Genomic DNA, 57671 nt, shown 5'->3' on the forward strand with positions numbered 1-57671 from the left:
GCCAGCGCATCGTCGAGTTCGAGCGCCGTGCGCTGACCCAGAAGCGCTGACAGATCCAGACGAAAGAGCAGCCTGAGGGCGTGCTGGTCGGTTCGGGAGTTACTGCCTGACCCGGCCCTGTCGCCGGCCAGCCAGCTCCCACAGGAGTACCACTGCCTTCCAGGCTCGTGGTGTACCTGTGGGAGCTGGCTGGCCGGCGATAGGGTCGGGTCAGGCAATTACCAATCCAGGCCCCAGACACCACCCCAGGCTGCTCTTTTTGCTTTGCAAGAGACCCTGAAAATGACCGCCGAAACCCGTATCCACGAACTGCGTGCCGAACTCGACCAGCACAACTACCGCTACTACGTGCTCGACGAACCCAGCGTGCCCGATGCCGAATACGACCGCCTGTTCAACGAACTGAAGGCGCTTGAGGCTGAAAACCCCCACTTGGTAACCCCCGATTCGCCAACCCAGCGCGTCGGCGGCCAGGCTTTGTCCGCCTTCAGCCAGGTGCGCCACGAAGTGCCCATGCTCAGCCTGGGCAACGCCTTCGAAGAAACCGACCTGCGTGAGTTCGGTCGCCGCGTGGTAGAAGGCCTCGACCAGCCCGGGGCGGTTGACTACAGCTGCGAGCCCAAGCTCGACGGCCTGGCGGTGAGCCTGCTGTACCGCGACGGCCAGCTGGTGCAGGGCGCCACCCGTGGTGACGGCACCACCGGCGAGGATATCAGCGCCAACGTGCGCACCGTGCGCAACATCCCGCTCAAACTGCAGGGCCAGGGCTGGCCGGCGGTGCTGGAGGTACGCGGTGAGGTGTACATGAGCAAGGCCGGTTTCGACCGGCTCAATGCGGCCCAGGCCGAAGCCGGCGGCAAGACCTTCGCCAACCCGCGCAACGCCGCCGCCGGCAGCCTGCGTCAGCTGGACTCGAAGATTACCGCCAGCCGCCCCCTGGAGTTCTGCTGCTATGGCGTTGGCCAGGTGTCCGAGAGCATCGGCGACAGCCACATCGGCACCCTCGAGCAGCTCAAGGCCTGGGGGCTGCCGATCAGTCGCGAGCTCAGGCACGCTGCCGGCATCGATGAATGCCTGGCCTACTACCGCGACATCGGCGAGCGGCGCAACAGCTTGCCTTACGAAATCGACGGCGTGGTGTTCAAGGTCAACAGCCTGGCGGCCCAGCGCGAGCTGGGTTTCCGAGCCCGTGAGCCACGCTGGGCAATTGCCCACAAGTTCCCGGCCATGGAAGAGCTTACCGAGGTGCTGGACGTCGAGTTCCAGGTTGGCCGCACAGGTGCGGTAACGCCAGTGGCGCGCCTGAAGCCAGTCAAGGTTGCCGGTGTGACCGTGTCCAACGCCACCTTGCACAACATGGACGAAATCGCCCGCCTGGGCCTGCGCATTGGTGACACGGTGATTATCCGCCGTGCCGGTGACGTGATCCCGCAGGTGATGCAAGTCGTGCTGGAGCGCCGCCCGGAAGATGCCCGCCCGGTACAAGTGCCCAGCGAGTGCCCGGTGTGTGGCTCGCAGGTCGAGCGTACCCAGCTGGTCAAGCGCAGCAAAGGCAAGGAAACCACCAGCGAAGGTGCGGTGTACCGCTGTGTCGGTCGCCTGGCCTGTGGCGCCCAGCTCAAGCAGGCGATCATTCACTACGTGTCGCGCCGTGCCATGGACATTGACGGCCTGGGCGAGAAGAGCGTCGAGCAACTGGTGGACGAAGGCCTGATCCGCTCGCCGGCGGATCTGTACAAGCTGGAGTTCGAGCAGATTGTCGGCCTTGAAGGCTTTGCCGAGGTGTCCAGCAAGAAGTTGCTCGATGCCATCGAAGCCAGCAAGCGCCCGAGCCTGGCGCGCTTCATCTACGCCCTGGGCATTCCGGATGTAGGCGAAGAGACCGCCAAGGTACTCGCCCGCTCGCTGGGTAGCCTTGCGCGTGTGCAGCAGGCGCTGCCGCAGGTGCTTACCTACCTGCCGGACATCGGCCTGGAAGTGGCCTACGAGATTCACAACTTCTTCGAAGACGAGCATAACCAGAAGGTCATTGAACAGCTTCTGGCCAGCGGCATGCAATTACAGGACGAAGGTGAACTGGCTGCCGAATTCGCTGCCAGCACCACCTTGGCCGGGATGATCGCCAAGCTCGACATCGCCTCGGTAGGCCCGACCGGTGCCGAGAAGCTGGTGGCCAAGCTGGACAGCCTGGACAAGATCATCGCCGCCGACGGCATCGACCTGCGCCAAGCCCTGGCGGCCAAGCAGGCTGACGCCGTGCGTGAGTTCTTCAAGGATGAAGCGAATCAGAAGCTGGCGCGGGACATCGAAGCCCAGTTGCTGGCGTTCGGCATGCATTGGAGCAGCGAGAAGAAGGTAGCCGAGGGCTTGCCGCTGGCCGGCCAGACTTGGGTGCTGACGGGTACGCTGGAGCGCATGAGCCGCGACATCGCCAAGGACAAGCTGGAAAGCCTGGGCGCCAAGGTGGCCGGTTCGGTGTCTGGCAAGACCCACTGCGTGGTGGCAGGGCCAGGGGCAGGCTCCAAGCTTGCCAAGGCCGCTGAGCTGGGCGTGAAGGTGCTGGACGAAGATGCCTTCGTCACTTTCCTGGCCGAACAGGGCATTGCTATCTGAAGCCCTGCGCTATCCCCGGCCCAAACATTCTGGCTCGATACCAAGATTCAGAGCTTGTACGGTCCCTGTGGGAGCTGGCTTGCCGGCGATCACCGGCAAAGCCGGTGCCATCCACGGCGCTGCCTTCTTCGCGGGCGCGCCCGCTCCCACAGGTTTGCGCGCCGGCTCAGCGCCCATGCGCCTGACAAGTCATTGAGAAATGATGACTTTTTCTACCTCAGAGGTTGTATCTGCCCTCAAGACCGGTACAATGGCGCCACTCGCTGCTCAGCGAGGCATGTAGTGGTGGCCCCATCGGTCCCCCCGCATTGATTACCCGTTAACCTGGTCAGGCCCGGAAGGGAGCAGCCATAGCGGGAACATCGAGTGCCGGGGTGTGGCTGGTGGGGCCGCCTCCATTTCAGGCCCTTGAATGTTCAAGGACGTCTCCCTCAAGAAAGTCTCGAAGTGTGACAGCGTTTGGCTGCGCCCAGCGGTGCGCTCTCAGGTGGCACGCTATCGCTCAGCCAAACGAACAGGCCTTATTGCTTCAAGGAGACTTGCTTGGCCTCAGGGTTGAGCGCCTTGAGGCGCTTCATCAGCGTGCTGATATTGGTGCGAGCCGAGCCCTCGTTGGCCAGGCGAAGGCGCTTGATCCCGATAAGCGAGTCGCCCATCCCGGCGGTGAATGGCGTCCGGATGATCTCTCGGAAGATGACGGTGTTTGAACTTGACTCGGTCAGTGTGTATTCAGCCTCGCAGGTGACTTCGAAATCCGCGCCAAAAATCGGCTGATCGACGCGTAGCAGGTTGGCGCGCAGCGTGTAGGCAGTGGAACCTTCGCCTAGCAAGCCGGCACCGGCAAGTGATTGCTTGAGGGCTGCGCCAAAGTCGGGGCCGTCAATTTCCGAAGTCCAGAGAGGATTGGTGGTGTCTCCGCCATTGACCTCGGTCACCTGGATGTTGCGATGCAGGCGTTGGTCATAGAATTGCGCATCGGTTTGATCCGATACTACGGACATTCCAGAGATCTGGGCAGGTGAAGCACAGCCTGTGCAAAGCGCAATTAATGCCGAGGCTAGAAACAGACGGAAGTTGTTCACTCGAATAATCCTTGAATGGTATGTCAGTCACACAAGACAGAAGCCATACGTCGTGTATGGCCTCAGTGGTTTCAACGTCCGCGCTGAGCGGCATCATCGGAACGTGTATTGCTCATGCCGAGCGTTGCGCTGATCGGCAGCCCTTACAGGTTGTACTTGTCATCGATCCTGCGTTTGTCGAGCGTGTACTGCTTGAGGTCGATCGCGTCGGACTCCAGCTTGGCATCTAGCTCGTCCATGTCATGCTTCTTAAGCGTTGCAACGTGAGCTTTGGTGGCCTGGTAGTTGATGAACTCTGCGGCGTCATGCCCGCTTACTGGGTCCCAGAGAATGGAAAGAGGCCAGAACAACAGGTTCACGACGCCAAAACCGTAGGCGCGACCATAGAACGAACCTCCTCCTGGAAGCAGGCCGAGGCCAGCAGCAAGCCCAGGGTTTTTTTCTTCAACCGCGAGGTTTTTGGCGCGGTAGCTGGCAAGTTCCGACTCTTGGGCCGAATTGAGGCCGGTAGCGCAGCCAGTGGTAAGCGTTATCAGGGCGGCGGCGGTCAGATTTCTAATTGTGGACATGCAACATTTCCTAAGTGTAAGTGCTGTTCTCGCGCACGGCTGGGCGTCGAGGCGCGTAACTTTACACTGAGTGGTGGCGCATTAGAATCATTGTGCCATCATCTAGTCAGGCCAATGCAGCCTCTGTTTTTTCCGAGACCAGCCGCCGAGAGCTTCATCAGCCGCTGGAATTTCGGGCATGCCAGATGATCCTCCTCCGGGCACTGCGCCGCATGCCGCAATCCCTTGCTCATCGCTTGCAACCGCCTGATTCGCGCATCCAGCTCGTCCGCCTTGGCGATCAGCATCTGCCGGTCGACCTGCAGGTCCACCAGCATCGCCCCCACTTCATCCAGCGAAAATCCCGCAGCCTGCCCTAGGGCGATCAGAGCCAGCCGGTCTGCCACATCAGCCGCAAACTGCCGCCGCTGGCCGCGCCCGGCCAGCGACTTGAGCAGGCCTTTCTTCTCGTAGTAACGCAGTGTCGATGCGGGTACGCCTGTGCGTTTTGCGACGTCGGCAATGTCCATTCGGGTCCTTGACTTGAAGTTGACTTCAACTTCTATGCTGCGCGGCATGGGTATTGACCGTCAACCTTCGAGGGCTTGTTCAATGACGTTTACTGCGATGTTTCTAGCTGCTTTGCCGATTGGCATCGGTGCCACGGTAGTGATGGACCTGTGGGGGTTGCTGCTGAGGCGGCTGGGTGTGGCCACACTGAACTTCGCCATGGTCGGGCGTTGGGCGGGGCATTTGCTCAACGGGCGCGTACGGCATCAAGCGATTGCCAAGGCCGAACCGGTGCGAAATGAGCTGGTGTGGGGATGGGTGATTCATTACGCCATCGGCGTGCTGTTCGCGGTGCTGCTGGTTGTGATCGTAGGAGAGGGTTGGTTGCTGTCGCCTACTTTGCTGCCTGCGGTAGCTGTCGGTGTGGGGACGGTCGTGGCGCCGCTGTGCTTCATGCAGCCGGCGATGGGGGCGGGGTTCTTTGCGTCCACAACGCCGACGCCTGCGCGTAACTGCCTGAAGAGCCTGGTTACGCATTGTGTGTTTGGGGTGGGGTTGTTCTTGAGTGCGGGGTTGCTGGCTATGGTGTGAGTGCGACCAATTTGGTCAGAGCCATCTTGCAATGAATATCCCCGCAATCAGCATTCCCAATGTAGAAGCTGCGCCGAGGCAGAATAGGAGCACGTCCGTCCAGGGGGAATATGCTCTGAGCTTGCGCAATTCCTCGTCGAGTATCTCGGCTTCGCCCTTCATGTTCTCGGAGGGTGCTTGGGTGGTGCGGCGCATTTGCGATTCCTTGTGGGTGGATGACTAGCGGGATGATGCCTGCAATAACCTTGGCAATCGCAGGCATGGTGTGTTTTTAGATGGATCTGACACCAGTCTGAGAAAACTCCTACGGCCCATATAAGTGCAGCGAATTATCCTACGATCGCCGTCGACTCCCGTCTGATTGCTCCGGGAAACCCCGCCCACTAGGCTTTTGCGGTCGCTGTCAGTTCAGCGATCGGGTGTGGAAGCCTGGGCGGCACACGGGACAGTTGTCTTTTATGGCGGCTGTGCGCGGGAGGTATTCGTACCTGCCGGGTCTACCGTGTGCCTGGTCTTCCACCCCGCGTACAGTTGCCACCCTAATGCGTGGAAGCAGAAGGGGACAACACAGCCAACACGGAGCTGTCATGAAAAAGCTGGTCCCCGATCCACCCCACGTCTTCGATCTTCCCCAATGCAAATCCCTTTCCCGCGCCATCAGCGAAGGCATCGTGCCGATGGAGTTCGCGCTGATGAATGTTTCCCACTACCTGATGTTCGCCTACAGCGATAGCCGTCGGGCGCTTGAGCGCATTCAGGACGAAGAAACCAGGCAATTATTGGAGCATGGGTTGCGGGCCATGCAGATTGCCTGGGGGCAGGCGGATGCGGTGGCATTGGCGTTTGAGCGTGGAAGCCAGTGATTTTGGTCTTGAAGTAAGTCGGGATAGCAGGGATATCGAGTAACCCTGTGGGAGCGGGTTCACCCGCGAAGCAGGCGCCGCGGTGGATGGCACCGGCTTTGCCGGTGTTCGCGGGTGAACCCGCTCCCACAGGGGGGCGCGCAAGCTTCGCGAGGGTTTGCCTTCCATCAAGTGCACCGGGTTAGGGCCGGGCCACAGACATATTGTCCGGGTCGCCCGCTCCCCCATACCGTTGCACAATCCGCTCGATCTCCCCCGACTGCTTCATTCTCACCAGCGCCCGCAACAGCGCTTGTGTCGGTATCGCCGGGTCGTTGCGCACCATGCACCCCAAATCCTGTTCTTCCAGCACCGCCAACGCCTGCAATTGCTGCCCGGCTGGCAAGCCTTGGTTGAACCACTGCAACGACAGCTGGTTGCTCACCGCATGCCGATACCTCCCGGCCTGCAGCTTTTGCAGCACCAGCAACTGGCTGCGGCTGTCCTCACGGTGCAGCTGGCCCTTGTCCAGCAGCGGTTGCAGGGTTGAATAGGTGTAGCCCAGCACCGTGCCGATAGCCTGGGGTGACAGCTGCTCTGGCGGCATCGGGGTGCTGTCACTGACGCGGCCAACCAGCACGTCGCGCTGGTGAATCAGCGGGATACTCCACACAAAATCCCCCGGGCGGTCATTGAGCCATCGGGTGCTGACGTAGCAACGCACATCGATGTCGCCGCTGCTCATGGCCTCCTCCAGGCGCAGGCGGGCCATGACGTGATACTTGGGACGAGCGCCCACTTCCTTGGCAACGGCCTGTGTCAGGTCGTAAAGCAACCCCTCCACTGGCTGGTCGCCTTCGAGGCGCACCAGTGGCATGCTCCAGCTCTCTGCCACCGAGAAACGCAGCACCGGCTGTTCCGCCAGGCTGTAAGCGGACCAGAGCATCAGAAGCGCCAGCAGAATTGGCAAAGGCGTATCCTCCCTGAATAACGCGCCTGCCTCAAAGCGTAGACGACGCGCGCAGGGTGCAATTTTGCCACCGCTCCGCTAGCATTAGCGATCTTCCGCTCTATCAGGCTACGATGGTTTTTCGATGAGTTATCAGGTTCTTGCACGTAAATGGCGTCCGCGCTCGTTCCGCGAAATGGTCGGCCAGGCCCATGTGCTGAAGGCCTTGATCAATGCCTTGGACAATCAGCGCCTGCACCATGCTTACCTGTTCACCGGTACCCGGGGCGTGGGCAAGACGACCATCGCCCGTATTATCGCCAAGTGCCTGAACTGTGAGACCGGCATCACCTCCACGCCGTGCGGCACCTGTTCGGTGTGCCGTGAAATCGACGAAGGCCGCTTCGTCGACCTGATCGAGATCGACGCCGCCAGCCGCACCAAGGTCGAGGACACCCGCGAACTGCTGGACAACGTGCAGTACGCCCCGAGCCGTGGGCGCTTCAAGGTCTACCTGATCGACGAAGTGCACATGCTCTCGACCCACTCGTTCAACGCCTTGCTCAAGACGCTGGAAGAGCCGCCGCCCTACGTCAAGTTCATCCTCGCCACCACCGACCCGCAGAAGCTGCCGGCCACCATCCTGTCGCGCTGCCTGCAGTTCTCGCTGAAGAACATGAGCCCGGAGCGGGTGGTTGAACACCTCAGCCATGTACTGGCTGCCGAAAACGTGCCGTTCGAGCCGGATGCCCTGTGGCTGCTGGGCCGTGCGGCCGATGGCTCGATGCGTGACGCAATGAGCCTTACCGACCAGGCCATCGCCTTTGGCGAAGGCAAGGTGCTGGCCGCGGATGTGCGGGCCATGCTTGGCAGCCTTGATCATGGCCAGGTCTATGGCGTGTTGCAGGCGTTGCTCGAAGGCGATGCCCGGGCTTTGCTGGAGGCCGTGCGCAACCTGGCCGAACAGGGCCCGGACTGGGCTGGGGTGCTGGCCGAAATGCTTAACGTGCTGCACCGTGTGGCCATTGCCCAGGCGCTGCCTGAAGCGGTGGACAACGGCCAAGGCGACCGTGAGCGGGTGCTGGCGCTGGCTTCGGCCTTGCCGGCCGAAGACGTGCAGTTCTATTACCAGATGGGCCTGATAGGTCGCCGAGACCTGCCGTTGGCGCCAGACCCGCGTGGTGGCTTCGAGATGGTCCTGCTGCGCATGCTGGCGTTCCGCCCGGCCGATACCGACGATGCGCCGAAACCGGTGCTAAAGCCAGTGGGGATCAGCCTAGCCACAGCTGATCCTGCAGCGCCGGTGGCAGCCTCGGCGTCGGCCGAGCCCTCATCGTCTGTCGCGGCCGTACCGGCAGAGCCTGTAGCGGCCGCCCCACAGCTGGAGGTGCCTGCACCTGCGACAGCCGACCATGAGCCGGAGGCCGAGCCAGACGTTGAGCTGCAGGCCGAGATCGAGGCCATTTCCGTACCCGAGCCTGTCGCAGAGGTGGTCGACCTGCCGTGGGACGAGCCGGCAGCTGCACCCGCGCCGGTAGCGGCTGAACCTGCGCCTGTGTCCGCACCAGCGCCCGAGCCTGTTGCCCCTGCGCCGGCACCACAGGCCACCGCGACCCACGACGAGCCGCCTTTCGATCCCTCCGCCTACGCAGCCGTAGGCATGGATCGCGACGATGAGCCGCCGCTGGACGAAGACTATTACGGTGGTGAAAGCGACCCGGTCGGTTTCAGCTACCTGGACGAGTTGGCCGAACATGTGCAGGAAGAGGTGTCCAAGCCGGCTGCCGAACCGCTGCCGGCAGCCAAGCCGGCCACTGGGCTGGCCCTGCAATGGCTGGAATTATTCCCACAGTTGCCTGTGTCCGGGATGACAGGCAACATCGCTGCAAACTGTACGCTGATTGCCGCCGATGGCGACGATTGGCTGCTGCACCTGGACCCTGGCCAGGGCGCGCTGTTCAACACGACCCAACAGCGGCGCCTGAACGAAGCGCTCAACCAGCACCTGGGGCGCACGCTGAACCTGCGGATCGAGCTGATCCTGCCCGAGCAGGAAACCCCGGCCCAGGCGGCGTCGCGCAAGCGTGCAGAGCGCCAGCAGGACGCCGTAACCTCGATCGAGCAGGATCCGTTGATCCAGCAGATGATCAAGTTGTTCGGTGCCAAGGTGCGGCAGGATACTATTGAGCCTGTAGAGGCCCTGGCCAAACAGGGCCAGTAACGGATAACCATGCGGCTGGCCCTGCGCCAGGCCGCATCACATGACCCAATCGAGGTATACCCCCATGATGAAAGGTGGCATGGCCGGCCTGATGAAGCAGGCCCAGCAGATGCAGGAAAAAATGCAGAAAATGCAGGAAGAGCTGGCCAACGCCGAAGTCACCGGCCAGTCTGGTGGCGGCCTGGTGAGCGTGGTGATGACCGGTCGTCACGACGTCAAGCGCGTCAGCATCGACCAAAGCCTGATGTCGACCGACGAGGACGACAAGGAAGTGCTTGAAGACCTGATTGCCGCCGCGCTGAACGATGCCGTGCGCAAGATCGAGCAAAGCAGCCAGGACAAGATGGGCGGCATGACCGCCGGCATGCAACTGCCACCGGGCTTCAAGATGCCGTTCTAAGGGCATTGCGATACCCAAAACCGCCGCTGACATCAGCGGCGGTTTTTTTTGCGAAGATTTCAGCTCAGGCGCGGTCTGCTCTTCATGTGGGGGCAACTGTTTTGTGCAAGGCAGTTGCTCTCACATAACTGCAGGCCGCGTAGACTTGGGATGACGTGATTTGACGCCACTGCCCACGCTGGGTATAAACCGCCTCTTATTGATTTGTCAGGCCATCCCCATGAGCTTCAGCCCCCTCATCCGCCAACTGATCGACGGCCTGCGCATCCTGCCAGGTGTCGGCCAGAAAACCGCCCAGCGCATGGCCTTGCAACTGCTCGAGCGTGACCGCAGCGGCGGCCTGCGCCTGGCCCAGGCCCTGACCCAGGCCATGGAAGGGGTTGGCCATTGCCGCCAGTGCCGCACCCTGACCGAACAGGAGCTGTGCCCGCAATGCGCCGACACGCGCCGTGACGATACCCAGCTATGCGTGGTCGAGGGGCCGACCGATGTTTATGCGGTGGAGCAGACGGGCTACCGTGGCCGCTACTTTGTGCTCAAGGGGCACCTGTCGCCGCTGGACGGCCTGGGGCCGGAGGCAATTGGCATTCCGCAGCTGATGGCGCGCATCGAGGAGCAGGGCACCTTCACCGAGGTGATCCTGGCGACCAACCCGACAGTGGAAGGGGAGGCGACGGCGCATTACATCGCGCAGTTGCTGAGCGAGAAGGGGTTGATGGCGTCGCGGATTGCCCATGGCGTGCCGCTGGGCGGCGAGCTGGAGATGGTGGATGGCGGGACCTTGGCCCATGCCTTTGCAGGGCGCCGGCCAATTTCGCTCTGATTCAAAAATGCTGGGGCCGCTTTGCGGCCCATTCGCGACACAAGGCCGCTCCCACAGGGAAGCACTGCTACATCCTGTGGGAGCGGCCTTGTGTCGCGATGGGCTGCAAAGCAGCCCCAAAAGCCAACTCAGTATTCGCTGAGGGTAAACTCGGTCAGGCAGAAGGTTGGCACACCCGCGGCCTGAAGCCTGCGCGACCCCTCCAGCTCCGGCAGATCAATGATCGCCGCCGCCTCGAACACCTGCGCCCCGGTACGACGCACCAGGTTGGCCGCCGCCAGCAGCGTACCGCCCGTGGCAATCAGGTCGTCGAAGATCAACACCGAATCCCCTTCGCACAGGCTGTCGGCATGCACTTCCAGGAAGGCTTCGCCGTATTCGGTCTGGTAACCCTCGCTCAGCACGTCAGCCGGCAGCTTGCCCTGCTTGCGGAACAGGATCAGCGGCTTGTTCAGCTGGTGGGCGATGATCGAGCCAATCAAAAAGCCCCGCGCGTCCATGGCACCAATGTGGCTGAACTCAGCCTCGACATAGCGCTCGATGAACTGGTCGGCCACATAGCGCAGCCCGCGCGGCGATTGGAACAGCGGGGTGATGTCGCGGAAGATCACGCCCGGTTTGGGGAAGTCCACTACCGGGCGGATCAGGGCTTTGAGGTCGAAGGCGTCGCTGTGCATTGGTGCGGGTATCCTGGGAAAACGAATGCCCAAGTATACCCGCTAAACGCAGGCCTCAGGCTTCGATTGCGCCACCGGCCAGCGCGCACAGCTGGATCGGGTCAAGGATGTGCACTTCCTTGCCTTCGGCGCGTAGCAGGCCGTTCTGCTGGAAGCGGGTGAACACCCGCGACACGGTTTCCACTGCCAGGCCCAGGTAGTTGCCGATTTCGTTGCGCGACATGCTCAGGCGGAACTGGTTGGCCGAATAGCCGCGGGCGCGGAAGCGCGCCGACAGGTTGACCAGGAAGGTGGCAATGCGCTCGTCGGCAGTCTTCTTCGACAGCAGCAGCATCATTTGCTGGTCGTCGCGGATTTCCCGGCTCATCACCCGCATCAGCTGGCGACGTAGCTGCGGCAGTTGTACCGACAGCTCGTCAAGCCGCTCGAAGGGGATTTCGCACACCGACGTGGTTTCCTGGGCCTGGGCCGACACCGGGTAAGCTTCAGTGTCCATGCCCGACAGGCCGACCAGCTCGCTGGGCAGGTGGAAGCCGGTGATCTGCTCTTCGCCGCTGTCGCTGAGGCTGAAGGTTTTCAGGGCACCGGAACGTACGGCGTAGACCGAGCCGAAATTGTCACCTTGGCGGAACAGGAACTCGCCTTTTTTCAGCGGCCGGCCACGCTTGACGATTTCATCCAGTGCATCCATGTCTTCCAGGTTCAGCGAAAGAGGCAGGCACAGGGGGGCCAGGCTGCAATCCTTGCAATGGGCCTGGTTGTGTGGGCGCAGTTTGACTGGCTCGGACATTTGAATCGATCCTTGTGGGAAAGCACACATAAGTCGTAAGGGTAACCCACGACACAGGGTGTAGGCCAGCGTGCGCGTTGATGGTGCGCCCTGGCGAAACCCCGGCAGACGTCCTGCCGGGAGTCCTTGTGTGCCCATATTGTGCCTGGCAAGGAGGCTTGTCCATGCGGTTGAACGACTCGGTTTTCAGATAACCCGCGAGAAACGCTGGCGGTTGTGCATCGCCAAGTAGGCGTCGAACACCATGCACACCGAGCGCGCCAGCAGGCGGCCGGCCGGCAGGATGCGGATGCCTTTGTCGTCCAGGCTGATCAGGCCGTCGCGCTGCAAGGTCAGCAGCTCGGGCCAAAGGTCGTTGAAGTAACCGCGAAAATCGATGGTGAAGGCCTGTTCGATCGGTTCGAAATCCAGCTCGAAATGGCAGATCAGTTGTTGGATCACGGCCCGCCGTAGGCGGTCGTCGTGGTTGCACAGCAAGCCGCGCTGGGTGGCCAGCTGGGCGTTGGACAGGCTCTCCTGGTAGGTATTGAGGTCGCTGCTGTTCTGGCAGTACAGGTCACCGATCTGGCTGATGGCCGACACGCCCAGGCCAATCAGGTCGCAGTGCCCGTGCGTGGTGTAGCCTTGGAAGTTACGCTGCAGGGTGCCTTCTTCCTGGGCGACGGCCAGTTCGTCGTCGGGCAGGGCGAAGTGGTCCATGCCGATGTAGCGGTAGCCGGCGGCGGTCAACTGGTCGATGGTAGCGTGCAGCATCTCCAGCTTGGCGGCCGGGCTGGGCAGGTCGTTGTTGTCGATGCGCCGCTGGGGCATGAAGCGCTCGGGCAGGTGGGCGTAGTTGAACACCGACAGGCGGTCGGGCTGCAGGCGGATCACTTCTTCGACGGTGCGCGCAAAGCCTTCCGGGGTTTGCTTGGGCAGGCCGTAGATCAGGTCCAGGTTGACCGAGCGGAACTGCAGGGTGCGCGCAGCTTCGATCAGTGTGCGGGTCTGTTCCAGGCTCTGCAGGCGGTTGACCGCACGCTGCACGGCCGGGTCGAGGTCCTGCACGCCCAGGCTGACGCGGTTGAAACCCAGCTCACGGAGCAGGCCCATGGTGGACCAGTCAGCCTCGCGGGGGTCGATCTCGATGCCGTAGTCGCCGGAGTCATCGTCCAGCAGTTGGAAATGCTGGCGCAGGGTGGCCATCAGCTGGCGCAGTTCCACATGGCTGAGGAAGGTCGGCGTGCCGCCGCCGAAATGCAGCTGTTCAACCCGTTGCTTGGGCCCCAGGTGGCAGGCGATCAGCTGGATTTCCTGCTCCAGGCGCTGCAGGTACGGCGCGGCGCGGGCACGGTCCTTGGTGATGACCTTGTTGCAGGCGCAGTAGTAGCAGATGTTGGCGCAGAACGGCACGTGCACATACAGCGACAGCGGGCGCACGGCTCGACGGCTCTCGCGCAGGGCGTGGAGCAGGTCGAACGAGCCCACCCCGCTGTGCAGTTGCACGGCGGTGGGGTAGGAGGTGTAGCGTGGCCCGGCCAGATCGTAGCGGCGGATCAGGTCGGTATCCCAACGAAGGTCGTCGAGCATGAGGGCGGTCCCCGGAAAGAGCAGCAGTGTTCCGGAGTCTATGGCTGTCTGTAGGGATGGGTGTTGATTTGCATCAAGGGCATCGGGGCCGCAGAGCGGCCCCCGTCAATGCCCCATCAACCAGTGCTGGTGTGGGCCCGGCATGGTCCAGATACCGAATAGCATCACCAGCACACCGCCCGCCACCCGCACACTCCGTCGGCGCAACAGGGCGTTTACCCGTTCGGCCGCCAGCCCGGTGGCCAGCAATACCGGCCAGGTTCCAAGCCCGAACGCCAGCATCAACGCTGCGCTGTATCCGGCGTTGCCCTGGCTGGCCGCCCACAACAGGGTGCTGTACACCAACCCGCACGGCAGCCACCCCCACAGGGCGCCCAGCAGCAATGCCCGGGGCAGGCTGGAGACCGGCAGCAAGCGCGACGCCACCGGCTGGATATGCCGCCACAGCCCGCGCCCCAGGGCTTCGATACGGGTCAGGCCGCTCCACCAGCCGGCCAGGTACAGCCCCATGGCGATCAACAGCAGCGCAGCCACCACCCGCAGCGCCAATGCTGCCGGGCTGCTGGCGACGGCCCAGCCGGCCAGGCCCAGCAACATGCCGGCGCTGGCATAACTGAGAATGCGCCCAAGGTTGTACGCCAGCAGCAGGCGCAAGCGCCGGCCACGCTGCTCTGGCGGGATGGCCAGGGTCAGCGCGCCCATCAGGCCGCCGCACATGCCCAGGCAGTGGCCGCCGCCAAGCAGGCCAAGGACCAGTGCCGAGCCAAGCAGGGGAAGCAGTTCAGGCACGGGGTGGTGGTTCCTTGTCGGCTTCGGCCGGGGTGTCGTCAGGCTTCACCGCAGCCTGGTGGCGCGGGTCCTGGTCGTCGAACAGAATGCTGTGGGCGGGGCCTTCGAGGTCGTCGTACTGGCCGCTGTCCACCGCCCAGAAGAAGATGTACACGGCCACGCCGACCAGCAGCAGGGCTGCGGGGATCATGACATAGAGGGCGGGCATGGCGACTTCCTCCCGGGCAAGGGTGCTTCGGTTTTCGGCCAGCTCGATACCAGCGGCATGCGGGTCAGGCGCAGGGCATTGAGCACCACGATCAGCGAGCTGACCGACATGCCGATGGCGGCCCACACCGGGGTGATCCAGCCGAGCGCGGCAAACGGCAACATCAGGCCATTATACAGGGTGGCCCACAGCAGATTCTCGAGGATGTTGCGGCGGGTGCGGTGGGCCAGGTCGAAGGCTTGCACCAGGGCTTGCAAGCGGTTGGACAGCAGCACGGCGTCGGCGCTGGTCTTGGCAAGATCGGTGGCGCTGCCCATGGCGATGCTGATGTCGGCGGCGGCCAGCACTGGCACGTCGTTGACCCCATCGCCGAGCATCAGCACCTTGCGCCCGGCCGCCTGCAGCGCCTTCAGCCGGTCCAGCTTGTCGTCCGGGCGCAGGCCACCAATGGCCTGGTCGATGCCCAGTTGCGCGGCCACTTCGGCGACCATCGGCGAACTGTCGCCCGACAGCAGCAGCGTGCGCCAGCCTCGCGCCTTGCAGGCGGCGAGCAGGGCCGGGGCGTCCTCGCGCAGGCGGTCGTCCAGGCCAAACCAGGCCAGCGGCCCCTGGCGGTCACCCAGTAGCAGCCACTGGCCGCGGGGCTCCGGCACGCCGGGGATTTCCGCACCGCTCAGGGCGCAGACGAAGGTGGCCTGGCCTATACGCAGGCGTTGGCCGTCGACCAGTCCTTCCAGGCCCAGGCCGGGCACGGTCTGTACATCGTCGGCGGGTATCGCGTTACGGCCGAATGCGCGGGCGATGGGGTGTTCGGAGCGGTTTTCCAGGGCGGCGGCCAGGGCCAGGCAGCGGTCAGCGGGTACGCTGCCGAGCGGGCGGATGCTGCGCAAAGTCAGGCGGCCTTCGGTCAGTGTGCCGGTTTTGTCGAAGATTACCGTGTCGATCTGGTTAAGGCCTTCGAGGACATGGCCGCGGGTTATCAGCAGGCCTAGCTTGTGCAGGGTGCCGGTGGCGGCAGTCAGTGCCGTAGGCGTGGCCAGGGACAGCGCGCAGGGGCATGTGGCTACCAGCATGGCCAGCACGATCCAGAACGCCCTTGCAGGGTCCAGGTACCACCACCACAGGCCGATGGCCACGGCAGCCACCAGCGAGAACAGCAGAAACCACTGCGAGGCCCGGTCGGCGATTTCGGCCAGGCGCGGTTTTTCGGTCTGGGCGCGTTCCAGCAGGCGGACGATGGCCGATAGCCGCGAATCGTGGCCGAGGGCTTCGACTTCCACGTTCAGGGTGCTTTCGACATTCAGCGTACCGCCGGTGACCCGCTCGCCCACGCGGCGCGGTTGCGGCAGGTATTCGCCGGTCAGCAGCGACTCGTCGATGCTGGAGCGGCCTTCGACGATGCGCCCGTCGGCGGGGATAACCGCGCCGGGCAGCACCTGCACCGTGTCACCGCAGTGCAGCTCGCTGAGCAGAATGCGCTCGCTGCGGCCGAGGGCGTCCAGGCGCAGGCACGAGGCCGGCAGCAGGTTGACCAGCTGCGCGGTGGCCGCAGCCGTGCGTTCGCGGGCACGGCGCTCCAGGTAGCGGCCGGTGAGCAGGAACAGGGCGAACATGCCCACGGTGTCGAAATACAGCTCACCGCTGCCGGTGATCGCGGTCCAGATGCCGGCGCCGAAAGCCAGGGCGATGGCCAGCGACACCGAAACATCCATGGTCAGGTGGCGTGTGCGCAGGTCGCGTGCTGCGCCTTTGAAGAACGGCGCGCAGCTGTAGAAGACGATGGGGATGGTCAGGAACAGGGCCACCCAGCGCAGGATGGTGTGCAGTTCGGGTGACAGGTCGATGTTGAATTCCGGCCAGGTGGCCATGGTCGCCATCATTGCCTGGAACCACAGCAGCCCGGCCACGCCCAGGCGGCGCAAAGCGCTACGGTTCTCTTGGGCCAGTTGCTCGGCGGCCTTATCGGGCTGGTAGGGGTGGGCGGCGTAACCGATCTGGCGCAACTCGGCGAGCAGGTGTGACAGCGGCAGTTGCTTGTCGTCCCAGCTCAGCAGCAGGCGGTGGTTGGACAGGTTAAGGCGCGCCTCGGCGACGCCGGGCAGGTTGCGCAGGTGCTTTTCGATCAGCCAGCCGCAGGCGGCGCAGCTGATGCCTTCGACCAGCAGGGTAGTTTCGGCCAGCTCGCCCTGGTGGCGGACGAAGGTTTGCTGCACATCGCTGCGGTCGTACAGGGCCAGTTCGTCCTGCAACTGCCTGGGCAGGGCCTCGGGGTTGGCGCTGTTGTCACTGCGGTGCTGGTAGTAGTGCTCCAGGCCACCGGCGACGATCGACTCGGCCACCGCCTGGCAGCCGGGGCAGCAGAACTGCCGGGGCTCGCCGAGGACCACGGCGGTAAAGCGGCTGCCGGCGGGGACGGGCAGGGCGCAGTGGTAGCAGGGGGTGGGCTGGGTCATAAGGTAAGCACGACTGCTCAGGCAGATATGAAACCCTGTGGGAGCGGGCGTGCCCGCGAAAGCGTCAGGCCTGAAAACACCTTTGGCTGAGCTACCGCATTCGCGGGCATGCCCGCTCCCACAGGGATTTGCGATGTTGCTACTGTTGGTGCTCGGCACCTTGCAGGGCTTCGTCACCCAGCTGCAAGGTCACACCATGCTCCACTTTTTCCTCTTCGAACAAGCGCCACACCTGGCCACCTTCACTGCCCAGCAGCTCGACAAAGCGGCGCCCGTCGACCTTGTCCTCCAGCTGCCCCACATAGCGCCCCGCGTCGACCCTGCTCAGCAGTACCTTGCGGTCCTTCTCCGGCTGGGTGGGCGAAATCAGGTTCAGCTCCAGGTTTTGCGGGCCACTGCTGCCGGTCAGGCGCAGGTCCACTTCGCCGGTCAACTCGTCCAGGTGCACGGTGGCCTTCAGGCTCAGTTGCTGCGCCAGCAGTTCGCGGTCCAGCGAACGGTTGATGCCTTTGCCGGCCTCGTAGTAGTTGTCGTTCACCAGGTTGTCGGGGTTGCGCACGGCAATGCTGACCATGGTCAGGCTCAGGCACACCGAGGTGGTGAGGATGCCGATGATGATCCAGGGCCAGAGGTGCTTGTACCAGGGGCTGGCGGCGGTGGCGGCAGGCATTGTGCGTTATCTCTCTTAGCGGATCTGTGGGCCGATGAAGCGGCTCTTGGCTTCAACCTGGGCGTCGCTGTCGTCGGCGCTCTTGAGGGTGAAGGTGATTTCGTTGGTGGTCGATGGCAGTTTTTCGGGGGCAACCGACAGCTGCACGGGCAGGCTGACGATATCGCCGGCAGCCACGCGGATCTCGCGCTGGCCTTCAAGCTTGAGGTCCGGCAGGCCGGCAGCGTCCAGTACGTAGACGTGGTCGCGCTGGTCCTTGTTCATCACTTTCAGGCTGTACACGTTTTCGATCCGGCCTTGGGCGTTCTCGCGGTACAGCACGCGGTCCTTGCTGACGTCGAAGCCAACCAGCGAGCGGGTGGCGAAGGCAGTCGCAAGGCCAATGATCATCACCAGCAGCACTGCGGCATAGCCGATCAGGCGTGGGCGCAGCATGTGGGTTTTTTGCCCGGACAGGTTGTGTTCGGTGGTGTAGCTGATCAGCCCTTTGGGGTAGTTCATCTTGTCCATGATGCTGTCGCAGGCATCGATGCAAGCGGCGCAACCGATGCACTCGATCTGCAGGCCGTCACGGATGTCGATGCCGGTGGGGCAGACTTGAACGCACATTGTGCAGTCGATGCAGTCGCCCAGGCCTTGGGCCTTGTAGTCGGTATCTTTTTTACGTGGCCCGCGGGTTTCGCCACGACGCGGGTCGTAGGACACGATCAGCGTGTCCTTGTCGAACATCACGCTCTGGAAGCGTGCATAGGGGCACATGTACACGCACACCTGCTCGCGCAGCCAGCCGGCGTTGCCGTAGGTGGCGAGTGTGAAGAAGCCGACCCAGAAGTAGGCCCAGCCATCGGCCTGACCGGTGAAGAATTCGATGACCAGCTCGCGGATGGGCGAGAAATAGCCGACAAAGGTCATGCCGGTGACAAAGCCGATCAGCAGCCACAGGCTGTGCTTGGCAAACTTGCGCAGGAACTTGTTGCCGCTCATGGGGGCTTTGTCGAGCTTCATGCGCTGGTTGCGGTCGCCTTCCGTGACCTTTTCGCACCACATGAAAATCCACGTCCACACGCTTTGCGGGCAGGTGTAGCCGCACCATACGCGGCCTGCGTACACGGTGACGAAGAACAGGCCGAAGGCGGCGACGATCAGGATGCCCGACAGCAGGATGAAGTCCTGTGGCCAGATGGTGGCGCCGAAGATGTAGAACTTGCGCTCGGGCAGGTTCCACCATACGGCCTGGTGGCCCCCCCAGTTCAGCCACACGGTGCCGAAGTACAGCAGAAACAGCACAGCACCGCCGACCATGCGCAGGCGACGGAACAGGCCGGTGAAGGCGCGGGTGTAGATTTTTTCCCGGGAGGCGTAGAGGTCGACGGAATCCTTCCCTTTGCTGGCAGGCGGGGTCACATCATGTACCGGAATTTGCTTGCTCATCATCAAGTCCCACGGCAGTGGAGAAACGCCGCGGCCAGTGCGTGCCGGCCGCAGTCTCGCGCAATCTGCTAGCGCTCTGCGGTCCATGATACGCCGCTGATGGCAGTATGGGGCCGCACTGCGACCTTTAGTCGCGTTGGGTTCGTGGTGTGAATCGTGTTATGGCGGGTGTCAATTGATCCAGGTCATCAGCCTGCCAGAAATGCACTGGCTGTACCGGCCTCTTCGCGGGCTTGCCCGCTCCCACAGGAACTACACCGAACTCAAGAATGGTGACGACCTGTGGGAGCGGGCAAGCCCGCGAAGAGGCCAGGCCTGCTTACTCAGCCTTGGCCTGCGCCTGGTCCCGTTGCGAAAGGCTGTAAACATACGCCGCCAGCAAATGCACCTTGTCGTTACCCTGCAGCTGTTCCTGCGCCGGCATCTGCCCTTGGCGACCATAGCGAATGGTCTGCTGCAGCTGGGCAAAGCTCGAACCGTAGATGAACGCCTGTGGGTGGGTCAGGTTCGGTGCACCCATGGCTGGGGTACCTTTGCCTTCTGGCCCGTGGCAGGCCACGCAGTTGGCGGCGAAGATCTTCTGGCCGTTCTCGGCGTCGGCCTTCGCGCCCTCAGGCAGGGTGCGGCCATCGAGCTTGCTGACCACGAATGCCGCCACGTCGGCCACGCCCTGATCACCGATCACTTCGGCCCAGGCTGGCATCACGCCGTGGCGGCCGCCCATGATGGTGGTCTTGATGGTTTCCGGCTCGCCGCCCCAGCGCCAGTCGTTGTCGGTCAGGTTGGGGAAGCCGAAGGCGCCCTTGGCGTCGGAACCGTGGCATACCGAGCAGTTGGAAGCGAACAGTCGCGCGCCCATTTTCAGTGCCTGCGGGTCCTTGGCCACCTCTTCGATGGGCATGGCGGCGAACTTGGCGAAGATCGGCCCGAAGCGGGCGTCGGCCTTGGCCATTTCCTTTTCCCACTCGTGCACGCCGGTCCAGCCCGGCTGGCCGTTGGAAAACTCGGTCTGCTTGTCGTTATCCAGGTACGAGTAGCCCGGCAGGATGCCTTTCCAGTTGCCCAGGCCCGGGTACAGCACCAGGTAGCCGAGCGCAAAGATGATGGTGCCGACGAACAGCCAGAACCACCATTTTGGCAGCGGGTTGTCGTATTCCTCGATGCCATCGAAGGCATGCCCGACGGTTTCGTCGGTGACCTCTTCACGCTGGCCCTTGCGGGTCGACAGCAGCAGCCAGGTCAACGAGAAGATGGTGCCCAGGGTCAGGACGGTAACGTACAGACTCCAGAAGGTTGTCATTGTTTTTTGCTCCCAGAAGCTTTTGCTTGCTCGACGTGCCGGGTGGCCTCGGGGTCATCCGCGAAGGGCAGTTGGGTCGCTTCGTCGAAGTCCTTTTTACGCCGTGGGTTGAACACCCACAGCGCCAGGCCCACGAAGGCCACCATCACCACGACGGTGCCCAGGCCGCGAATCATCCCGATATCCATCAGCGTCACCGTTTGCTCTTGATGATGGTGCCAAGACCCTGCAGGTACGCGACGATGGCGTCCATTTCGGTCTTGCCCTTGACCGCGTCAGCCGCGCCGGCAATGTCGGCATCGGTGTACGGGGTACCGAGTGTGCGCAGCACCTCCAGCTTCTTCGCGGTGTCCTTGCCATCGAGCTTGTTCTCGACCAGCCATGGGTAGGACGGCATCTTCGATTCCGGTACCACGTTGCGCGGGTTGTACAGGTGCGCACGGTGCCAGTCATCGGAGTAGCGGCCGCCAACGCGGGCCAGGTCCGGCCCTGTACGCTTGGAGCCCCACAGGAACGGGTGGTCCCACACGCTCTCGCCAGCTACCGAGTAGTGGCCGTAGCGCTCGGTTTCGGCGCGGAACGGGCGGATCATCTGCGAATGGCAGCCTACGCAGCCCTCGCGGATGTAGATATCACGGCCTTCCACCTCCAACGCGGTGCGCGGCTTCATGCCTTCGACCGGCTTGTTGGTGACGTCCTGGAAAAACAGCGGGACGATCTGGGTCAGGCCACCGACGCTGACGGCGATGACCATGAAGAAGGCCAGCAGGCCTATGTTCTTCTCGACGGCTTCATGCTTCATCAGTGCGCTCCCACAACGACGATCTTGGCGGCTTCCTCAGCCTGTACCGGGTTGGCGGCACGTACGGTACGGAACACGTTATAGGCCATCAGCAGCATGCCGCTGGCGAAGAACGCACCGCCCAGGGCGCGGACGATATAGCCAGGGTGGCTGGCCTGCAGGGCTTCGACGAAGGAGTAGGTGAGGGTGCCGTCATCGTTGATGGCGCGCCACATCAGGCCTTGGGTAATGCCGTTGACCCACATCGAGGCGATGTACAGCACGGTGCCGATGGTGGCCAGCCAGAAGTGCGCGTTGATCAGCCCGATGCTGTGCATCTGCTCGCGGCCGTAGAGTTTCGGGATCATGTGGTACACGGCGCCGATCGAGATCATTGCCACCCAGCCGAGGGCACCGGCGTGGACGTGGCCGATGGTCCAGTCGGTGTAGTGCGACAGGGAGTTCACGGTCTTGATGGCCATCATCGGGCCTTCGAAGGTGGACATGCCGTAGAACGCCAGCGAAACGACCAAAAAGCGCAGGATCGGGTCGGTGCGCAGTTTGTGCCAGGCACCGGACAGGGTCATCATGCCGTTGATCATGCCGCCCCAGCTGGGTGCCAGCAGGATGATCGACATCACCATGCCCAGCGACTGCGCCCAGTCGGGCAGTGCGGTGTAGTGCAGGTGGTGCGGGCCTGCCCAGATGTACAGGGTGATCAGCGCCCAGAAGTGCACGATGGACAGGCGATACGAGTAGATCGGCCGCTCGGCCTGCTTGGGTACGAAGTAGTACATCATCCCCAAGAAGCCGGTGGTGAGGAAGAAGCCCACGGCGTTGTGGCCGTACCACCACTGGATCATCGCGTCGGTGGCACCGGCGTAGGCCGAGTACGACTTGAACAGGCTGACCGGCAGCGAGATGTGGTTGACGATGTGCAGCATCGCGGTGACCACGATGAAGGCGCCGTAGAACCAGTTGCCGACATAGATGTGCTTGGTCTTGCGCTTGACGATGGTGCCGAAGAACACCAGCCCGTAGGTGACCCAGACGATGGCCAGCAGGATCGCCAGCGGCCATTCGAGCTCGGCGTATTCCTTGGTGGTGGTGTAGCCCATCGGCAGGGTGATCAGCGCGCCGAGGATCACCGCCTGCCAGCCCCAGAAGGTGAAGGCGGCCATGCTGTCGGAGATCAGCCGGGTCTGGCAGGTGCGCTGCACCACGTAGTAGCTGGTGCCGAACAGCGCACAGCCCCCGAAGGCGAAGATCACCAGGTTGGTGTGCAGCGGGCGGAGGCGGCCGAAGCTGGTCCAGGGCAGGTCCAGGTTCAGTTGCGGCCATACCAGCTGCGAGGCGATGAAGACGCCGAGGCCCATGCCAAGGATCCCCCAGACCACCGTCATGATGGCGAACTGGCGGACGACCTTATAGTTATAAGCAGTCGGACTGATTGCTGTGCTCATTCTAAGGTTCCACGGTTTTAATGTTCTTGTTGGTCGAAAAATCGGCGCCAGTATTGATAACCAGCAAGGCTACTGCAACGCAACTTTGGTACGCCGACCCGTGTCCGGGCCCGTTCACTGATGTCCCGCAGTGATCGGGTCTGGACGATTGTACACAAATAAATATTTGTAATGTGTACCGTTTTTCACCTTTTTCTGATCGATCGGTCAAGCTTTTTTCGGGGGCGGCGCTCGATCTCACAGACGCCGAATTTCTCCCGGCGAACTCACTGGGCAGTCACAGATTCAGCAGCAGTATCCTGCGACAGGCTATACACATAAGCCGCCAGCAGGTGCACCTTGTCGTTGCCCTGGATATCGGCCTGCGCCGGCATCTGCCCTTGGCGACCATAACGAATGGTCTGCTGCAGCTGGGCAAAGCTCGAGCCGTAGATGAACGCCTGCGGGTGGGTCAGGTCGGGTGCGCCCATGGCAGGGGTACCCTTGCCTTCAGGCCCGTGGCAAGCCACGCAGTTGGCAGCGAAGATCTCCTTGCCCTTGACCACGTCGGCCTTGTTCCCTTCAGGCAGGCTGCGGCCGTCAAGGTTGGTCAGCACGAATGCGGCCACATCGGCCACGCCCTGATCACCGATCACCTCGGCCCACGCTGGCATCACGCCATGACGGCCATTCATGATCGAAGCCTTGATGGTTTCTGCTTCGCCGCCCCAGCGCCAATCCTTGTCGGTGAGGTTGGGGAAGCCGAAGGCACCCTTGGCGTCCGAGCCGTGGCACACCGAGCAGTTGGAGGCAAACAGGCGGCCGCCCATTTTCAGTGCCTGCGGGTCCTTGGCCACTTCTTCTACGGGCATGGCGGCGTACTTGGCGAAGATCGGGCCGAACCTGGCGTCAGCCTTGTCCATTTCTTTTTGCCATTCGTTGACGCCGGTCCACCCATTTTCATAGCCCGGCAGGATGCCTTTCCAGTTGCCCAGGCCCGGGTAGAGGATGAGGTAGCCGACCGAGAACACCAGGGTGCCGACGAACAGCCAGAACCACCACTTGGGCAGCGGGTTGTCGTACTCCTCGATGCCGTCGAAGCTGTGGCCCATGGTCTGGTCGGTGGTGTTCTTGCTCTCGCCCTTGCGGGTGGCGAGCAGCAGCCAGGTCAGGCCGATCAGGCTACCGATGGTCAGTACGCTGATGTACGTACTCCAGAAGGTGGTCATTGCCCGTTACTCCTTGCAGCAGTCGTGGCAGCAGGTTCCTGCCCGCTAGTGGGCAGGTGGTCGTCGACGAAGGGCAGCAGGCGCGCTTCGGCGAAATCACGGTCGCGGCGGCGGTTGAATACCCACAGTGAGAGGCCGATGAAGGCGATCATCACCACCAGGGTGCCCAGGCCGCGGATCATGCCGATGTCCATTTCCATCGCACTCACCTCTTGTTCTTGATCGCGGTGCCGAGCACCTGCAGGTAGGCGACCAGTGCATCCATCTCGGTCTTGCCCTTGACCGCGTCGCGGGCGCCGGCAATGTCGTCGTCGGAATACGGCACGCCCAGGGTGCGCAAGGTGCGCATCTTGACGTCGGTGTGGCTGTTGTCGACCTGCTGGGCGACCAGCCACGGGTACGACGGCATCTTCGACTCCGGCACCACGTTGCGCGGGTTGTACAAGTGCGCGCGGTGCCAGTCGTCCGAGTAACGGCCGCCAACACGGGCCAGGTCCGGCCCGGTGCGCTTGGAGCCCCACAGGAACGGGTGGTCCCACACGCTCTCGCCGGCCACCGAGTAGTGGCCGTAGCGCTCGGTTTCGGCGCGGAACGGGCGGATCATCTGCGAGTGGCAGCCCACGCAACCTTCGCGGATGTAGATATCGCGGCCTTCCAGTTGCAGCGCGGTGTAGGGTTTCATGCCTTCCACCGGCTTGTTGGTGACGTCCTGGAAGAACAGCGGGACGATCTGGGTCAGGCCGCCGATACTGACGGCGAACACCATCAGCAGGGCCATCAGGCCGACGTTTTTCTCGATGACTTCATGTTTCATCAGGCGTTTCTCCTCAAGCCAACTGGGCGTTCGCAGGGGCGACGTCAAGCGCTGGCGAACGCACGGTGCGCCAGGTGTTCCAGGCCATCAGGAACATGCCGCTGAGGAAGATCGCGCCGCCGACGAAGCGCACGACAAAGCCTGGGTGGCTGGCCACCAGGGTTTCCACGAACGAATAGGTGAGCGTGCCGTCGCTGTTGACTGCGCGCCACATCAGGCCCTGGGCGATGCCGTTGACCCACATCGAGGCGATGTAAAGCACGGTGCCGATGGTGGCCAGCCAGAAGTGCGCGTTGATCAGGCCAAGGCTGTACATGCGTTCCTTGCCGAACACTTTCGGGATGGTGTGGTACAGCGCACCGATCGAGATCATTGCCACCCAGCCGAGGGCGCCGGCATGCACGTGGCCGATGGTCCAGTCGGTGTAGTGGGACAGGGCGTTGACCGTCTTGATGGCCATCATCGGCCCTTCAAAGGTGGACATGCCGTAGAACGCCAGCGATACCACCAGGAAGCGCAGGATCGGGTCGCTGCGCAGTTTGTGCCAGGCGCCCGACAGGGTCATCATGCCGTTGATCATGCCGCCCCAGCTCGGTGCCAGCAGGATCAGCGACATCACCATGCCCAGCGACTGCGCCCAGTCGGGCAGGGCGGTGTAGTGCAGGTGGTGCGGGCCGGCCCAGATGTACAGGGTGATCAGCGCCCAGAAGTGCACGATCGACAGGCGATAGGAATACACCGGGCGTTCGGCCTGCTTGGGCACGTAGTAGTACATCATCCCCAGGAAGCCCGCAGTCAGGAAGAAGCCTACTGCGTTGTGGCCGTACCACCACTGCACCATGGCATCGGTGGCGCCAGCGTACACCGAGTACGACTTGGTCAGGCTGACCGGCAGTTCCAGGTTGTTGACGATGTGCAGTAACGCCACGGTGAGGATGAAGGCACCGAAGAACCAGTTACCCACGTAGATGTGCTTGGTGTTGCGCTTCATCAGCGTGCCGAAGAACACGATGGCGTAGCCCACCCAGACGATGGTGATCAGGATATCGATCGGCCATTCCAGTTCGGCGTATTCCTTGGAGCTGGTGTAGCCCAGTGGCAGGCTGATGGCCGCCAGCAGGATCACCAGTTGCCAGCCCCAGAAGGTGAACGCGGCCAGGCGCGGTGCAAACAGGGTGGTCTGGCAGGTGCGTTGCACCGAATAATAGGAGGTGGCGAACAGCGCGCAGCCGCCGAAAGCGAAGATCACCGCATTGGTATGCAGGGGGCGCAGGCGGCCGAAGCTGGTCCAGGGGAGGTCGAAGTTGAGGGAAGGCCAGGCGAGCTGGGCGGCGATGAAGACGCCGAGCCCCATCCCGACGATTCCCCACACCACCGTCATGATGGCGAATTGGCGGACCACCTTGTAGTTATAGGCGGTACTGCTGGTTGTGTTCATGTATGGGTTCCCATCCACGGTTATTTGGCAGGCTTTACAGCGAGGCAAGCATGATTAATGGGCAAAGTGCCGGTATTGACGGGGATCAATGGGCGAAGGTCGGAAATGTCCCAGGCTTGCGCTGCGATCCTCCACAGGCGCAGGGCAAGGACGGCTACAAGGGCTGCCTGATCCTGGCCCACGGTGCAGGTGCGCCGATGGACAGCGGGTTCATGGACGAAATGGCGCAAAGGCTTGCGGCGCTTGGGGTGGCGGTAGTGCGCTTCGAGTTCCCGTACATGGCCGAGCGCAGGGTTACCGGCGGCAAACGGCCGCCGAACCCGCAGAAGGTATTGCTGGAATGCTGGCGCGAGGTGTACCGGCAGGTGCGACCTTTGGTCGCGGGCAGGCTGGCAGTGGGTGGCAAGTCCATGGGCGGGCGCATGGCGAGCCTGTTGGCTGACGAACTGGGCGCGGATGCGCTGGTGTGCCTGGGCTATCCGTTCTATGCGGTGGGTAAACCCGAGAAGCCCCGGGTGGAGCACCTGGCCGGGCTGAAAACACCGACATTGATCGTGCAGGGCGAACGGGATGCGCTGGGTAACCGCGAGGCGGTGGCGGGGTATGCGTTGTCGCCGGCAATCGAAGTGAGCTGGCTAGTGGCGGGGGATCATGACCTGAAGCCGTTGAAGGCCTCGGGGTTCAGTCATGAGCAGCATATGCAGGCGGCGGCGGAACGCGTTGCTGATTTCCTGAAGGATTAGTGCTGGATTCTTCGCGGGCATGCCCGCGAAGAGGCCGGCACAGGCTGACGCTTAGTCGCGGTACTCGCACAGGTAAGCGGTGTCCACCTTCACTTGCAGTTGGAACTTGCTGTCGGCGGCAACGTTGAACTTGTCGCCGGCATTGAAGGTTTCCCAGTTGTCGCTGCCTGGCAGTTTCACGGTCAGCGCGCCCGATACCACGTGCATGATTTCGCGCTTGGCAGTGCCGAACTCGTATTCGCCCGGGGCCATGACGCCGACCGTGGCCGGGCCTTCTTCGCCCGCGAATGCGATCGACTTGACGGTGCCGTTGAAGTACTCGTTGACCTGGAACATGGGCGACTCCTGAAAAGGGGGATGAAAAAGGGCTGGCCAGTATGCCCAAGCCCACAGGCCTCGTCATCTGCTTTCAGGGGCTGCTGGCGGGCAGGGTCAACGGTAAAAGCCGCGCCGTGTTGCGCGCATCTTCAAGGGCCCGGTGCTGCTGCCCGCAAAAGTGCATGCCGGCCAGGTGCAGTGCACCGTTCAGGCCTGTGGGGCGCTGCAGGTGGCGGGCCTTGGCAAAGCGTTGCTTGAGGTTGATGTGCGGCAAGGTCCGTAGCAGGCTGTCGAGCCCGTGAAGCTGCCATTCCTGGTGCAGTTGCTGGCGGTCGTAGTCGCCCCAGCTGACCCAGGCCTGAAGCTGCTCACGGTGGGGCCCGAGCCAGCGCTCGAAGCTTGCCCACACATCGCGAAACGGCGCAGCGCTGTCCACATCGGCCTGGCTTATGTGCGTCAGTTCGCGGCAAAAAGGGGTCAGCTGTGGCCGCCGCCGTGGCCGCACGAAACACTGAAAGTGGTCGACCTCGCGGCCTTCGCGGGTAACCAGGCTGGCGCCGATTTCAATGACTTCCATTTCTGTTACAGGCCACCCACCCTCGTCGGTGGTGGCTTCCAGGTCGATCACCAACCAATGGCCCATACCAGGCTCCCTTGCAGATCCTGCTAGAGCGTAGCCAAACTCCGCGCATACGGCACCCCCTGGCATATTGCCGCCTGCTTTGTCACAAAGAGCGCGCACCAGCAGTTGTGCCGCTTCCGGAAAACGCCTAGCTTAAGCGGACCCAGGCATGAACCGTGATGAGCGTCCGTCTTGACTCCAGCACCCGGCCCCAAGGCCTTGTCCACCCTGATGTTGCTGGCCGTGTATTGGCTGGCGGTGCCGGCATGGGCTGCCGACGCCGTCGAGGTGAAGATTGGCGCGGCGCATTTCCCGCCCTACACGGTGCGCCCTGAACAGGGGGCCGACACCGGCCTGTTGCCGCAACTGGTCGACGCGCTCAACCGCTTGCAGCAGGGTTATCACTTCGTCCTGGTGCCCACTTCCATCCAGCGGCGTTTTGGTGACTTCCAGCAAGGCCGCACCGACATGGCGATTTTCGAGAACCCACAATGGGGCTGGGAGCAGATTGCCCACCAGACCGTCGACATGGGCCTGGAGGATGCCGAAGTGTTCGTTGCCCGCCAGGCCAATGGCAGCGACCCGCATTACTTCGACGACCTGAGTGACAAACGTTTGGCATTGTTCAACGGCTACCACTACGCGTTCGCCGGCTTCAACTCCGACCCCGACTACCTGCGCGAAGCCTACAACGCGACCCTGACCTACTCCCACGACAGCAACCTGCTGATGGTGCAGGCTGGCCGCGCCGATATCGCCCTGGTCACGCGCTCCTACCTCAGCGATTTCCTGGCGCGCAACCCGGCCAGCAGGGCGCAGCTGGTGCCTTCGCAACGCATCGATCAGGTCTATCACCACTACGCCCTGCTGCGCCCGGGGGCGCCTATCGGCGAGCAGTCGTTCGCCGGCCTGCTGCGCAGCCTGCGTGACAGCGGTGAACTGGCACGGATCTTCGAGCCCTACCGCATCACGGTCGCGGCCCCCCAAGACTAAATTCATACGCTGCGCCAGCGTTCTCAGCAGTGAGCCTTTTCTTCATTTTCGTGAGTCCAGCCCATGCCGTTCGATGCCGCTTCGCAGCCCCTGTCACCGCCACGCTGGCGCAGCCTCAGTGCCGAGGAGGGTGACAGCTGGCTAAGCCTCACCCTCGAAGGCCGCCCACTGATCCAGGTGCGCCTGGAGGCGGGCGCTACCTTGCACGTCCACCTCGAGCGCGTCTGCCATGAGCGCCCCTATGAAGCCTTGTGGGCTGCCTGCTACTGGCTGCTGTCCCGCGATACGGCCCGCCAGCGCCTGGTCTGGCACTTGCCCGAGGTACAGCCCCAGGCACTGGCCAGTGGCTTGCTGCTGGAGGCTGAGCAAGCTGGCCAGTACCTGTGCGAGCGGGCGCTGTTCTGGCAGCTGCCACAGCCATGGCTGGGTGATGCGCTGGCCTCGGTGTACCCGCAGCAGATGCAGATCAGTAACGGCAAGCGTCACCCGCGGCGGGCGCCCAAGCCCCGTGGAGAGGTGTACCGGCGCTTCGATGCGCGCCTGGGTAGCTGGGTATCGCTGCGCACGCTGGAGATCGAGCACGACCTGGAGCGTTTCAACCGCTGGCAGAACAACCCGCGGGTGGATGCGTTCTGGCAGGAGGGCGGTACGCTGGCGCAGCACCGCGAGTACCTGGGCAAGCTGGAGGCCGACCCGCATACCCTGACGTTGATCGGCTGCTTTGATGATGAGCCGTTTGCCTACTTCGAGGCGTACTGGGCCAAGGAAGATCGCATTGCTCCGTTCTACCCGGCCGATGACTACGACCGCGGCATCCACATGCTGGTAGGGGAGGAGAGCCATCGCGGGCCGCACAAGGTGGCCAGCTGGCTATCGGCGCTGGTGCACTACCTGTTCCTGGATGACCCGCGTACCCAGCGGGTGGTGGCTGAGCCACGTGCCGACAACGGCAAGATGATCGGCTACATGCACGACCAGTGTTTCCATTGCGACAAGGAGTTCGACTTCCCGCACAAGCGTGCGGCGCTGATGATTCTGGGGCGGGAACGGTTCTTCGATCGCTGCAAGCTGGCTTGAGTCCCAAGGGGCCGCTTTGCGGCCCATCGCCGGCAAGCCGGCTCCCATAAGGGATAGCGCAGGCCTGAGGTTGATGCGGTCGAGGTGGCAGCTGGCTTGCCGGCGATGGGCTGCGCAGCACCTCTATAGGATAGGCGCGAACCTGAAGCCTCAGGCCTGCCGATTGGCCGTCTTGCGGCAGTGCACCAGCGCATCGCGGATCATGAAGTTGACCAGTGTCGGCGACACGCCCAGCTCCTTGGCAATGTCCTTCTGCGGTACGCCATGCAGGCGGTACATCTCGAACGCATAGCGGGTACGCTGCGGCAGTTCGTTCAGCGCCTCGGCAATGTCGTCCAGCGCGGCGAGGTTGATGTGGGTCGCTTCGGGCGAGGCGTTCTGGAGGACCACGTTCAGGCCTTCCTCCTCGCTGCCGGAGTACTTCAGCTCCATCGCCTGCTTACGGTAGTGGTCAATCGCCAGGTTGCGCACAATCTGGAACAGGTAGCTGAGCTGCGCCTTGAACGACGAGGTGATCTGCGGGGCGGCGTTGAGCCGGAAAAAGGCATCCTGCACCACATCTTCGGCGCGCGAGCGGCAGCCGGTGATGCGGGCGGCGATCTTGACCAGGATGCTGCGATTGTCGACGAAGGCCTGCAGTAATGGTGAATCGCACTTACTTGTGGATAGTTGTTCCGCCATGGAAATCACCTTGTCACAGAGGAGAAAGGAGGCCCCCAAGGCTGGGAAGCTTCCTACGACGTGCGACAAGCTATTCAGAATGATAATGATTGTCAAATACGAAACGTAATTAGTATCTGTATCTTTCGGTTCTAAGCCCGCAGTGTGAAACGGTTCACCCTTGGCCCCTTCTGGCACCGCGTAATCCCCGCTAATTTCTGCCCCCGCCCATCCGTTCTCCTGTGTACATCCTCGGTCGCCACTCGCTGTCCGCCCACGTTCGCGGAGCAGCCGGCACGCCCCAACAGACACTGGCAGGAACACCCCATGACGGACGCCTTCGAACTCCCGCTCTCGCTGGTCCAGGCACTGGCGCAACGCGCCGCGCAGACCCCGGACAAGATCGCCTTGCGCTTTCTGGCCGACGCCCCCGGCGAGCAGGCCGTGCTCAGTTACCGGGACCTCGACCAGCGCGCATGCACCATCGCCGCCGCCTTGCAGGCCCGTGCCGGCTTCGGCGACCGTGCTGTGCTGTTGTTCCCCAGTGGTCCGGACTACGTGGCGGCGTTCTTCGGTTGCCTGTATGCCGGGGTGATCGCGGTGCCGGCTTACCCGCCGGAGTCTGCGCGTCAGCATCACCAGGAACGTTTGCTGTCGATCATCGACGATGCCGAGCCTCGCCTGCTGCTGACGGTCGCGGCGTTGCACGGCAGCCTGCAAGGCCTGGAAGCGCTGGCGGCGGACAACGGCCCTGAACTGCTGGCGGTGGACGGCCTGGACCCGGCGCTGGCCGCGGACTGGCGCGAGCCCGCGCTGCAAGGTGATGACATCGCCTTCCTGCAGTACACCTCTGGCTCCACTGCGCTGCCCAAGGGCGTGCAGGTCAGCCATGGCAACCTGGTGGCCAACGAGCAGTTGATCCGCAAGGGCTTCGGCATCGACCTCAACCCCGACGACGTGATCGTCAGCTGGTTGCCGCTGTACCACGACATGGGCCTGATTGGCGGCCTGCTGCAGCCGATCTTCAGCGGCGTGCCGTGCGTGCTGATGTCGCCGGGTTATTTCCTGGCCCGGCCGCAGCGCTGGTTGCAGGCCATCAGCGAGTATGGCGGTACCATCAGCGGTGGCCCCGACTTTGCCTACCGCCTGTGCAGCGAGCGGGTCAGCGAGGCCTCGTTGGCCGGTCTCGACCTGAGCCGCTGGCGCGTGGCTTATTCCGGTTCCGAGCCGATCCGCCAGGACAGCCTGGCGACGTTCGCCGACAAGTTCCTGGCCAGCGGCTTCGACCGGCAGAGCTTCTTCGCCAGCTACGGCCTGGCCGAAGCCACCCTGTTCGTCAGCGGCAGCCGCCGCGGCCAGGGCATCGCCGCGCTGGAACTGGACGCCGAAGCCTTCGCCGCCAACCGTGCCGAGCCGGGCAAAGGCAGCGTGCTGATGAGCTGCGGCTACCCGCAGCCCGGTCACGCGGTACGTGTCGTCGAGCCGCAGCACTTGCAGGTGCTGGGCGACAACCAGGTCGGCGAAATCTGGGCCGGTGGCCCGAGCATCGCCTTGGGTTACTGGCGCAACCCCGAAGCCAGTGCCCGCACCTTCGTTGAAATGGACGGCCAGACCTGGCTGCGTACCGGCGACCTGGGCTTCATGCGCGAGGGTGAGGTGTTCGTCACCGGGCGCCTGAAAGACATGCTGATCGTACGGGGCCAGAACCTGTACCCGCAGGACCTGGAAAAAACCCTCGAACGCGAGGTCGAGGTGCTGCGCAAAGGCCGGGTGGCAGTGTTTGCCGTCGAGCAGCAGGGCGAGGAGGGCATCGGCGTGGCGGTGGAGATCAGCCGCAACGTGCAAAAGGCAATCAAACCCCAGGACCTGATCAAAACCCTGCGCCAGGTGATCGCCGACGCCTGCCGCCAGGCCCCGGCTGTGGTCCTGTTGCTGAACCCGGGCGCGCTGCCCAAGACCTCCAGTGGCAAGCTGCAGCGCTCGGCCTGCCGCCTGCGCATGGACGATGGCAGCCTGGACTGCTACGCCCGCTTCCCTGATGTGAGCGAAGCCGCTGCAAGCGCGGCTGCTGGCGATGAACTGCAAACACGCATCGCCGCCGTGTGGCGCGACATCCTCAAGCTAGAGGCGGTTGCAGCAGACGACCACTTCCTGCTGCTGGGCGGCAACTCCATCGCCGCCACCCAGGCCACCGCACGCCTGGCCGATGAGCTGGGCATCAACCTGAGCCTGCGCACCCTGTTCGAAGTGCCAGTGCTGGCTGATTACAGTAACGCCGTGGCCTCGATCATCGCTGAAGGCGCCGCCGGCACCGCCACCATCGCAACGCTGGAACGCGCCCAGGCGTTGCCCCAGTCGCTGGCGCAAAACCGCTTGTGGCTGATGTGGCAGTTGCAGCCAGAATCGGCCGCCTACAACATCCCGGCCGGCCTGCAGCTGCGCGGCGAGCTGGACGAAAGCGCCCTGGAAGCCGCCTTCCAGGCGCTGGTGGCGCGCCACGAATCCCTGCGCACCGTATTCAGCGAAGAAAACGGCCAGGCCCTGCAACGCATCTTGCCGCAACAGCCGTTCAGCCTGCACCGCCTGGGCCTCGAAGGCCAAACCCCCGAGCAGGTCAGGGCCGAGCGTGAAGCCGAGGCCCGTCAGCCGTTCGACCTGACCCAGGGCCCGTTGCTGCGGGTGACCCTGGCACGCCTGGATGACGAAGACCATCAGCTATGGGTGACCCTGCACCACATCGTCGCTGACGGCTGGTCGCTGAACATCCTGCTGGATGAATTCGCCAAGCTTTACGCGGCCCGCTGCCAGGGGCTGGAGGCCAGTCTGGCGCCGCTGACCCTGGGTTACGCCGACTACGGCACCTGGCAGCGACAATGGCTGGCCGCCGGTGAAGCCGAGCGCCAACTGCAGTACTGGAAAGCACAGTTGCGCGATGAACTGCCGGTGCTCGACCTGTGCACCGACCACCCCCGCGCCAGTCAGCGCGAGTACAGCGCTGAGCGGTTCACCCTCAAGGTGCCGGCCAAGCTTGCCGAAGCACTCAAGAGCCTGGCCCGCGAACAGCAGGCCAGCCTGTTCATGGTCCTGCTGGCCGGCTGGCAGGCGCTGCTGCACCGCTACAGCGGCCAGGCTGACATCCGTGTCGGTGTGCCCAACGCCAACCGCCCGCGCCTGGAAGCCCAAGGCATGGTCGGCTTCTTCATCAATACCCAGGTACTGTGCGCGCAGCTCGATGGCCGCTTGCCATTCGCGCAGTTGCTGGCCCAGGTGCGCCAGGCCACCCTTGAGGCGCAGGCCAACCAGGACCTGCCGTTCGAACAACTGGTCGAAGCCCTGCCGCAAGCCCGTGAGCAAGGCCTGTTCCAGGTCATGTTCAACCACCAGCAACGCGACCTGTCGGCCCTGCGCCGCCTGCCGGGGCTGTTGGCCGAAGAGCTGCCGTGGCACAGCCGCGAAGCCAAGTTCGACCTTCAGCTGCACAGCGAAGAAGACCATCAGGGCCGCCTGAGCCTGGCCTTCGACTATGCCGCAGAGCTGTTCGAAGCCAGCACCGTCAAACGTCTGGCCCATCACCTGCTGGCCCTGCTGGAACAGGTGTGCGCCGCGCCGCAGCGGCCGCTGGGCGAAGTGCAATTGCTCGACGAGCCTGGCCGCGCGCAACTGTTGGGCTGGGGCCGCGCACCGGCTGCCGCGCCGCCAAGCCTGTTGGTCGAACAACTCAACGAACAGGCCCGCCGGACCCCGCAACGCACCGCGCTGGCCTGGGACGGCGGCAGCCTCGACTACGCCGAACTGCACCAGCAGGCCAACCGCCTGGCCCATTACCTGCGCGACAAAGGCGTCGGCCCCGACACCTGCGTAGCCATTGCCATCGAGCGTTCGCCACAGTTGCTGGTGGGCCTGCTGGCCATCCTCAAGGCCGGCGGCGCCTACGTGCCGCTGGACGTCGACTACCCGGCCGAACGCCTGGCCTACATGCTGGCCGACTGCAACGCCGGCCTGCTGCTGAGCCACAGCAGCCTGCTGGGCAAGCTGCCACAGGTCGACGGCGTCAGCGCCATTGCCCTCGACCAGTTGCACCTGGACAGCTGGCCCAGCCATGCCCCCGGCCTGCACCTGCACGGCGACAACCTGGCGTACGTGATCTACACGTCCGGCTCCACCGGCCAGCCCAAGGGCGTGGGCAATACCCATGCGGCGCTGGCCGAGCGCCTGCAGTGGATGCAGGCCACCTACGCGCTGAATGACAGCGATGTGCTGATGCAGAAGGCGCCGATCAGCTTCGATGTGTCGGTGTGGGAGTGCTTCTGGCCACTGGTAACCGGCTGCAAGCTGGTACTCGCCGGCCCCGGTGAGCACCGTGACCCGCAACGCATTGCCGCGCTGGTGCAAGCCCATGGCGTGACCACGCTGCACTTCGTGCCGCCACTGTTGCAGGTGTTTGTCCAGGAGCCGCAGGCGGGCGCCTGCAGCAGCCTGCGCCGGGTGTTCTCCGGTGGCGAAGCATTGCCTGCGGCGTTGCGTGACCGGGTGCTGCAAGTGCTGCCGCAGGTGCAGTTGCACAACCGCTATGGCCCGACCGAAACCGCCATCAACGTCACCCACTGGCACTGCCAGGCGGCGGACGGCGAGCGCTCGCCCATCGGCCGCCCGCTGGGCAATGTGCTGTGCCGTGTGCTGGACGATGAGCTTGAACTGGCCGCCCCTGGCGTGCCGGGCGAGCTGTACCTGGGTGGCGCGGGCCTGGCCCGTGGCTACCTGGGCCGCCCGGGTCTTACCGCCGAGCGCTTCGTACCCCAGGCCGACGGCCATGGCGAGCGCCTGTACCGCAGCGGCGACCGCGCCCGCTGGCAGGTGCAGCTTGAGGCCCTGGAATACCTCGGTCGCCTCGACCAGCAGGTAAAGGTGCGGGGTTTCCGCGTCGAGCCAGAAGAAGTGCAGGCCTGCCTGTTGGCACAGCCGGGTGTTGAACAGGCGCTGGTGCTGATCCACAAGGACGCCGTTGGCGCGCAACTGGTGGGTTATTACAGTGGCAGTGCACAGCCAGCCGAAGTACTGGCCGTGCTGGCTGAGCAACTGCCCGCGTACATGGTGCCGGCGCAGCTCATCCCGTTGGCACAGCTGCCGCTGGGCCCCAGCGGCAAGGTTGACCGCAAGGCGCTGCCGGCCCCGGTGTGGCAGCAACGCGAACATGTCGAGCCACACACCGAGTTGCAGCAGCAGGTCGCCGCTATCTGGCGCGAGGTGCTGAACCTGCCGCGCGTCGGCCTGCAGGACGACTTCTTCGCCTTGGGCGGGCACTCGCTGCTGGCCACGCAGATCGTCTCGCGCAGCCGCCAGGCCTGCGATGTCGAGCTGCCGCTCAAGGCACTGTTCGAAGCCAGCGAACTGGGCGCCTTCAGTGCCGAGATCGCACGCATACGCGCCGCCGGCCAGCGCAACCTGCAAGGCGCAATCGCCCGCGTCGACCGGCGTCAGGCGGTGCCGCTATCGTATTCGCAGCAGCGCATGTGGTTCCTCTGGCAAATGGAGCCGGACAGCCCGGCGTACAACGTCGGCGGCATGGCACGCCTGCGCGGCACCCTGCATGTGGACGCTTTCGAGCGTGCGCTGCAGGCGTTGATCGTGCGCCATGAAACCTTGCGCACCACCTTCCCCAGCGTCGACGGGGTGCCGTACCAGTGCGTTGCCGAAGACAGTGGCCTGCACCTCGACTGGCAGGACTTCAGTGCCTTGCCCATCGATGCCCGCCAGCAACACCTGCAACAACTTGCCGACGACCAGGCGCACCAGCCGTTCGACCTGGAGCGCGGCCCGCTGCTGCGCGCCTGCCTGGTCAAGGCTGACGAGCGCGAGCATTTTTTCGTGCTCACCCTGCACCACATCGTCACCGAAGGCTGGGCCATGGACATTTTCGCCCGCGAGCTAGGCGAGCTGTACGAAGCCTTTGTCGATGACCGCGAGTCGCCGCTGGCGCCGCTGCCGGTGCAATACCTGGACTACAGCGTGTGGCAACGGCAATGGCTGGAAAGCGGCGAGGGCGCTCGTCAACTGGCCTACTGGAAGGACCGCCTGGGCGACGAGCACCCGGTGCTGGCGTTGCCTGCCGACCGCCCGCGCCCGGCAGTACAGAGCCACCGCGGCGAGCTGTACCGCTTTGAACTCGACCCGGCGCTGGTGGCCCGCGTGCATGCCTTCAACAGCCAGCGCGGCCTGACCCTGTTCATGACCATGACCGCCACCCTGGCCGCCTTGCTGCACCGCTACAGCGGCCAGCGCGACCTGCGCATCGGCGCGCCGGTGGCCAACCGCATCCGCCCGGAAAGCGAAGGCCTGATCGGCGCCTTCCTCAATACCCAGGTGCTGCGCTGCGAGCTGGATGGCCAGATGACCGCCAACGCACTGCTGGAGCAGTTGCGCCAGGCCGCCATCGAAGGCCAGTCGCACCAGGACCTGCCGTTCGACCAGTTGGTCGAAGCTTTGCAGCCGCCGCGCAGCAGCGCCTATAACCCGCTGTTCCAGGTGATGTGCAACGTGCAGCGCTGGGCCTTCCAGCAAAGCCGCACACTGGCCGGCATGCAGGTGGATTACCTGCTCAATGACGCCAGTGCCACCAAGTTCGACCTGTACCTGGAGGTCACCGACCTCGACGGCCGCCTGGGTTGCTGCCTGACTTACAGCCGCGACCTGTTCGACGAACCGCGCATAGCGCGCATGGCCGAGCACTGGCAGCACCTGCTGGTCGGCTTGCTGGACAACCCGCAGCAGCGCCTGTGCGAGCTGCCGATGCTGAGCGGTGCGGAGCAGCAGGTGCTGGCGGGCCAGTTGCAGGGCAAGCACGACTTCGACCTCGACCAGACCCTGCACGGCCTGTTCGCCGCCCAGGCGGCGCGCACACCACAGGCTGGCGCGCTGACCTTCGCTGGCCAGCACATGACTTACGCCGAACTCGATCAGCGGGCCAACCGCCTGGCCCGCGCCCTGCGCGAGCGTGGCGTCGGCCCGCAGGTGCGCGTGGGCCTGGCGCTGGAGCGCTCGCTGGAAATGGTCGTCGGCCTGCTGGCCATCCTCAAGGCCGGCGGCGCCTACGTGCCGCTCGACCCCGAGTACCCGCTCGACCGCTTGCGCTACATGATCGAAGACAGCCGCATCGGCCTGCTGCTCAGCCAGCGTGAGCTGTTGCAAACCCTGGGCGAGCTGCCTGAGGGCGTGGCCCGCTGGAGCCTGGAGGACGATGCCGCCAGCCTGTCGGCCTACAGCGATGCGCCGCTGGACAACCTCAACCTGCCGCAGCATCAGGCGTACTTGATCTACACCTCCGGCTCCACCGGCAAGCCCAAGGGCGTGGTGGTCAGCCATGGCGAATTTGCCATGCACTGCCAGGCGGTCATCGCCGCGTTCGGCATGCGCAGCGATGATTGCGAGCTGCATTTCTATTCGGTCAACTTCGACGCTGCCAGCGAGCGCCTGTGGGTGCCGTTGCTATGCGGTGCCCGCGTGGTGCTGCGCGCCCAGGGGCAGTGGGGCGCCGAGGAGATCTGCCAGCTGGTGCGCGAGCAGCAGGTGAGCATTTTGGGCTTCACCCCCAGCTACGGTAGCCAGTTGGCGCAGTACCTGGGCGGGCAGGGCGAGCAATTGCCGGTGCGCCTGGTGATTACCGGGGGTGAAGCGTTGACCGGCGAGCACCTGCAGCGTATTCGCCAGGCCTTTGCGCCGCAGCAGTTCTTCAACGCCTACGGCCCGACCGAAACCGTGGTCATGCCGCTGGCCTGCCTGGCGCCAGAGGTGTTGCCTGCGGACCTTGGCAGTGTGCCGATCGGCCGCGTCATCGGTAGCCGCTCGGCCTACATCCTCGACGAAGACCTGGCCCTGTTACCGCAAGGTGGCATTGGTGAGCTGTATGTCGGCGGCGCCGGCCTGGCTCAGGGTTATCACGACCGGCCGGGCCTGAGCGCCGAGCGATTCGTCGCTGACCCGTTCAGCACCGAAGGGGGCCGTTTGTATCGCACCGGCGACCTGGTGCGCATGGGCGCTGACGGCCTGGTCGAGTACGTCGGCCGTGCCGACCAGCAGGTGAAAATTCGCGGTTTCCGCATCGAACTGGGCGAGATCGAGAGCCGCTTGCAGGCCCATGCCGATGTTGACGAGGCCGTGGTGCTGGCCTTGGATCTACCGGGCGGCAAGCAACTGGTGGGCTACCTGGTGTGCAAGCAGGCCATGGCTGGCAGCGAGGCGCAAAGCCAGCTGCGTGAAGCAGTGAAGGCCGATGCCCGCCAGCACCTGCCGGATTACATGGTGCCGGCGCATCTGGTGTTGCTCGACAGCTTGCCGCTGATGGGTAACGGCAAGCTCGACCGCCGTGCGCTGCCACTGCCAGACCTGGAGCAGGCGCGTCAACAGTACCAGCCCCCCGGCAACGAGGTGGAAGCGCAACTGGCGCAGATCTGGCGCGACGTGCTCAACGTTGCCCGGGTAGGGGTGCAGGATAACTTCTTCGAACTGGGCGGCGACTCGATCCTGTCGATCCAGGTGGTCAGCCGGGCCCGTCAGGCCGGCTTGCAATTCACCCCGCGCGACCTGTTCCAGCACCAGACCATCCAGACCCTGGCGGCCGTTGTTCGGTACAGCGAAGCCGCGAGCAGCATCGAGCAGGGCTTGCGCCAAGGCCAGACCGGCCTGACGCCGATCCAGCACTGGTTCTTCGACAGTGAAGTGCCACAGCCGCAGCACTGGAACCAGGCGGTGCTGCTGGAAGCTCGCCAACCATTGGATGAGGCCGCGCTTGGCCAGGCGTTGGCTGCACTGGTGCAGCACCACGACAGCCTGCGCCTGCGCTTCGACGAGGCCCGTGGCCGCTGGCAGGCCGAATACGCCCAGCCTGACGCGAGGCAATTGCTGTGGACCGCCACCGTGGCCGATTTTGCCGATTGTCAGGCGCTGTATACCGACCTGCAGCGCAGCCTCGACCTGCAGCAAGGCCCGCTGCTGCGCGCCTTGCTGGTGCGTGACGGGCAGGGCAGCCAGCGTTTGTTGCTGGCGATCCATCACCTGGTGGTCGATGGCGTGTCTTGGCGGGTGCTGCTGGAAGACCTGCAGGCGCTTTACCGTGGCCAACCGCTACCGGCCAAGACCCACAGCATGGGCGACTGGTCCGCGCGCCTGGCCAGCTACGCCGGCAGCGATTCGCTGCGCGACGAACTGGGCTGGTGGCAAGGCCAGCTGGGCGGCGTGCGCCGCGAACTGCCGTGCGATCACCCCCAGGGTGGCAACCTCCACCGCCACGCCCAGACACTGGCCATCGGCCTGGACGTGGAGCAGACCCGGCAACTGCTGCAACAGGCCCCGGCCGCCTACCACACCCAGGTCAACGACCTGCTGCTGACCGCACTGGCACGTGCCTTGAGCCGCTGGAGCGGCGATGAGGAAGTGCTGGTGCAGCTTGAAGGCCACGGCCGTGACGGGCTGTTCGAAGACATGGACCTGACCCGCAGCGTCGGCTGGTTCACCAACGCCTATCCGCTGAGCCTGCGCCCGCTACCGGGCGAGGACGACGCGGCGCGGGCCGGTTCCATCAAACGCATCAAGGAACAACTGCGCCAGGTGCCGCACAAGGGCCTGGGCTACGGCGTACTGCGCTACCTGGCCGACACGGCCGGGCGCGAGCAGATGGCGGCCTTGCCGCAGGCGCGTATCACCTTCAACTACCTGGGCCAGTTCGACCAGCAATTTGACAGTGCGGCGCTGTTCCAGCCACTGGAGGCGCCGGCCGGTCTGGCGCATGACCTCGACGCACCGCTGCCAAACTGGTTGAGCGTCGATGGCCAGGTGTACGGCGGCGCCTTGCAACTGCGCTGGACCTTCAGCGCCGAGCGCTATGACCCGCAGACCATCGCCCGCCTGGCCGAGGCCTATCGCCAGGAGTTGCTGGCGCTGGTCGCGCATTGCCTGGCCGATGGCAACGGCAGCTTCACCCCGTCGGACTTCCCGCTGGCGCACCTGACCCAGGAGCAGATCGACGCATTGCCGGTACCGGCTGCGCAGATCGAGGACGTTTACCCGCTGACGCCAATGCAGGAAGGCATGCTGCTGCACACCCTGCTGGAGCCGGGCACCGGCCTTTACTACATGCAGGACCGCTACCGCATCAACAGCGCCCTGGACCCTGAACGTTTCGCCCAGGCCTGGCAGGCGGTGGTGGCGCGCCACGAAGCGTTGCGCGCCTCGTTCAGCTGGAACAGCGGCGAGGCGATGCTGCAGATCATCCACAAGCCGGGCAACCTGGCAGTGGACTACCAGGACTGGCGCGGCCTTGCTGACGAGGCCCAGGAGCAGCGCCTGCAGGCCCTGCACAAGCAGGAGCGCGAGGCCGGGTTTGCCCTGCTCAGTGAAGCACCGTTCCACCTGCGCCTGGTACGCGTGGCCGACGAGCGCTACTGGTTCATGATGAGCAACCACCACATCCTGATCGATGCCTGGTGCCGCTCGCTGCTGATGAACGATTTCTTCGAGGTCTACCAGGCCCTCGGCGAAGGCCGTCAGGCCCAGTTGCCGGTGCCGCCGCGTTACCGCGATTACATCGGCTGGTTGCAGCGCCAGGGCCTGGACGACGCACGCGCCTGGTGGCAGGCCAACCTGGCCGGCTTCGAGCGCGCCACGGCCATCCCCAGCGACCGCCCGCTGCGCCATGACCACGCCGGTAGCGGCATGGTTGTTGGCGATTGCTACACCCGCCTGGAGGTGAGTGACGGCGTGCGCCTGCGCGAACTGGCCCAGGCCCACCAGCTTACCGTCAACACCTTCGCCCAGGCGGCCTGGGCCCTGGTGCTGGCACGCTACAGCGGCGAGCGCGACGTAGCCTTTGGCGTGACCGTGGCCGGGCGCCCGGTGAGCATGCCGCAGATGCAGCGCACCGTTGGCCTGTTCATCAACAGCGTTGCCCTGCGTGTGCAGTTGCCCGTATCGGGTGAGCGTTGCAGTGTGCGCCAGTGGTTGCAGGGCCTGCTGCAAAGCAACATGGAACTGCGCGAGTACGAGTACCTGCCGCTGGTGGCGATCCAGGAGTGCAGCGAGCTGCCCAAGGGCCAGCCGCTGTTCGACAGCCTGTTCGTGTTCGAGAACGCGCCGGTGGAAACCGCCGTGCTCGACCACGCCCAGCACCTCAACGCCAGCTCCGACTCGGGCCGTACCCACACCAACTTCCCGCTGACAGCGGTGTGCTACCCGGGTGATGACCTGGGCCTGCACCTGTCGTTCGACCAGCGTTACTTTGATTACCCGACCGTCGAGCGCCTGCTGGCCGAGTTCAAGCGCCTGCTGCTGGCGCTGGTGCAGGGCTTCGATGGGGAGGTGAGCGCGCTGCCGCTGTTGGGGGCAGAAGAACAGCGTTTCCTGCTGGAAGACTGCAACCGCACCGAGCGGGCTTATCCGCTGGAGCAGAGCTACATCGCGCAGTTCGAAGCGCAGGTGGCTGCGCACCCGGAACGTACCGTGGCCCGCTGCCTGGAGGCCTCCTACGACTACGCCGGGCTGAACCTGGCGGCCAACCGGCTGGGTCATGCCCTGATCTCGGCCGGTGTAAAGGTGGACCAGCCGGTGGCGCTGCTGGCCGAGCGCGGGCTGCCGCTGCTGGGCATGATCGTCGGCAGCTTCAAGGCGGGCGCTGGCTACCTGCCGCTGGACCCGGGGCTGCCGGCTGCGCGCCTGCAAAGCATCATCCAGCTCAGCCGTACCCCGGTGCTGGTGTGCAGCGCGGCCTGTGCCGAGCAAGGCCGGCAGTTGCTGGGTGAGCTGGATGTTGCGGTGCGGCCACAGCTGCTGGTGTGGGAAGACACCCAGGCCAGCCAGGTTGCCAGCCACAACCCCGGCATCCACAGTGGCCCGGACAACCTTGCCTATGTGATCTACACCTCAGGCTCGACTGGCCTGCCAAAAGGGGTGATGGTCGAGCAGCGCGGCATGCTCAACAACCAGTTGAGCAAGGTGCCGTACCTGGCGTTGAGCAATCAGGACGTCATTGCCCAGACTGCTTCGCAGAGCTTCGACATTTCGGTGTGGCAGTTCCTTGCTGCACCGCTGTTCGGCGCCAAGGTGGAGATCGTGCCGAATGCCATCGCCCACGACCCGCAAGGCCTGCTGGCACATGTGCAGGCCACCGGCATCACCGTGCTGGAAAGCGTGCCGTCGCTGATCCAGGGCATGCTAGCCAGTGACCACCAGGCCCTCGACGGCCTGCGCTGGATGCTGCCGACCGGCGAGGCCATGCCACCGGAGCTGGCCGCGCAGTGGTTGCAGCGTTACCCGCAGATCGGCCTGGTCAATGCTTACGGGCCGGCAGAGTGCTCGGATGACGTGGCGTTCTTCCGCGTAGACCCCGCCTCGACCCGCGGCAGCTACCTGCCGATCGGCACGCCGACCGACAATAATCGGCTGTACCTGTACGGCGAGGATCAGGCCCTGGTGCCGCTGGGCGCAGTTGGCGAGCTGTGCGTCGCCGGCACCGGCGTGGGCCGCGGTTATGTGGGTGACCCGGTGCGCACTGCCCTGGCATTCATTCCGCACCCGCATGGTTCGCCGGGCGAGCGCCTGTACCGCACCGGTGACCTGGCGCGGCAGCGCCCGGATGGTGTACTCGAGTATGTCGGGCGCATCGACCACCAGGTGAAGATCCGCGGTTACCGCATCGAGCTGGGCGAGATCGAAGCCCGCTTGCACGAGCAGGTCGAGATCCGCGATGCCGCCGTCGGCGTGCAGGACGGCGTCAACGGCAAGCACCTGGTCGGCTACCTGGTGGCGCACCAGGGTATAGCCGCCGATGGCGCATTGCTGGAGCAGATCAAGCAACGCCTGCGTGCCGAGCTGCCGGAGTACATGGTGCCGCTGCACTGGGGGTGGTTCGACAGCCTGCCGCACAACGCCAACGGCAAGCTCGACCGCAAGGCCCTGCCGGCCATCGACATTGGCGGCCAGCACAGTCAGGCCTATCAGGCGCCGCGCAATGAGCTGGAGGAGGTGCTGGCGGGTATCTGGGCCGATGTGCTCAAAGCCGAGCGGGTGGGGGTGCACGACAACTTCTTCGAGCTGGGCGGGCATTCGCTGCTGGCCACGCAGATCGCCTCGCGGGTGCAGAAGCAATTGCAGTTGAACGTGCCGCTGCGGGCGATGTTCGAGTGCAGCACGGTGGAGGAGCTGGCCGAGTATGTGCAAGGGCTGCAGGGCAGTGCGCTGGATGACGATAAGGTCGACCGGCTCAGTGACCTGATGGCCGAGCTCGAGGGGTTGTAGGGGTAGGGTTCGGCTTGAGGTTTGCAAGGTGGCGGAAATCGAGCGCCGCCCGCGCGGCGCATCGCGAGCTGCGCTCGCTCCTACGTTTGTTTCGGGCCAATTACTCCTGCGCCATTTGCGCGCGAACGCCTTGGCGCATGGCTTGATATCGCGCCATACAAACAAGGCGGTCGCGCGCGCCTGTCACAGGCATGACTGGCCCGAAACAAATGTAGGAGCGAGCGCAGCTCGCGATGCGCCGCGCGGGCGGCGCTCGATCTCCGCCCCACTGCAAAACTCAAGACATCCGCTAGCGTTTACCCAGTATCTTGCCCAGCATCTCCGGCCGCGGTGCCCCTTGCTGGCTTTGCAGGTTGCCCTGCTCATCCTGATAGAAAATAGCCGGGGTCGCCTGCAACCCCATTTCTTCCATCAACGCCATGTTGGCAGCCAGCTTCTGCTGCACCGCCTCGGGCACTTGTTCCAGTGCCTTCAGCGTGCTGGCCTTACCGGCTTTTTCATGTTGTTGCAGTGCCTTGGCCGGGTCTTTCGCTGCCAGCAGGGCCGCCGATTTACCCGGGCTGTCCTCGCGGATGATGCCCACCATGATATGGCGCAACTGCACTTTGCCCGACTCCACCCACGGCCGCGCCTGTTCCCAGAACATGTTGCAGTACGGGCAGTTCGGGTCGCTGAACAGGTACACCTTGCGTGGCGCATCGGCCTTGCCGTCGGCGATCCAGGCGGTTTTCTCCAGCTTCGCCCAGATGGCCTTGCTCATCGGCCCATACACCAGCTTTTCCAGCGGCTCGGCGCTAAGGTCCTTGCCTTGTTCGTCGAACAGGCTGCCGACCAGCACGTGCTTGCCGTCAGGGGTCAGGTACAGGGCCAGGGCGTTGTTCTGGTACTCGGCGGCATAACCGCGCAGGCCGTTGGGCGCATCGAAGCTGCCCTTGATCACGGCGCCCTTGGCTTGCAGTTGCTGAACTGCCTTGGGCAGTTCTTCGGCCTGCAGCGCAGGGGAGGCCAGCAGGGCCAGGGACAGGGGCAGCAGTGCAGTCAATCGCATGTCAGTTTCCTTGTGCGGCAGGGGCGGGCGTAATAGCCCGGTCGAAAGGCTCCAGGGCGTGGCGCAGGCTGGCCCGGGACAGCTCGCCCAGGTGGCTGCCGACCAGCCGCCCGCTGGCGTCATAGAACAGGGTTGTAGGCAGGGCCATGGAACCGACGCGCTGGGCCAGCAGGCCGGTGCCGTCGAACAGCACGTGGGTCAGGCTCAGGCCGGTAGTGGCGAGGAAGGTGCTGACGTTTTCCGGGGTCTCGCCCTGGTTGACGAACAGGAAGGTCACGTGCGGGTAATCGCTTTGTGCCTGTTGCAGCACTGGCATCTCACGCCGACACGGTGGGCACCAGGTGGCCCAGATGTTGATGACCAGCGGCTTGCCGCGGTAACTGTGCAGCGCCACCGGTTGGCCACCAGCGTTTCGCAGGCTCAGTTCAGGCAGCTCGGTGCCTTTGCTGTACAAGTGTCCGCCGAAGCTGGCCAGGCCCCAGAACAGCGCGCCACTGAACAATGCCCAGCCCAACGGGCGGCGCAGGCCCGGTTGACGCCAGCCCTGCCACACCGCACCGAGGACGATGCCGGCAAGGCCCGACCAGAGCAGGAAGCCGCCGTCGCGGATGTCGATCATTTGCAACGGCTCATCACGGTACATCGGCCAATAGGCCAGCACGAAGCCGGCACGGGCGCACAGAATGCCGATCAGGAACAGGTTGAACAGTGCCGATTCCGGGCTTTCGCCGCCACGCCGGGCGACCCACCAGCCGACCACACTGGCGATCACCAGGGCGGTGAGCATCAGCAGGTGGTTGAGGGCCATGGTCAGTGGCCCGAGGGTTACGGTCAACATCAGCCTTGGCTCCTGGTCTGGGCCCAGTGTTGCTGGAACGCGGCGGCATCCACTTCACCGGTAATGCGCCGCGCGCGGCGTTCGTCGCCTTCCGGACCGATCCAGATGATGCTGGGCGGGCCGGGTACCTGGTAGCGCTGCAGCAGGGCTTTGCTGGCCGGCGTGTCGGCGGTGACGTCCAGGCGCAGCAGGTGCACGCCGGCCAGGCCGGCCTGTACGTCGCCACGGGCGAACACCTGTTTTTCCATGACCTTGCACGACACGCACCAGTCGGCATAGTAGTCGAGCATCACCCACTGGCCACGGGCCTTGGCCGCATCCAGTTCACGTTGCAGGTCTTCGGGGCGGCTGACCGTGACGAAGCTGTCTTCGGCATGCTGGGCAGCAACGGGCGTGGTACCCCCACCGGTGAACGGGCGCAGCGGCTGCCAGATGTCATCGCCACCCGCGGCGGCACCGACCAGCAACAGGCTGCCCCACAAGGCACCCAGCAGCGGTACTGCACGCAATGCTGGCAGGCGCTGCAGGGCTGGCCAGGTGGCCCAGGCCAGGGCGATCAACCAGCCGCCACTCAGTGCCAGCAGCAGCGTGGCGGGCAACAGGCTACGCACGGTGTACAAGGCCATGGCCAGGAACACGAAGCCGAACACGCCCTTGACCCGGTCCATCCAGGCGCCTGGGCGCGGCAAGTAACGGTTGCCCAGGGTCACCAGCAACAGCAGCGGCACGCCCATGCCCAGGCCCAGGCTGAACAGCACCAGTGCCCCTTGCAGCACGTCGCCGCTCTGGGCGATGTACAGCAGGGCGCCGGCCAACGGCGCGGTCATGCATGGGCCCAGCAGCAGGCCGGACAACGCCCCGAGTAGCGCCGCGCCATACAGGTTGCCGCCCCGGGTACCGTGCCCGGCGCGGTCAAGGCGGTCGCGCAGGGCGGCGGGCAGTTGCAGTTCGAAGGCGCCAAACATAGGCAGGGCCAGCAGCACGAACAGCCCCGCCAGGCTGCCCAGCAGCCAGGGTTGCTGCAGCCAGGCCTGCAGGCTGGCACCCAGCAGTGCGGCGACCACGCCCAGGGCGGCGTACACCAGTGCCATGCTCAGCACATACACCCCGGCCAGCAGCCAGCCGCGTCGGGCGCTGGCGCCATTGCCCAGCACCAGCCCGGCAAGGATCGGCAGCATCGGGAGCGAGCAGGGGGTAAAGGCCAGCAGCAGCCCAAGGCCGAAGAACGCCAGCAGGCTCCAGGCCAGGTGGCCCTGTTGCAGGCCACTGGCCAAGGCCTGGTCGCTGGCTTGCTCGGCGGCGGGTGCCACGCTGCCGCCCAGGTCGATCAGCGTAGTCTGCGGTGGATAGCACAGGCCGGCGTCGGCGCAGCCTTGCCAGCCCAGGCGCAACTGGCCCTGGGCATTGGCCGGCAGCAGCAGTTCGAGCTGATCGCGGTACACCGCACTGTCACCGAAGAATTCGTCATTGTGGTTGAGCGCCGGCGGCAATTGCGGGTGCTGCTCGGCAGGCAGGCCGTCGAACTTGAGCCGCTTCTGGTACAGGTAGTAGCCCTGCTTGATCTGGAAGTACAGGCGCATCTGGCCGTCGGCCTGGCGGTCGTGGGTGAGTACAAAGGCCTGGTCGACCGGCAGGAAATCCGGTTTTACATCAAACGGGTTGGCCTGCAACGGGCCGGCCAGAAGCAGTGTCAGGAAGAGCAGGAGGACGCGCATGTCTTCGCCTTGGCAGATCTAGGAATGGGGCCATGCTGGCTGGGGCTGATTAAATGAAGGTTAACTCTGGTTTTTGGGCAGATGCTTGTCGGGAGATTTTTAGCGCCTGGCAAACACCTGCCAGCCCACCCCAATCCCACCCATCACCCCAGACACACAGCGACATATTGTCGGCTTGACTTTGCCAATCCCTACACAATTCCTGTAAAGTTGACGCACAAGTCAGCTTTTCCCGCTAGCACTAGAATCAAAAATAGGGCAGGCCCCCAACTGCCCAGAGGATCAAGCATGTCCAACCGTGATATTTCCAGGCGCGCCTTCTTGCAAGGCGGCCTGATCGCTGGTGTCGGCGTGACCATGGCGCCACTTGGCAGCCAGGCATTCGCCGCACTGATGGAGGAACGCGTCACCACCTCGCCGCAGAAGTGGATGAGCCATGACGGCAAGGCGCGCTTCCGTAACGATGCCTTGTCCAAGGTGTGCGGCGACAAAGTGTTCGCCCGCGATATCCGCGCCAAGGACATGCCCGGCTGGCCCACGCAGCAGGGCCATGCGCTGCTGCTCAAGGCGACCAAGGCCGACCGTATCTATGCCGGTCACGACCTCAGCCTGCTCGGTGCCGAGCTGCAGCCTGACCGCATAGTTACCGCCGCCGATCTCGAGAAAGACGGCATTGCCTGGCCGGAAGCCCATTCGCCCGACCCGCTGCTGCCGCCCGGCAAGGTGCCGATGTTCATCGGCCACCCGGTGGCGATCCTGATCTGGCACGACTTCGAGCGCTTCCGCCAGGCCAAGCGCAAGCTGCAATTCAACGAACAGGCGATCCGTTACGGCGCCCAAGCGCCGCTCTACCAGCGCGACCCTTACGGCAGCTTCCGCTTCGTGCGGGTGGGCGGTGCCACGCCGTTCGACGACGATGAGTTCTCCAGCCTGAAGAATTCCATGCTGTTCCCGACCATTCTCAACCGCAAGCCGGTGTGGTCGAAGCAGCCCAACCAGCACGGCGACCTGACCGAGCAGGGGCTGTTCTACGCCAATCGCATGGCCGGGCAGCTGGACAACCCGCCCGAGGACTGGCTGGTGTTCGACGAGCGCTACAAGACGCCGTCCATCGAACCCGCCGCGCTGGAACCGGACAACGGCAACGGCTGGTACGACCCGGCCAGCGGCACGCTGCACTTCGTGGTTGCCACCCAGTGCCCGTTCGAAGTGGCGCAGGAATGCGTGCACATGATCAAGCCGTCGCGCTTCGCCCTGAACACGCTGAACATGCACCCGGGCTATACCGTGGGCTACGGCTCGAAAGACAACAACATCTTCGTCTTCTACGCCGCCGTGGCCGCGCTGTATGGCGCCGGCGTGCCGATCCGCCTGGCCAATGACCGTTACGAGCAGTTCCAGAGCGGCATCAAGCGCCATGCCTTCGATATCCGCTACCAGCTGGCCGTGGACAAGAAGGACAACAGCTTCAAGATCTTCCGCGCCGACATGAGCTGCGACGGCGGCGGGCGCATCAACTACAGCCCGTCCGTAGCTGCGGTAGGCGCCACTGCTGCGCAGTCGATCTATTACATGCCGCAGAACGACCTGTCGGTTACCGCCTACCATTCCCGCGGTGTCGAGGCCGGCTCCATGCGCGGCTACGGCACCTTGCAGAGCATGGCTGCCACCGAGATGATGGTGGACGAAATCGCAGGCCGCCTGGGCGTCGATGCCATCGACCTGCGCCGTGCCAACGCGCTGAAATCGGGCATGAAGAACACCCAGGGCGCGGTCCCGGCGGGCGCGCTGCGTCTGTACGAGATTCTCGACAAGGCCGCCGTGCATGAATGGTGGCGCAACCGCGACGCGCGCAAGCAGCAGATGGACGCGCAGGACCAGGACCACTGGTACGGCGTGGGCTTTGCGATTTGCCAGAAGGACTTCGGCACCGGCTCCGAGGCACCCATGGCCAGCATCGAGTTCAGCCGCGACGGCCGCATCAGCCTGCGCCACATCGGCACCGAGCTGGGCACCGGCATGTCTACCTCCCAGGCCCTGGTGGTCAGCGACTTCCTGGGGCGCTCGGCTGACGAGGTGAGGACGGCGGTTACCGAATGGCCAGAGCTGCAACTGAGCACCAGCGGCAACCCCTACCTGATCAGCCAGCCCGAGCAAGACGCCGCGCTGCGCAACCCGCGCTGGGTCGGCAAGCTGGCGTCGCCATCGTCGGCGACCAACTCGGCCTTCTACTTCAGCCATGCCACCCGCGAAGCGGCGCGCGTGCTGTTCAACCACGGCCTGTGGCCGGCGGCCATGGCCATCTGGAGCCAGGGCCCGCATGGCGGCCAGGCCAACCCGCTGGTGGTGCGCCGCGAGAACGCGGTGTGGGTCAACGGCGAGCTGACCGGTAACGGCCTGCAGCCGATCCCGTTCGCCCAGCTTGCACAGAAGGCCCACGACATGGGCCTGGTCACCGGCGCCAGCGTGCACGGTTTCAACCGTTGGAGCTGGGCCGAGGCCGACTTCGTCATCGACGGCGTGCGCGAGCGCTTCCCGCTTGACGCCGTGGCGGTGAAATACGGCGATGGCGCGGTGAACGCCAAGAAGGCGCAGATGAGCAGCCACGGCTACCACCTGCTCGACCGGCAGAACGCTGCCTACCCCGACACCCAGCTGAACAATGCCATGGTTACCTACTACAGCCCGGTGGCGACCATTGTTGAAGTCAAGGTCAACAAGGGCACCCATGAAGTGCAGGTGCTCAACCACCACAGCTGGGTCGAGTGCGGCCGAGTGTTGGTACCGGAGCTGGTCAAGGGCCAGCTCGAAGGCGGTATCGCCATGGGCATCGGCCACGCGCTGACCGAAGAAATGCCGATGTACGAGGGCGGGCCCGGGGAGGGCGACTGGAACTTCAACCGCTACCGCCTGCCGCATGCGCGCGACGTGGCGGTGTGGCAGCAGACCAGCGAAATCCTCCCGCCGCTGTCACCGACCGACCCGTCCAAGGGCATCGCCGAAGTGGTAATGATCCCGGTCGTTGGGGCCATCGGCAATGCCGTTGCCCATGCCATCGGCAAGCGCGTGCGCGATCTTCCCATCACCCCAGCCCGTATCAAGGAGGCCCTCAATGGCTAACCGTCCACTGCAACTGACCCTCAACGGTCAACCGGTCGGCCCGGTCGAGGTCCCCGCTGACCTGGCGATGATCGACTACCTGCACGAACACCAGAACCTCACCGGCTCGCGCCTGGGCTGTGGTCAGGGCATCTGCCATGCCTGTGTGGTGATCGTCGACAACCCCGACGGCACCAGCGAAGAAGTGCGCACCTGCATCACCGGCGCCCACTACTTTGAGGGCAAGAAGGTACGCACCATCGAGGGCCACGCCAAACCGGACGCGGCCGGTAACCTCACGCTGAACCCGATCCAGCAGAAGTTCGTCGACCTGTTCGCCTTCCAGTGCAGCTACTGCGCGCCGGGCTTCGTCAACGCCGCTACCGTGCTGGTGGAAACCGCCCAGCGCCAGCCATTGAAGAAGAGCGAAGTGGAGGACCGCATCGAGGCCAGCCTCGGGCACCACATCTGCCGCTGCACCGGCTACGTGCGTTATTACGACGCCACCCGCAAGGTGCTCAACGATCTTGGCCTGGTCAAGGAGGGGTGAGCATGGGCTTCGTTCGTAACGCACTGGCATTGGCCTTGGCCGCCAGCTCAATGGCCCTGGCCGTCAGCTCGGTTGCCCAAGCGGCCGACGAGGCTCAGGTCAAGCGCGGTGAGTACCTGGCACGCGCGGCCGATTGCATGGCCTGCCATACCGCCGAAGGCGGCGCGCCGTATGCCGGCGGCCTGCCGATCCATTCACCGTTCGGCACCATTTATGGCAGCAACATCACCCCGGACAAGCAGTACGGCATCGGCAACTACAGCGCCGACGAGTTCTTCGCCGCAGTCACCCAGGGCAAGCGCAAGGACGGCGCCAATCTGTATCCGGCGATGCCTTACACCTCGTACCACCTGATCAAGCGTGAAGATTCGGACGCGATCCTCGCCTACCTGATGACCATACCGCCGATCAACCGCCCGGCACCGCAGACCGCGTTGCGCTTCCCGTTCAATGTACGCATGGGCCTGAGTGGCTGGAACATGCTGTATGGCAAGAGCGTGCAGCTGCAGCCAACCGAAGGCAAAAGCCCGGCCTGGCAGCGTGGCCAGTACATGGTCGAAGTCATGGGCCATTGCGGCGAATGCCATACCCCGCGCAACCCCATCGGCGCGTTGCAGCAGGACCAGCGCATGACCGGCGGCCTGCTTGGCGGCTACCTGGCGCCGAGCCTGCTGGCCCAGGACCTGGCCGAGCGCGGCTGGACCCAGCCAGACCTGACCACCTTCCTCAAGCACGGCATCAGCGCCCAGGGCAGCATGTTCAACGAGATGTTCCCGGTGGTGCACCACAGCACCCAACACCTGGAAGATGCCGACCTGGCGGCCATGGCCACCTACCTGCTGGGCGACCAGCCACCGCCGGCCAAGGCCATCCAGGCCGTTGCCCTGGAGCAGATGAGCGACAGCGCCAAGCGCGGCCACCAGCAGTACCTCAACGTTTGCGCCGGTTGCCATGGTGTCGACGGCGAGGGCAAGCCGCACATTGCCGTGGCCATGCAGGGCAACACCGTGCTGCGCCAGGGTGACTCGCGCAACCTGGTCAAGGTCATCCTCGAAGGCATCCGTGAACAGCAGTTCACCGGCTTCGAGCGCATGCAGCCGATGCCGGGCTTTGCCGACAAGCTTGATGACCAGCAAGTGACGGATATGGTCAACTACCTGCGCCAGGCCTGGGGTGGATTGCCCGGTGACCTGAACGTACAGCAGCTCGCCGAGCTGAAGGCGGAGTAAACGTGCAGCATCTCGATCTACAGGTGGTCCGTCAGGCCTTGCAGTGGTCGTGCAACGGTCAGCGGGTTTGGTTGTGCACGGTGCTCGCCACCTACGGCTCGGCGCCCCGCGCGCCGGGCTCGCTGCTGGTAGTCAATGCCAGCGGCCAGTGGCTGGGGTCGCTGTCGGGTGGCTGCGTCGAAGACGACTTCCTCGAGCGTGTGGCCCTGGGTGAGTTCCCGGAGCCGGTTGCCATCGTGCGCTACGGTGACGACAGCGACCCGCGTTCGAGTATCCGCTTGCCCTGTGGTGGCGTGCTCGAAGTGCTGGTGGAGAACCTGCCCGCCGAGTGCGAGGTGCAGGCGCACCTGCGTCAGCTGGAAAGCGCGCTGCTGGGCCAGCGTCGGGTGCTGCGTGAAGTGAGCTTGCCGGACGGTACCCGCCAGCTGGCCGATGACCATTGCCAGGGGCCACGCGTCGAGCGGGATAACGCCCGTGTTCGCCTGCGTGTCGGTGCCGCCCAGCGCCTGCTGCTGGCCGGCTATTCCAGCGTGGCGCATTTTTGCGCCGAGTTCGGCAAGGGCATGGGGTTTGAAGTCATCCTTTGCGAGCCGCGGGACGAAGTGCTGGATGGCGTGCGGCTGGACGGCATCGAAGTGCGCCGCGAGCTGCCGTCGGAGTTCATCTTCAATGGCGGTTGCCATGCCGATACGGCAGTGGTCGCGCTGACCCACGACCCGAAGATCGATGACCTGGCCATGCTCGAGGCGGTGCGCACCGAGGCGTTCTATATCGGTGTGATGGGCTCCCGGGTGACCTCCGACAAGCGCCGCGAGCGCTTGCAGCGCATTGGCGGCCTGGGTCAAGTGGAATTGGGCCGTATCCATGCCCCGATTGGCCTTAACCTGGGCAGCAAGACCCCGGCCGAGATCGCGCTGGCGGTGTTGGCCGATATCCTGCGGGTGCGCAACGGCATTGCGCGGGTGGCGCTGTGAGCGTGGTCGCCCTGGTGCTGGCGGCTGGGCGCGGTATGCGCTTCGGTTCCGACAAGCGCCGGGCGACCCTGGCCGATGGCCGCAGCTTGCTGGCGCATAGCGTGGAGCGGGCCCGGGTGGTATTCGATGACGTGCGTGTGGTGTTGCGCGAGGGTGAACGGGGGGAGGATTTTGGCTTGCCAGGCGATTGCCGGGTAATCGTCAGCCCCGACGCCGCCTCGGGCATGGGGCACAGCCTGGCAGCCGGCGCTCGGTCTTTGCTCGACAGCCCGGCCCAGGCGGTGGCGATCTTGCTGGGTGACATGCCGTGGATCGAGTCGGCAACCTTGCGCCAGCTGGCCGCAGCGGCCTCGGCTTCCACCATCGTGTTGCCGCGGCATGCGGGGCAGCAGGGGCATCCGGTGATTTTCGGGCGTGATTTCTGGCCTGCGCTGGGGCAGTTGGGCGGGGATGAGGGCGCGCGCTCGGTGGTGCGAGCGCAGCGGGATTGTTGTGTGGTGGTTGAGGTGGCGGATGCTGGGGTGTTGCGGGATGTGGATACGCCGCAGGGATTAGTGTAGGGGCGGGGTGATTGCCTTTACATTTTTTGCGGTTGTGGAAGGTGTTTGCCATGGTATTTGCGGCGCCTGTTAAAGGTGTTCGTCGAAACCATTTCAGCGCCTATGAGATCGAGCGCCGCCCGCGCGGCGCATCGCGACGCAAGGCCGCTCCCACATTTGTTTCGGGCCAGTCCATCCTGTGCCAGGAGCGCGCGACCGCCTTGTTTGGACGACGCGATATCGAGCCATGCGCCTAAGGGGGTCGCGCGCGAATCCCACAGGAATAATTGGCCCGAAACAAATGTGGGAGCGGCCTTGCGTCGCGATGCGCCGCGCGGGCGGCGCTCGATCTCATAGGCGCTGAAATGGTTTCGGCGAACACCTGATTCCCACCCCCCACAAAAGGTCCATAATGCCCCCTTAATCCGCCCAAGGTGCAATGCCAGCCACACCACTCCGGGAGCCCCACCATGCACGTTCTGCTCTGCGAGGACGACGACCTGATCGCCGCCGGCATCTGCGCCGGCCTTACCGCCCAGGGCCTGACCGTGGACCGGGTGGGCAATGCCGCCGATGCGCGGGCGATGCTGCAGGCCGCGCAGTTCGACGTGATGATCCTCGACCTCGGCCTACCCGACGAAGACGGCCTCAAGCTGCTGCGTCGCCTGCGCCAGCAGGGGGTAGACCTGCCAGTGCTGGTGCTCACTGCCCGCGATGCCGTCACCGACCGCGTCGATGGCCTGCAGGCCGGCGCCGACGACTACCTGCTCAAGCCGTTCGACCTGCGCGAACTGGCCGCTCGCCTGCATACCCTGCTGCGGCGGGTGGCCGGGCGGGCGGTGAATGTGATCGAGCACGGGCCGTTGCGCTATGACCCGAGCAGCTGCGAGGCGACCCTGGCCGGCCAAGCGGTCGACCTGTCCCGCCGTGAGCAGGCCTTGCTCCAGGCACTGCTGCAGAACCCCGGGCGGGTGCTGTCCAGCGAACAACTGAAAGACTGCGTGTACGGCTTCAGCGACGAAGTCGAAAGCAACGCCCTGAACGTGCATATCCACCACCTGCGACGCAAGCTTGGCAACGGCATCGTCGAGACCGTGCGTGGCCTGGGTTACCGGCTGGGCCCGGCGCAGGCACCGGAAGAGGCTGCATCATGAGCCTGCGGGTTCGCCTGAGCCTGATCCTGGGCAGCGCTTTCGTGATCATCTGGGCGCTGGCCGCGGCGTGGATGCTGCGTGACCTGCGCCAGCAGATGATGTTTTCCCTCGACCAGCGCCTGGTGGCATCGGCGCGTATGGTCGCCGGGCTGATCGACCAGTTGCCGCAACCGCTGACCGCCAAGGGCGGGGAGGCGCACTTTTCCGCCGACCAGTTCAGTGTGCCGGACGGCATGGCCTGCCAGGTCAGTTCGCTGCGTGGCGAGATCCTCGCCAGCAACCATAAGCACGATGGCGCCATGGACGACGAGCGCAGCGGCTTCCGTGACCAGACCATCGACGATGCACTGTGGCGCACCTTCACCTACAACCACGGCGATGTGCGCATCACCACGGCTGACCGGCACATGGAGCGCGAGGCGTTGAACCAGTCGATTCTGCTGGCGGCTTCGGCACCCGTGCTGATGGCCTTGCTCGGCAGCCTGGGCCTGTTGTGGATCGGCCTTGGCAAGGGCCTGGAACCCCTCAACCGCATGCGCGACGCCTTGCGCCGACGGCGAGCGGACAGTGTCGAGCCGTTGCAGGTGGCGGGTATGCCCAGCGAGTTGCAGCCCTTGCTGGAAACCCAGAACCAGCTGTTCCTGCGTATTGCCCAGACCATCGAGCGTGAGCGGCGCCTGACCGACGATGCGGCCCATGAATTGCGCAGCCCGTTGACCGCGATCAAAACCCACCTGCAGGTGGCACGCATGACCGATGGCGCCGTGCGCGAGCAGGCGCTGGAGCATGCCGAGCAAGGCACCGACCGCATGCACCGTACGCTGGAGCAATTGCTGATGCTGGCGCGGGTGGAAGGCAGCCTGTCGTTCGAGGATGGTGTGCAGTGCAGCGCCGAGCAGGTGGCCCGCCAAGCGGTGCAAGACGCCGGTGGGGGTGACAACCGCCGCATCGTGCTGCGTTTGCCTGAAGAAGCCACGCAGATCTACCTGGGCATGCCCGCACCGTTGGCAGTGGCAGCGCTGCGCAACCTGCTGGACAACGCCCTGCGCCATGGCGGCGATGAGGCGGTGGAGCTGGAGGTGCAGATGGCTGACGGCCAGGTGGGCTTCATGGTCCGCGACCACGGGCCAGGGATTGCCGAAGGCGACCTTGAGCACTTGACGGAGCGCTTCTGGCGAAATGGGCAGAGTGGTGGTTGCGGTTTGGGGCTGGCGATTGTCCAGGCGATCGTGCAGCGGTGTGCGGGTAGCCTGCGCTTTGACAGCCGTAGCGATGGGTTGCGGGTGCTCTTGCAAGTACCGGCGCGATCCGGGCATTGATCTTTACTGTCTGCACCGGCCCTTTCGCGGGCATGCCCGCTCCCACAGGGATCGTACGCACCTCAGCCCTATGCAGTTCCTGTGGGAGCGGGTTTACCCGCGAAAGGGCCGGTGCAGGCAAAGTAAAATCCAGTAACAACCGCTAAATCCTCCCGGCACTCAAGCGTTTTCCAAGCGATAACTGCCCATTCGCTTGCTTGCGAGGATTTACCCATGTCCACCGCTTCCAGCCTTGCCCAGGTTGCACCGGCCAGCGCGTCGCAACCTTTGTACGAATTTACCGAATCACCCCTGCTGCAACGCCAGCAACAGCAGGAGTCCAACGCCCGCAGCTACCCGCGGCGCATTCCGCTGGCGCTCAAACGCGCCCGTGGCATCTACGTGGAGGATGTCGAAGGCCGCCAGTTCATCGATTGCCTGGCCGGCGCCGGTACGCTCGCGTTGGGCCACAACCACCCGGTGGTGGTCGAGGCAATCCAGCGTGTGCTGGCTGATGAGCTGCCCCTGCACACTCTGGACCTGACCACGCCGGTCAAGGACCGCTTCGTCCAGGACCTGTTCGGTATCCTGCCCGAGGCGCTGCGCCGCGAGGCCAAGGTGCAGTTCTGCGGCCCGACCGGCACCGATGCCGTGGAGGCGGCGCTCAAGCTTGTGCGCACGGCCACCGGCCGCAGCACGGTGCTGGCCTTCCATGGCGCTTACCACGGCATGAGCCAGGGCGCGCTGAGCCTGATGGGCAGCACCGGGCCGAAGCAGCCGCTGGGCGCCTTGCTCGGCAACGGCGTGCAGTTCATGCCGTACCCCTACGATTACCGCTGCCCGTTTGGCTTGGGCGGCGAAGCGGGGGTCAGGGCCAACCTGCATTACCTGGAAAACCTGCTGCTCGACCCAGAAAGCGGCGTGCCGCTGCCTGCAGCGGTGATCCTCGAGGTGGTGCAGGGCGAGGGTGGGGTGATCCCGGCCGATATCGAATGGCTGAGGGGGGTGCGCCGTATCACCGAGCAGGCCGGTGTGGCGCTGATCATCGACGAGATCCAGAGCGGCTTTGCCCGCACCGGGCGCATGTTTGCCTTCGAGCATGCCGGCATCGTGCCGGACGTGGTCACCTTGTCCAAGGCCATTGGCGGCAGCCTGCCGTTGGCGGTGGTGGTGTACCGCGACTGGCTGGATACCTGGAAGCCGGGCGCACATGCCGGCACCTTCCGTGGCAACCAGATGGCCATGGCGGCGGGGTCGGCGGTAATCAACTACCTGGTCGAGCATCGCCTGGCCGAACATGCCGAGGCCATGGGGCAGCGCTTGCGCCAGCACCTGCTGCAGTTGCAGCGCGATTATCCGCAAC

The 57671-nt window shown here is 64.5% G+C and carries 46 protein-coding genes and 1 other RNA gene (2 of these 47 only partly in view); 20 read left to right on the plus strand and 27 right to left on the minus strand.

What is annotated here, in order from left to right:
* The 3 genes from zipA to ffs all read left to right on the plus strand — a co-directional run.
* Positions 1 to 50, plus strand: partial view of a cell division protein ZipA gene (zipA, locus tag ACN6NG_RS07210; protein WP_049272885.1) — the 3' portion only. 841 nt of this gene lie to the left of the window's left edge; only the last 50 of its 891 coding nucleotides appear in the window; the start codon falls outside the window, past its left edge; it ends in the stop codon at positions 48 to 50.
* A 232-nt stretch (positions 51 to 282) separates the two neighbouring features.
* Positions 283 to 2613: an NAD-dependent DNA ligase LigA gene (gene ligA, locus ACN6NG_RS07215; RefSeq protein ID WP_063423145.1), complete on the plus strand. Its 2331-nt coding sequence runs from the start codon at positions 283 to 285 to the stop codon at positions 2611 to 2613.
* A gap of 292 nt (positions 2614 to 2905) precedes the next feature.
* An RNA gene (gene ffs / locus ACN6NG_RS07220) (signal recognition particle sRNA small type) lies at positions 2906 to 3002 on the plus strand.
* Positions 3003 to 3134: 132 nt separating this feature from the next.
* On the opposite strand, the gene ACN6NG_RS07225 is transcribed toward ffs, so the two are convergent.
* The 3 genes from ACN6NG_RS07225 to ACN6NG_RS07235 all read right to left on the minus strand — a co-directional run bounded on the left by ACN6NG_RS07225 (position 3135) and on the right by ACN6NG_RS07235 (position 4773).
* On the minus strand, positions 3135 to 3695 hold the full coding sequence (locus ACN6NG_RS07225) for a hypothetical protein (RefSeq protein WP_240979164.1): 561 nt from the start codon (positions 3693 to 3695) through the stop codon (positions 3135 to 3137).
* Between the two features lie 143 nt (positions 3696 to 3838).
* Positions 3839 to 4264 (minus strand): hypothetical protein, encoded by a 426-nt coding sequence (locus tag ACN6NG_RS07230; protein WP_063423143.1) that lies wholly within the window; start codon positions 4262 to 4264, stop codon positions 3839 to 3841.
* 98 nt (positions 4265 to 4362) lie between these two features.
* Positions 4363 to 4773: a helix-turn-helix domain-containing protein gene (locus tag ACN6NG_RS07235; RefSeq protein ID WP_063423142.1), complete on the minus strand. Its 411-nt coding sequence runs from the start codon at positions 4771 to 4773 to the stop codon at positions 4363 to 4365.
* Between the two features lie 82 nt (positions 4774 to 4855).
* Here ACN6NG_RS07235 and ACN6NG_RS07240 point away from each other — a divergent pair, with 82 nt between their 5' ends.
* Positions 4856 to 5344, plus strand: coding sequence for a DUF2938 domain-containing protein (locus ACN6NG_RS07240; protein WP_474313351.1), 489 nt, complete (start codon positions 4856 to 4858; stop codon positions 5342 to 5344).
* Positions 5345 to 5359: 15 nt separating this feature from the next.
* Here the strand turns inward: ACN6NG_RS07240 and ACN6NG_RS07245 are convergent, their stop codons facing one another.
* A complete protein-coding gene (locus tag ACN6NG_RS07245) occupies positions 5360 to 5539 on the minus strand; it encodes a hypothetical protein (protein WP_063423140.1) in 180 nt (59 codons plus the stop codon).
* Positions 5540 to 5931: 392 nt separating this feature from the next.
* Here ACN6NG_RS07245 and ACN6NG_RS07250 point away from each other — a divergent pair, with 392 nt between their 5' ends.
* Entirely contained in the window at positions 5932 to 6207 is a 276-nt protein-coding gene (locus ACN6NG_RS07250) for a hypothetical protein (RefSeq protein WP_063423139.1), read from the plus strand.
* A gap of 181 nt (positions 6208 to 6388) precedes the next feature.
* On the opposite strand, the gene ACN6NG_RS07255 is transcribed toward ACN6NG_RS07250, so the two are convergent.
* Positions 6389 to 7132, minus strand: a complete 744-nt coding sequence (locus ACN6NG_RS07255) for a substrate-binding periplasmic protein (protein ID WP_373873713.1) — start codon at positions 7130 to 7132, stop codon at positions 6389 to 6391.
* Between the two features lie 148 nt (positions 7133 to 7280).
* Here ACN6NG_RS07255 and dnaX point away from each other — a divergent pair, with 148 nt between their 5' ends.
* The 3 genes from dnaX (at position 7281) to recR (ending at position 10579) form a co-directional block, all read left to right on the plus strand.
* Entirely contained in the window at positions 7281 to 9356 is a 2076-nt protein-coding gene (gene dnaX, locus ACN6NG_RS07260; protein ID WP_063423138.1) for a DNA polymerase III subunit gamma/tau, read from the plus strand.
* A gap of 64 nt (positions 9357 to 9420) precedes the next feature.
* Entirely contained in the window at positions 9421 to 9756 is a 336-nt protein-coding gene (locus ACN6NG_RS07265; protein WP_041167979.1) for a YbaB/EbfC family nucleoid-associated protein, read from the plus strand.
* 220 nt (positions 9757 to 9976) lie between these two features.
* Positions 9977 to 10579: a recombination mediator RecR gene (recR, locus tag ACN6NG_RS07270; RefSeq protein ID WP_016498636.1), complete on the plus strand. Its 603-nt coding sequence runs from the start codon at positions 9977 to 9979 to the stop codon at positions 10577 to 10579.
* A 128-nt stretch (positions 10580 to 10707) separates the two neighbouring features.
* Here the strand turns inward: recR and ACN6NG_RS07275 are convergent, their stop codons facing one another.
* The 16 genes from ACN6NG_RS07275 to ccoN (ACN6NG_RS07350) form a co-directional block, all read right to left on the minus strand.
* Positions 10708 to 11256 carry an adenine phosphoribosyltransferase gene (locus tag ACN6NG_RS07275; RefSeq protein WP_019473383.1) on the minus strand — a complete coding sequence of 183 codons (549 nt, stop codon included), beginning with the start codon at positions 11254 to 11256 and terminating at the stop codon, positions 10708 to 10710.
* 55 nt (positions 11257 to 11311) lie between these two features.
* Positions 11312 to 12046 carry a Crp/Fnr family transcriptional regulator FnrA gene (gene fnrA / locus ACN6NG_RS07280; RefSeq protein WP_012273416.1) on the minus strand — a complete coding sequence of 245 codons (735 nt, stop codon included), beginning with the start codon at positions 12044 to 12046 and terminating at the stop codon, positions 11312 to 11314.
* A gap of 186 nt (positions 12047 to 12232) precedes the next feature.
* Positions 12233 to 13615 carry an oxygen-independent coproporphyrinogen III oxidase gene (gene hemN, locus ACN6NG_RS07285; RefSeq protein ID WP_063423137.1) on the minus strand — a complete coding sequence of 461 codons (1383 nt, stop codon included), beginning with the start codon at positions 13613 to 13615 and terminating at the stop codon, positions 12233 to 12235.
* Positions 13616 to 13720: 105 nt separating this feature from the next.
* On the minus strand, positions 13721 to 14404 hold the full coding sequence (locus ACN6NG_RS07290; protein WP_474313352.1) for a sulfite exporter TauE/SafE family protein: 684 nt from the start codon (positions 14402 to 14404) through the stop codon (positions 13721 to 13723).
* Positions 14397 to 14612, minus strand: a complete 216-nt coding sequence (gene ccoS / locus ACN6NG_RS07295) for a cbb3-type cytochrome oxidase assembly protein CcoS (RefSeq protein ID WP_063423135.1) — start codon at positions 14610 to 14612, stop codon at positions 14397 to 14399. Before ccoS ends, ACN6NG_RS07290 begins: the two co-directional genes overlap by 8 nt.
* Positions 14591 to 17065, minus strand: a complete 2475-nt coding sequence (locus tag ACN6NG_RS07300) for a heavy metal translocating P-type ATPase (RefSeq protein ID WP_063423134.1) — start codon at positions 17063 to 17065, stop codon at positions 14591 to 14593. Before ACN6NG_RS07300 ends, ccoS begins: the two co-directional genes overlap by 22 nt.
* Positions 17066 to 17204: 139 nt before the next feature.
* Positions 17205 to 17735 carry a FixH family protein gene (locus tag ACN6NG_RS07305; RefSeq protein WP_063423133.1) on the minus strand — a complete coding sequence of 177 codons (531 nt, stop codon included), beginning with the start codon at positions 17733 to 17735 and terminating at the stop codon, positions 17205 to 17207.
* 15 nt (positions 17736 to 17750) lie between these two features.
* Positions 17751 to 19166, minus strand: a complete 1416-nt coding sequence (gene ccoG, locus ACN6NG_RS07310) for a cytochrome c oxidase accessory protein CcoG (protein ID WP_063423132.1) — start codon at positions 19164 to 19166, stop codon at positions 17751 to 17753.
* Between the two features lie 319 nt (positions 19167 to 19485).
* The gene (ccoP, locus tag ACN6NG_RS07315) at positions 19486 to 20466 is read right to left on the minus strand and encodes a cytochrome-c oxidase, cbb3-type subunit III (RefSeq protein WP_016498644.1); all 981 of its coding nucleotides are present in this window, start codon (positions 20464 to 20466) and stop codon (positions 19486 to 19488) included.
* Complete coding sequence (locus ACN6NG_RS07320; protein WP_024718181.1) at positions 20463 to 20654, minus strand: CcoQ/FixQ family Cbb3-type cytochrome c oxidase assembly chaperone; 192 nt, start codon at positions 20652 to 20654, stop codon at positions 20463 to 20465. The genes ccoP (ACN6NG_RS07315) and ACN6NG_RS07320 overlap by 4 nt, the downstream gene beginning before the upstream one ends.
* A 5-nt stretch (positions 20655 to 20659) precedes the next feature.
* On the minus strand, positions 20660 to 21268 hold the full coding sequence (gene ccoO, locus ACN6NG_RS07325; RefSeq protein ID WP_019473375.1) for a cytochrome-c oxidase, cbb3-type subunit II: 609 nt from the start codon (positions 21266 to 21268) through the stop codon (positions 20660 to 20662).
* Positions 21268 to 22710, minus strand: a complete 1443-nt coding sequence (gene ccoN, locus ACN6NG_RS07330; protein WP_043204361.1) for a cytochrome-c oxidase, cbb3-type subunit I — start codon at positions 22708 to 22710, stop codon at positions 21268 to 21270. The genes ccoO (ACN6NG_RS07325) and ccoN (ACN6NG_RS07330) overlap by 1 nt, the downstream gene beginning before the upstream one ends.
* 266 nt (positions 22711 to 22976) lie before the next feature.
* Positions 22977 to 23918, minus strand: a complete 942-nt coding sequence (gene ccoP / locus ACN6NG_RS07335) for a cytochrome-c oxidase, cbb3-type subunit III (protein ID WP_063423130.1) — start codon at positions 23916 to 23918, stop codon at positions 22977 to 22979.
* Positions 23915 to 24118 carry a cbb3-type cytochrome oxidase subunit 3 gene (locus ACN6NG_RS07340; RefSeq protein WP_016498647.1) on the minus strand — a complete coding sequence of 68 codons (204 nt, stop codon included), beginning with the start codon at positions 24116 to 24118 and terminating at the stop codon, positions 23915 to 23917. Before ACN6NG_RS07340 ends, ccoP (ACN6NG_RS07335) begins: the two co-directional genes overlap by 4 nt.
* 5 nt (positions 24119 to 24123) lie before the next feature.
* Complete coding sequence (ccoO, locus tag ACN6NG_RS07345; RefSeq protein ID WP_016498648.1) at positions 24124 to 24732, minus strand: cytochrome-c oxidase, cbb3-type subunit II; 609 nt, start codon at positions 24730 to 24732, stop codon at positions 24124 to 24126.
* Between the two features lie 13 nt (positions 24733 to 24745).
* Complete coding sequence (ccoN, locus tag ACN6NG_RS07350) at positions 24746 to 26170, minus strand: cytochrome-c oxidase, cbb3-type subunit I (RefSeq protein WP_016498649.1); 1425 nt, start codon at positions 26168 to 26170, stop codon at positions 24746 to 24748.
* Between the two features lie 50 nt (positions 26171 to 26220).
* On the opposite strand from ccoN (ACN6NG_RS07350), the gene ACN6NG_RS07355 reads away from it, so the two are divergent.
* Complete coding sequence (locus ACN6NG_RS07355; protein ID WP_474313353.1) at positions 26221 to 26913, plus strand: alpha/beta family hydrolase; 693 nt, start codon at positions 26221 to 26223, stop codon at positions 26911 to 26913.
* A gap of 51 nt (positions 26914 to 26964) precedes the next feature.
* Here the strand turns inward: ACN6NG_RS07355 and ppnP are convergent, their stop codons facing one another.
* On the minus strand, positions 26965 to 27249 hold the full coding sequence (gene ppnP / locus ACN6NG_RS07360; RefSeq protein ID WP_016488333.1) for a pyrimidine/purine nucleoside phosphorylase: 285 nt from the start codon (positions 27247 to 27249) through the stop codon (positions 26965 to 26967).
* 73 nt (positions 27250 to 27322) lie between these two features.
* Positions 27323 to 27874, minus strand: coding sequence for a 3'-5' exonuclease (locus ACN6NG_RS07365; protein ID WP_016498652.1), 552 nt, complete (start codon positions 27872 to 27874; stop codon positions 27323 to 27325).
* Between the two features lie 171 nt (positions 27875 to 28045).
* On the opposite strand from ACN6NG_RS07365, the gene ACN6NG_RS07370 reads away from it, so the two are divergent.
* Entirely contained in the window at positions 28046 to 28846 is an 801-nt protein-coding gene (locus ACN6NG_RS07370) for a substrate-binding periplasmic protein (RefSeq protein WP_063423127.1), read from the plus strand.
* Between the two features lie 63 nt (positions 28847 to 28909).
* Positions 28910 to 29923 carry a GNAT family N-acetyltransferase gene (locus ACN6NG_RS07375; RefSeq protein ID WP_063423126.1) on the plus strand — a complete coding sequence of 338 codons (1014 nt, stop codon included), beginning with the start codon at positions 28910 to 28912 and terminating at the stop codon, positions 29921 to 29923.
* Positions 29924 to 30073: 150 nt separating this feature from the next.
* Here the strand turns inward: ACN6NG_RS07375 and ACN6NG_RS07380 are convergent, their stop codons facing one another.
* On the minus strand, positions 30074 to 30604 hold the full coding sequence (locus tag ACN6NG_RS07380) for an RNA polymerase factor sigma-70 (RefSeq protein ID WP_016498655.1): 531 nt from the start codon (positions 30602 to 30604) through the stop codon (positions 30074 to 30076).
* A gap of 306 nt (positions 30605 to 30910) precedes the next feature.
* Between ACN6NG_RS07380 and ACN6NG_RS07385 the strand changes: the two genes are divergently transcribed.
* Entirely contained in the window at positions 30911 to 43864 is a 12954-nt protein-coding gene (locus tag ACN6NG_RS07385; protein ID WP_474313355.1) for a non-ribosomal peptide synthetase, read from the plus strand.
* A gap of 289 nt (positions 43865 to 44153) precedes the next feature.
* Here the strand turns inward: ACN6NG_RS07385 and dsbG are convergent, their stop codons facing one another.
* Genes dsbG through dsbD form a run of 3 tightly spaced genes read right to left on the minus strand, consistent with a single transcriptional unit; the run spans position 44154 to position 47465 of the window.
* On the minus strand, positions 44154 to 44912 hold the full coding sequence (gene dsbG / locus ACN6NG_RS07390) for a thiol:disulfide interchange protein DsbG (RefSeq protein ID WP_028613381.1): 759 nt from the start codon (positions 44910 to 44912) through the stop codon (positions 44154 to 44156).
* Between the two features lies 1 nt (position 44913).
* Positions 44914 to 45750 carry a TlpA family protein disulfide reductase gene (locus ACN6NG_RS07395; RefSeq protein ID WP_474313356.1) on the minus strand — a complete coding sequence of 279 codons (837 nt, stop codon included), beginning with the start codon at positions 45748 to 45750 and terminating at the stop codon, positions 44914 to 44916.
* On the minus strand, positions 45750 to 47465 hold the full coding sequence (dsbD, locus tag ACN6NG_RS07400) for a protein-disulfide reductase DsbD (protein ID WP_474313358.1): 1716 nt from the start codon (positions 47463 to 47465) through the stop codon (positions 45750 to 45752). The genes ACN6NG_RS07395 and dsbD overlap by 1 nt, the downstream gene beginning before the upstream one ends.
* Before the next feature lie 288 nt (positions 47466 to 47753).
* Between dsbD and ACN6NG_RS07405 the strand changes: the two genes are divergently transcribed.
* From ACN6NG_RS07405 to ACN6NG_RS07440, 8 genes are all read left to right on the plus strand, one after another.
* Positions 47754 to 50585 carry a xanthine dehydrogenase family protein molybdopterin-binding subunit gene (locus ACN6NG_RS07405; protein ID WP_474313359.1) on the plus strand — a complete coding sequence of 944 codons (2832 nt, stop codon included), beginning with the start codon at positions 47754 to 47756 and terminating at the stop codon, positions 50583 to 50585.
* A complete protein-coding gene (locus ACN6NG_RS07410) occupies positions 50578 to 51114 on the plus strand; it encodes a (2Fe-2S)-binding protein (protein WP_016498661.1) in 537 nt (178 codons plus the stop codon). Before ACN6NG_RS07405 ends, ACN6NG_RS07410 begins: the two co-directional genes overlap by 8 nt.
* A 2-nt stretch (positions 51115 to 51116) precedes the next feature.
* Entirely contained in the window at positions 51117 to 52343 is a 1227-nt protein-coding gene (locus ACN6NG_RS07415) for a cytochrome c (RefSeq protein WP_474313362.1), read from the plus strand.
* A 2-nt stretch (positions 52344 to 52345) separates the two neighbouring features.
* The gene (locus tag ACN6NG_RS07420; RefSeq protein WP_197898864.1) at positions 52346 to 53317 is read left to right on the plus strand and encodes an XdhC family protein; all 972 of its coding nucleotides are present in this window, start codon (positions 52346 to 52348) and stop codon (positions 53315 to 53317) included.
* Positions 53314 to 53877, plus strand: a complete 564-nt coding sequence (locus tag ACN6NG_RS07425; protein ID WP_063423119.1) for a nucleotidyltransferase family protein — start codon at positions 53314 to 53316, stop codon at positions 53875 to 53877. The genes ACN6NG_RS07420 and ACN6NG_RS07425 overlap by 4 nt, the downstream gene beginning before the upstream one ends.
* 449 nt (positions 53878 to 54326) lie before the next feature.
* Positions 54327 to 55010, plus strand: a complete 684-nt coding sequence (locus tag ACN6NG_RS07430; protein WP_028613374.1) for a response regulator — start codon at positions 54327 to 54329, stop codon at positions 55008 to 55010.
* Positions 55007 to 56329, plus strand: coding sequence for an ATP-binding protein (locus ACN6NG_RS07435; RefSeq protein ID WP_474313366.1), 1323 nt, complete (start codon positions 55007 to 55009; stop codon positions 56327 to 56329). Before ACN6NG_RS07430 ends, ACN6NG_RS07435 begins: the two co-directional genes overlap by 4 nt.
* Before the next feature lie 213 nt (positions 56330 to 56542).
* Positions 56543 to 57671: the 5' portion of an aspartate aminotransferase family protein gene (locus tag ACN6NG_RS07440; RefSeq protein WP_403013751.1), read on the plus strand. Its footprint extends 263 nt past the window's final position; the window shows 1129 of its 1392 coding nt (coding positions 1–1129); it begins with the start codon at positions 56543 to 56545; the stop codon falls past the right edge of the window.

It is taken from the genome of Pseudomonas sp. TSO6, from assembly GCF_056098905.1.

Excerpts from the sequence above, each read along its gene's own strand:
- ACN6NG_RS07435 (WP_474313366.1), top strand. The coding sequence starts at position 55,007 with ATGAGCCTGCGGGTTCGCCTGAGCCTGATCCTGGGCAGCGCTTTCGTG.
- ACN6NG_RS07255 (WP_373873713.1), bottom strand. The coding sequence starts at position 7,132 with ATGCTCTGGTCCGCTTACAGCCTGGCGGAACAGCCGGTGCTGCGTTTC.
- ccoP (WP_063423130.1), bottom strand. The coding sequence starts at position 23,918 with ATGACCACCTTCTGGAGTACGTACATCAGCGTACTGACCATCGGTAGC.
- ACN6NG_RS07380 (WP_016498655.1), bottom strand. The coding sequence starts at position 30,604 with ATGGCGGAACAACTATCCACAAGTAAGTGCGATTCACCATTACTGCAG.
- ACN6NG_RS07230 (WP_063423143.1), bottom strand. The coding sequence starts at position 4,264 with ATGTCCACAATTAGAAATCTGACCGCCGCCGCCCTGATAACGCTTACC.
- ccoP (WP_016498644.1), bottom strand. The coding sequence starts at position 20,466 with ATGACAACCTTCTGGAGTCTGTACGTTACCGTCCTGACCCTGGGCACC.
- ACN6NG_RS07235 (WP_063423142.1), bottom strand. The coding sequence starts at position 4,773 with ATGGACATTGCCGACGTCGCAAAACGCACAGGCGTACCCGCATCGACA.
- ACN6NG_RS07375 (WP_063423126.1), top strand. The coding sequence starts at position 28,910 with ATGCCGTTCGATGCCGCTTCGCAGCCCCTGTCACCGCCACGCTGGCGC.
- ccoN (WP_016498649.1), bottom strand. The coding sequence starts at position 26,170 with ATGAACACAACCAGCAGTACCGCCTATAACTACAAGGTGGTCCGCCAA.
- ACN6NG_RS07355 (WP_474313353.1), top strand. The coding sequence starts at position 26,221 with ATGATTAATGGGCAAAGTGCCGGTATTGACGGGGATCAATGGGCGAAG.
- ACN6NG_RS07240 (WP_474313351.1), top strand. The coding sequence starts at position 4,856 with ATGACGTTTACTGCGATGTTTCTAGCTGCTTTGCCGATTGGCATCGGT.
- recR (WP_016498636.1), top strand. The coding sequence starts at position 9,977 with ATGAGCTTCAGCCCCCTCATCCGCCAACTGATCGACGGCCTGCGCATC.
- ACN6NG_RS07405 (WP_474313359.1), top strand. The coding sequence starts at position 47,754 with ATGTCCAACCGTGATATTTCCAGGCGCGCCTTCTTGCAAGGCGGCCTG.
- ppnP (WP_016488333.1), bottom strand. The coding sequence starts at position 27,249 with ATGTTCCAGGTCAACGAGTACTTCAACGGCACCGTCAAGTCGATCGCA.
- ACN6NG_RS07300 (WP_063423134.1), bottom strand. The coding sequence starts at position 17,065 with ATGACCCAGCCCACCCCCTGCTACCACTGCGCCCTGCCCGTCCCCGCC.
- ligA (WP_063423145.1), top strand. The coding sequence starts at position 283 with ATGACCGCCGAAACCCGTATCCACGAACTGCGTGCCGAACTCGACCAG.
- ccoN (WP_043204361.1), bottom strand. The coding sequence starts at position 22,710 with ATGAGCACAGCAATCAGTCCGACTGCTTATAACTATAAGGTCGTCCGC.
- ACN6NG_RS07275 (WP_019473383.1), bottom strand. The coding sequence starts at position 11,256 with ATGCACAGCGACGCCTTCGACCTCAAAGCCCTGATCCGCCCGGTAGTG.
- dnaX (WP_063423138.1), top strand. The coding sequence starts at position 7,281 with ATGAGTTATCAGGTTCTTGCACGTAAATGGCGTCCGCGCTCGTTCCGC.
- ACN6NG_RS07415 (WP_474313362.1), top strand. The coding sequence starts at position 51,117 with ATGGGCTTCGTTCGTAACGCACTGGCATTGGCCTTGGCCGCCAGCTCA.
- ACN6NG_RS07340 (WP_016498647.1), bottom strand. The coding sequence starts at position 24,118 with ATGGAAATGGACATCGGCATGATCCGCGGCCTGGGCACCCTGGTGGTG.
- ACN6NG_RS07385 (WP_474313355.1), top strand. The coding sequence starts at position 30,911 with ATGACGGACGCCTTCGAACTCCCGCTCTCGCTGGTCCAGGCACTGGCG.
- dsbG (WP_028613381.1), bottom strand. The coding sequence starts at position 44,912 with ATGCGATTGACTGCACTGCTGCCCCTGTCCCTGGCCCTGCTGGCCTCC.
- ACN6NG_RS07410 (WP_016498661.1), top strand. The coding sequence starts at position 50,578 with ATGGCTAACCGTCCACTGCAACTGACCCTCAACGGTCAACCGGTCGGC.
- ACN6NG_RS07365 (WP_016498652.1), bottom strand. The coding sequence starts at position 27,874 with ATGGGCCATTGGTTGGTGATCGACCTGGAAGCCACCACCGACGAGGGT.
- ACN6NG_RS07265 (WP_041167979.1), top strand. The coding sequence starts at position 9,421 with ATGATGAAAGGTGGCATGGCCGGCCTGATGAAGCAGGCCCAGCAGATG.
- ACN6NG_RS07395 (WP_474313356.1), bottom strand. The coding sequence starts at position 45,750 with ATGTTGACCGTAACCCTCGGGCCACTGACCATGGCCCTCAACCACCTG.
- ccoO (WP_019473375.1), bottom strand. The coding sequence starts at position 21,268 with ATGAAGCATGAAGCCGTCGAGAAGAACATAGGCCTGCTGGCCTTCTTC.
- ccoS (WP_063423135.1), bottom strand. The coding sequence starts at position 14,612 with ATGCCCGCCCTCTATGTCATGATCCCCGCAGCCCTGCTGCTGGTCGGC.
- ACN6NG_RS07305 (WP_063423133.1), bottom strand. The coding sequence starts at position 17,735 with ATGCCTGCCGCCACCGCCGCCAGCCCCTGGTACAAGCACCTCTGGCCC.
- dsbD (WP_474313358.1), bottom strand. The coding sequence starts at position 47,465 with ATGCGCGTCCTCCTGCTCTTCCTGACACTGCTTCTGGCCGGCCCGTTG.
- ACN6NG_RS07320 (WP_024718181.1), bottom strand. The coding sequence starts at position 20,654 with ATGGATATCGGGATGATTCGCGGCCTGGGCACCGTCGTGGTGATGGTG.
- ACN6NG_RS07250 (WP_063423139.1), top strand. The coding sequence starts at position 5,932 with ATGAAAAAGCTGGTCCCCGATCCACCCCACGTCTTCGATCTTCCCCAA.
- ACN6NG_RS07245 (WP_063423140.1), bottom strand. The coding sequence starts at position 5,539 with ATGCGCCGCACCACCCAAGCACCCTCCGAGAACATGAAGGGCGAAGCC.
- ccoO (WP_016498648.1), bottom strand. The coding sequence starts at position 24,732 with ATGAAACATGAAGTCATCGAGAAAAACGTCGGCCTGATGGCCCTGCTG.
- ACN6NG_RS07430 (WP_028613374.1), top strand. The coding sequence starts at position 54,327 with ATGCACGTTCTGCTCTGCGAGGACGACGACCTGATCGCCGCCGGCATC.
- ccoG (WP_063423132.1), bottom strand. The coding sequence starts at position 19,166 with ATGAGCAAGCAAATTCCGGTACATGATGTGACCCCGCCTGCCAGCAAA.
- fnrA (WP_012273416.1), bottom strand. The coding sequence starts at position 12,046 with ATGTCCGAGCCAGTCAAACTGCGCCCACACAACCAGGCCCATTGCAAG.
- hemN (WP_063423137.1), bottom strand. The coding sequence starts at position 13,615 with ATGCTCGACGACCTTCGTTGGGATACCGACCTGATCCGCCGCTACGAT.